The sequence below is a fragment of the Flavobacterium sp. SLB02 genome (genome assembly GCF_009664855.1).
GTDB lineage: Bacteria > Bacteroidota > Bacteroidia > Flavobacteriales > Flavobacteriaceae > Flavobacterium.
Genome location: NZ_CP045928.1, coordinates 1,139,049 through 1,196,719, shown reverse-complemented (window position 1 = coordinate 1,196,719; position 57,671 = coordinate 1,139,049). Strand labels below are relative to the sequence as shown.

Below are 57,671 nucleotides of genomic sequence, written 5' to 3'. Positions count from 1 at the left end.
ATCTAATTCATAATCAAATGCGATGATGTCAAATACTAAATTTTTATATCTTATTTTAACCTCTTTTTCGACTTTGTCAAGGTCGATTTTGCCTAACGAAAGAACTTGTGTATAAGCTGTATTTCCAACTTCAAATTGTTGGCAATCTAGTTCAATACCGTTATGTCTAGCATCCCTGACCAATTGCTCAATTTCTTCTGTTTGGTCTTCATTATCAATTATTAAACAAGTTCTTTTTATCATTTAATCTCTATTTCAAAACAAGCCCCTGTAAGCTTTAAATTATTACCTAAAAGTTTTATTGTTCCATTCATAGATTTTAAACCTTCCCTAACTGAATTCATTCCTATTCCAGAACCACCTTTTGTAGTTGTGATCCCTAGGTCAAATATTTTCTCCTTTGATTTTTCATCTTTAAGAAATTGTTCGGTAATACCAATACCATTATCGGAAAACAAAATCTTTAAAATTCCTTCCGAATTATTTGACATTTCTATTTCAATTAAATTAGCGCCTGCCTTTTCAGAATTAGATATCAAATCGTCCAAAACTACAGACATATCTAAAATACTAAATTTCTTAATAAGAACAGCTGCTAAGTTATTTATTTTAAATTCAAGCTCACTGCGAGGATATATGTCAGAATAAATTTCAATGTACTGTTCAATATATTTAACAACATCAGCAATCTGGGCATTACTGTCCGTTTTAAAGTTAGATCTAGTTATGATCTTACTTATTTTATTTGCTTTTTCAGATTGAAATTTAATTGCACCTAAAGATTTTAATAATGAATTCTTTGTATAATCATTATTTAAAATTTTATCATATAAATTATCTACACTACTACTTATTTTTTTTGAAGTAATTTTTATATTGTGTACTAAACCTTTAGCATCCTCTGTTAGAGTTCTAGAAGAAGTTCTTAGGTATGTGTTTTTTTCTTTTTCTAGTTCTAATTCTTCTTCAAGTTTTTTTGCTTTTTCTTCAAGTAGTTTAGCTTCTTCTTCAAGTTTTTTAGTTTGTTGTAACTTAGTTTGAAGTTCTAATTTTAGCTCTTCTTGTTCTTTCTTTAAATTTTGGATTTTATTCTCTTGAATTGGGAAGCTTTCAATTTCATTTTCTGAAATTTTAAGTTCATTCAAAAGTTGAGCTATTTGCTGTGAAGAGAGTGTCTTGTTATTTAATTGTCCAACAATGGAATCTATTTCAGCTTTAGCTTTTTGAGCCTGTTCTTCAGCTAATTCAGATACTAATTGTTTATTTATTGAAAGTGAAATAACTTCTTCACTTTTACTATTAATAATCTTGTCAATTACAGAAATTACTCGTTTATTTCGCGTTAAACTGTCTTCCCTGTACTCTTCTTTTGATTCATTCCAGTTTTTATCATCTAGAACTTTTTTTTCAATCGCAATATCTTTTAAGTTAGAGCTATCCCATTTTAATCCTTCTACAACAAATCTTTCTAATCTTCTAAAAGTTTTGAAGTAATATCCATATGGCGAATCATTTTTTGTTAATTGCTCATAATGTTTATTATTGTCAACTCCTGAACGATTAGATATAATAAAAAAGTCATCTTCATTTTCATTAAATTCGACTCCATTAACCTCAATCCTTCCAATTACTTCTCTTGTGCCTAGAAACCTATTATATCCTTGACCTTTTCTTAATTCCATACTTAACCAATCATTACCTTGGTCACCATATGGTGGAATTCGAAATCCATTAATAAATAAAAAAATTGAACCAAAATCTACAGACCTAATTCCTGTTTGTCTTTTAAAATATGCTTTAGAATAAGAGTTTAAATAATATATATTTATTTCTACATTCTTTAATAAGCTAAATGAATTATTTTCAACAAGAGTAAATATTTCTTTTCCCCTATCTCGTAATATTGTAGTTATTGATTTTCCATCATTAGAAATTTTTGAATTAATATATGTAGCTTTAAAATCAAGATTATTAAAAATTCTATTCTTTACGATGCCATTAATTTTTTCGCTTTCAGGTAATCCCAGCTCAATTTTTTTAAATTCATTTGCTTCAATTGAAATGTCAAAATTTTCAGCTTCAAAATTTTGATTAGGATTAATAAAACGTTCCAATTGACGTTTTAAAGATTGTATTTTATTTAAATCCCAAACTTCTCTTAAATTATTAATGAATAAAGTTGTTCCTTCAGTGAATTTTTCTAGTTGAGTTTCTTGCACATATTGTTCTATTGAAATCTCATTTAATTCAAAGTCTATATCTTGAATATTTTTTTCAATGTCGTCAATTTTTTCAAACTCTGTCCAATCTATTGAAAGTTTTAATAAGGGCTGATTAGTTTTTCGAGTATAGATAATCAATGTTTTACCAAGTCTATCACATGAAAATCTACCTACTCCCTTGTTACCAGCTAATTGTCTATTATACTCTTCTTTTTTTGTTTTTTTTTCAGAATATGCAATATTTAACCATTTGTTTATAAGATCATATTCAGACATACCAGATCCAGTATCTCTAATTATTATTTTAGAGCTATTAGATATTTTATACTCTCTTAAAGCTTGGTTAGAAATTATATCCCTGAATATTATTTTAGCATCATTTGATCCTGAATCAAAACAATTTTTCACAAGTTCCAATACTGCAACATTATCATCAGTAATTAAATCTTTTCCAATAATACTCTTTAATAGGACGTTTGTTCTAAATCTTACTTTTGCCATTAAATTATAGTATTTAAAACAATTCCTGCTTGTTCCCCAAACAAAGGTGGAATAGCATTTCCGATTTGTGAATATCGAGGAACTTCTTGAGTCCTTCTTTTGCCTCCTGTTGTATATTTGCCTTTAAATTCATACCAATCGTTGAACGACTGAATACGAGCATACTCACGTACTGTAAATATTCTTGGTTCACAATAATGTATATAATCGTCTGGCAAAGTAGTGATCGTAGGAGTTGGTGTACTTCCAGATAATGGTATTATAGTCCTTTTTTTAAGATTGAATCTTTCTTTTATCTCGTCTGATAAAGTTTTGTTTTTTACAGCATTTTCAAGAATATATTCAAATTTTTCAACTGTTGAAGGACTGTGTTTAGCAAATCTATGACTATCTGGTATCGATTCTGAATAATCTCCTTTTAATAATTTCTGATAATTTGATTGTGGTTTATTATATAAACCTGCCATAAATGAATTTGTATCTGGTGATATTGTTTCATTAGTTCTTAATAAATCAGAAATTGCATCTTCTAAGCTATTTGTTAAACCAATACCTTTATTTATTAGGAATTTTTCTCTTTCATTTCTAATTGAATCAAAAAAAGCCTCAGGTTTAGTTTTATTTGCAACATCTTTACGAATTCCTACTAATATAAAACGTGTCCTTTTTTGAGGAACTCCAAACTCTGAAAAGTCTATTAATCTACCTTCCACTTTGTACCCGAGATACTTTCCGTCATTAGGAGTATACTCTAAAGCACTTTTTACATACTCAGAATACACTTTTCCTTGAATTTTATTTTTGTCAAACTTTTGGGTGAATCCTTTTACATTTTCAAAAAAAATCACCTTTGGTTGAACTAAGCGTATAAAATTTATGTATGACTTTATTAATTTATTTCTAGAGTCGTTTTCAACTCTTTTACCAGCAGTTGAAAAGCCTTGACAAGGTGGTCCTCCAGCGACCAGATCTATTTGACCTCTTAAAGCCTTTAATTCATCAGGGTAATTTTTAATTATTTCATTAATGTCATGATTACTTTTAGGTAACCATTCTGGCCAACTAAAATGTTCCCTATTTTCAATTAAGTTGTAATTAAATGTTTCAAAAGCCTCTAGACTTTTTTCAACTGCGAATAAACCTTTCCATAATCCAGTATTGTAAAGTCCTAGTGAAAGTCCTCCACAACCTGCAAAAAGATCTATATATATTTTCTTTTGACTCATCTTAATTTTCAGCTTTATTAGTTGGGTATAACAAATCTCTAATATCTATCTTAAGTACATTTGCAATTTTCAGTAGATTTTCTAAAGATGGTTGACGAGCATTTGTACACCATTGAGAAATAGTGGACTCATCTTTACCTATTTTTTCTGCCAGCCATTTGTTTTTTCTTCTGTTTTCTGCAAGAGCAACTTTAATTCTATTGATTTCCACTATAGCCAATATATTTGCGTTTTACGCAAATATATTAACAAAAAATAAATGTTTAACCTTTTTGTAATATTTTTATTTCTGTAAAGGAATATCAATGCTGTAAATTTTCCTTTTAGTTAGAAAAATTATTTTTCATCAATAAAACATTTTTTCATAAAATATTCGTCCTTAAATAACATAAATTGATTTAAATGACAATCAAAATAACTCTATTAAAATCATTTATATTGCCATTTCCCTTTTTTCTATCTTCATTAATTATCTCTTGAATAAGTCGATAATAGTTAAATTACGTCTTATTTTCGGATTTACCTAAACTTCCCAAATACAAAACTATTTTTAAATAAGCCAATTGCACAAATTCTTTTAGCAAGTGTCCTGTGACGTTTATTTTTCGTTCATATTAATTAAAATCCAAGGAAATTTATCTGGATTTGGACAAGTTCCAATTAAATTTTCACATTGTTCAATATTTAAAAAATCTGTAAAATTTAAAATTGTCGCTTCTCTTTTACAAAAGCATTCTTGACAATCGTCATCTAATTCCATTCCGTGGTATTCTTTTTCGTGTTCTTCTATAAATCTATTTATCCACTCTATATTTGGAAAAACTAATTTAGCAAGTTCTGGAGTAACAGGTACTTTTTCCTTTTTTATTCTCCATTCACGTTCCCAAGTAAAGTCTAATTTTCCTTCCATATCAGGGTTATAACTTACATATCTCCAATTTATATGAATATTGAATTTTTGAATTTTCGCTTCTTCTTTTGTAGAATAAATTACTGGTCTTCCGCCATTTCTAAAAACGTCCTTTTTACAATACTGTAAACCAAATGGTGTATATCGTGAAAAGTATTTAGAATCTAATTGTCCGTTATTCGTTAAGCATCTTACAGGCGATTCAGTAAAACATACACAACGATGTCCGCCAATAATCATTCCGGCACTGCTTGTTAATTCTCTAGATTTAATTATTTTTTTTAAATTCTGATAAGCACTTTCGTAGTCCAATGACTTATCTTCTCCTTTGGTAAAGTGAATTAAGTTCTCGCAATGGTCAATTCTAATCATATTTTTTTTGTAATATCAAACAACTTGCTTATTCCTGCCCAAAATGGCTTACTAACATGCATTTTCTGCTTGCTTTATGACAATTATAAATTTTATACACTACTTTCAAATAAATGTAAGGTTTTCCATAATCGAGGTAAAAATGGAAAATTAGTTTTTTTATAAATATAAAGCCCCCGTATAAATACGTGTTTTTGTAATTTTATATTTGATACTATTTCTACCGGTAAAAGTTAAGGCTAATTTTAGTTCATTAAATTTGCTTTTGTGGCACAATCGTTGCACATCGCATTGTAGAATTCATACTTTTTTCACACAATAGTTAAGGCGAATTTTACAGATGTTTCAACATTTCCATTTTTGTGGCAGAATCATGGCACAAAATACTTTTCTAATCTAAATACCTACCGAAATAAGACTATAAGAAGTTTAGGTTCAAAACTTTTAGAACCCTCTAACCATTCTAGTTTGATCCAAAAGAAATAAGCTTTAAGAAATAAAATATAAATAACTTACTAAATGCTAATTTCACTTCCAGAAATTAATTTTGCATTATCATTTGATAAAAAATGCATATGAAGTACAAATGAGATACAAATTAATAGATTAATGTTGCTTGCAAAAAAAAAATCATATTTCTAATATAAAAAATTAAAAATCAACACTTATGAAATATTTACAAAATTATATGTGCAAGTATTAAATGAAATAATCAATAGTACACCTAGTAGATAACCCTTTATTTTACAAGTTTGCAAACTCTTATATACAAAGTGCCCAAAACATTGGTTTTAGATCATATTACTTCATTGGTAAAAATTCAAAAGTCTTTTAAAGAAAATCTAGAAAATATGAAATTATGAAAAATCACAAGCATCAAAGGCTTTATTCTATTTTCCATGACAACATTTACAAATTAATCTATGTGTAAATTTGAATATTTTTTATTATCATAAATTAAAGAATGACAAAAATTAATCATCGGCGTACATCAAATAAATGCTTAAAATTATCTTTATTTATGAATATCTATATTTTTTAAATCAAAATCAAAATTAAGAAGTTCTTTAGGATGGACATCAAGACCAGTTGCAATACTCACTATCGTTTCAAGGGTTGGATTTCCAGTACCAATTTCATATTTATGATAATTACTGGAATCAAACTTTGTTCTGCTGTCAACTCCACTGAGAGTTTTTATTTTTTCTTCTCTAATTTTTTTTAAGTTTTCGCCAAAGGCTTTCTTATATGCATTCAACAGTTCCTTCTTAGCCATATTACTTTAATTTGAAAGAACAATATTTGATTTTTATTAAAAATATTTATGGTGATATATCACCATAAATATTTTTTTTCATATATTTGTAACAATTCAATTGAAATTGAATTAATATATTTGCGATTCTTCACATAAAATATTTGAAGCATTCGCTTTGAACCTTGCATTAAAAAACTGGAAATTTTTGAGCGCGCAAGATGATAAGTGTACATGCTCACGTCATATAGTTTATATTGGCGTGGGCTCACTTACATGCGCGCGGGTCGTTCCAGTACCTTTAATGCTACGTAAGTCGAGAACAACCCACGCCTTTATATTAAAGGCAAAAACTCTTCTTAAATTCTTAGCGCTTTATTTCCTTATTTACATGGTTTCGCAATACAATAAAAGTTTAACCTTTTAATGCGTTTACTCATGTAGAAACAAACAACTTCTTTATGACTATTAAGACGTTTACTTAATGCATAAAAAATGGTCCTCTATCTCGTCGCCAAACTACATAGAGGACCGTAGCTAATAAAACTATCGTTAAACTAACCAATTCCAATATTATGAATAATTTTTCATTTTACAAGGATGGGAAAGCTTTTTATTGCCTGTTTTTTCTGGTTTTCTTCTTGTCTTTTCCCCCTGTATCCGCAAGTTCCATAGAACGGCGCAGCCATTCTTTTTTCCAACAGCATCAAGTTCAGGGCACTATCACAGATGGCACCAGTCCTTTGTCTGGAGTCACCATTGCTATTAAGAGCAAACTCAAATCCTCTACCATTTCGGATTTTACAGGCCAATATTCCCTTTTGGTCTCTGCTTCAGATACGCTCGTTGTTTCTTTTATGGGTTTTAAAACAGCCCTGGTTCCCGTGAATGGTCGAACAACAGTGAATGTAAAGCTTGGTTTTGATACCACTACCCTTCAGGAAGTCCGGGTGAATGCCGGATATTATTCCACCAAACAAAGCGAGCGTACAGGAAGCATCTCTTCCATCACTTCCAAGGATATTGAAATCCAGCCCGTAACCAATGTACTGGCTGCCATGCAAGGCAGAATGGCCGGGGTAAGTATCACCCAGACCACAGGGATTCCCGGAGGCAATTTTGAGATCAAAATCCGCGGACAGAACTCCCTGCGCGCCGAAGGCAATGCCCCACTGTATATTATAGACGGGGTGCCTTATGCTTCGGATCCTATTGGTAGCGCCCAGATTTCTACCCTATTTCCCTATGCCACCGGAGCCCTAAACCTTATCAATCCCGAGCAGATACAGAGTATTGAGGTTCTTAAAGATGCCGATGCTACTTCTATCTACGGCTCACGCGGGGCTAACGGGGTGGTACTGATCACCACCAAGAAAGGTAAAAGCGGTAAAACCAAATTCACCCTGAGCGCTTCGAGCGGCACCGGAAAGGTGACACAGTTTGTTAAAATGATGGATACAAATCAATACCTCTCTATGCGCCGGCGTGCCTTTGCCAATGACGGTATCTCTGATTATCCCGAGTCGGCCTATGACATTAACGGCACCTGGGACCAGAACCGCAATACCAACTGGCAGAAAGAACTCCTGGGCGGTACTTCTCTTTTTACCGATATGCAGGGCAGTGTCTCTGGGGGATCTGCCAATACCAATTTCTATTTAAGTGGTAACTACCACAGCGAGTCCACTGTTTTCCCGGGAGATTTTCTATACAAAAAAGGCGGAGGCCAGTTTAATATGAATCACCAGTCAGAGGATCAGAAATTCAAAATACAGTTTTCTGCCGGCTATACCCTGCAGGACAATGACCAACCCTCTTTTGATCTCACCATTGAAGCGCGCACTATTGCCCCTAACGCGCCAGAGCTTTACAATCCTGACGGCACTCTGAACTGGGCCAACAGCACCTGGCAGAATCCCCTTCGCAATCTCCCTGCCAAGTTCGAATCCAAAACCCATGATTTTCTGGCCAATACCGTGCTTTCCTATGAAGTACTTCCAGGCCTTTTACTTAAATCCAGCATGGGCTACACCAATCTGCGCCATAGCGAAACACGCCTGAACCCTTCCACTATTTATGATCCGGCATTCCATGTCGGAAGTTCGTCCTCCAGCCTTATTTTGGGCAATACCACTCGTAATTCCTGGATTATCGAGCCTCAGCTCAACTGGGAGAGCGCAATAGGGGATCACAAATTAGGACTATTGCTGGGTGGTACTTTCCAGCAGCAGTCCACCTCGCAGCTTGTGGAGTCCGGCACCGGGTTTAGTTCCAACAGCCTTATCTACAATTTAGCGGCAGCCTCCAGAATAAAGATACTCACCGATAATACCATACTGTACAAATACCAAGCTTTTTTTGGACGCCTGAATTACAATTGGAAAGAGCGCTACATCATAAATCTTACAGCAAGGCGTGATGGCTCAAGCCGTTTTGGCCCCGGGAACCAATTTGCCACTTTTGGCGCTATTGGCGCTGCATGGCTTTTTTCAAAAGAGTCCTTTCTTACTGAGTTCTCCTGGCTTTCCTTTGGTAAACTGCGAGGCAGCTATGGTACCACGGGAAGTGATCAGATTGGGGACTACCAGTTCCTGGATACCTATGCCACTTCGGGAGTATTATATGGCGGGAAAAGCGGACTAGCGCCCTCACGGCTTTATAATCCCAACTTTGCCTGGGAGACCAATAGAAAACTCGAGCTGGCCCTGGAGACAGGATTTTTGCAGGACAGGATCTTTTTTACAGCAGCCTGGTACCGTAACCGGTCCTCTAATCAACTCGTAGGTATCCCTATGCCCGGCACCACAGGTTTTTCTTCCCTGCAATCCAACCTTGAAGCAACGGTTCAAAACGCTGGGTGGGAATTTACCCTTCGCACTGTGAATCTCAGCAAAGGGGCCTTTGGGTGGACCTCGAGTGTTAACCTTAGTTTTTCGCGCAACAAACTCCTTCGTTTCCCGGGACTTGAAGGATCAACTTATAGTGAAAAATACCGCCTTAATGCCCCTTTGAATATCACCCTTTTATATGAATATACCGGTATCGATCCCAAAACGGGTCTGTATCAGTTCCGGGATATCAATAACGATGGGAAAATTTCTTTTCCCGATGACAAGCAAATCGTGGCTGACCTGAATCCACAATACTATGGAGGACTGCAAAATCAGCTTTCCTACAAGGGATGGAGCCTTGATTTTCTTTTTCAGTTTGTCAAACAAAAAAATGTTAATTATCCAGTGGGAGCTACAGGGGAGATGTATAACCAGCCAGAAGTAACTCAGCACGCCTGGCAGCAGCCCGGTGATCTTGGGCCATATCAGATCCAGACCGCCGGATACAACTTTGATGCGCTAAGCGCAGGGAGTCTCTACAGCGAGAGTACTGCCTCTATAAGTGATGCTTCCTTTATCCGGCTTAAGAACATTTCTCTCTGGTATGATCTTCCCTTAAAACAGACCAAGTGCAGGCTGATGATTCAGGGGCAGAACCTCTTGACCTTCACTGGCTATAAAAACGGAGATCCTGAATTTACAAGCTTTGGTTCGCTTCCTCCCCTTAGGGTAATGACCGCAGGGGTTCAATTCACTTTTTAATGCTACTATCATGAAAACAATACCATTTATATTTTTTCGCTTCCGGCCTACTAGTCTTGCCATTTTATGTGCAACTGCTACCTTTCTACTTGTATCTTGTGATTCCTTTGTGGAGGTTGATCTTCCAAAATCCCAGCTGACCAATAAAACGGTCTTTGAGGATTACCAGACTGCTGATGCTGCCCTTGCCGATCTTTATGCTAAAATCAGGGATGCAGGACTCCTGACAGGCAACAGTTCGGGGCTTTGCAACCAGCTGGGTAATTACACCGATGAACTTACCTATTTTGGAAGTGCTACCGATCCGACCCTTAATTTTTACAACAACTCATTATTAGCGACCAATACAGCCATAGCACAGCTTTGGAATTTTACCTACAATCAGATTTATGCAGCAAATGCTATACTGGAAGGCAGCAGGAATTCTTCATGGCTCTCTACAGCCGAAAAAAAGCAACTCGCGGGGGAAGCGCTTTTTATTCGGGCATTGCTGCATTTTTATCTGGTAAATCTCTTTGGTGAAGTGCCTTATGTGACCACCACCGATTACAAAACTAACAGCTCCATCGGCAAGCTTTCTGTGGAGGATATTTACAGACTGGTAGAGACTGACTTGAGCGATGCGGCGCTATTATTGCCCCCTACGTCTTTAAACGATACCCGGGTACGGGTGCAGAGAACTGCTGTTTTTGCCTTGCAGGCAAGGGTATACCTTTATGGGGGACGCTGGGCCGAGGCGGCCAATAGCGCCTCTGCGGTACTGAATCAAACAGGCCTGTATAGGGTAGAAGGAATCGATACAGCTTTTTTAAAGGACTCCAAAGAAACCATCTGGCAACTCCAGCCTTCCCCGGCGGGTAAAAATACAGATCAGGCCATTACTTTTATTTTCTTTACCGGGCCTCCTCCTTCGGTATCTTTAAGCCCTGCGCTTATGGATTCCTTCGGGGCGGATGATCTTCGCAAAACCCACTGGACAGGCAAGGTTTCAAAAGGTACTTCGGTGTGGTACCATGCCTTTAAATACAAGCAAAACGATGCCACTGCGTCCTCGGTGGAATATTCTATTGTACTGCGCCTGGCCGAGCAATACCTGATCCGCGCAGAGGCCCGGGCCCATCAAGGAGATATTATAGGCAGCAGGGAAGATCTCAATGAAATCCGTCATCGCGCTGGCCTTGCAGCTACCTCTGCTCTTACCTCCGAAGAACTCCTTGATTCCATTCAGGAAGAAAGAAGATGGGAATTCTTTACCGAATACGGCCACCGTTTCTTTGACCTTAAGCGCTCAGGAAACCTGGATAAAGTATTATCATCTGTAAAATCCGGATGGAACAGCACCGATGTCCTTTTTCCCCTTCCACAGGCCGAACTGAGCCTGAATCCAAAACTGCTACCCCAAAACAAGGGCTATTAATCTTATACCTAAATTTAACAGCGTCTATGAATTACATCGCTAAAAAACAGGCCAATTTCTCCATATCACTCTCTTTAATTTTAGCTTTAATTTGTTTTTTTATTTTTATTTTGCCATTAGTAACCTGTCCCTTATGGGGGCAGGTGGTGCAAAAAAAACAGCTCACAGAGACAGACTATAAGCTCTTTGGAGAATTACAGTTAAACCAGGCAGCGCCCAATGGCCGCTGGGTTAGTTTTAATATGATCTACCCTTCTTCAGAAGATACCTTATTTGTTAAGAATACCTCCAATAAAAAAATCTATAGTTTTCCCGGCGCTTCAAATGGCCTATTCCTTGCAGGGGATCGTTTTGTCTGTGAGAGCCCTAAGGGCCTTCTTGTTTTGAATTTGAATACTCAAAAACAGCAATATATCCCATTGGTTGCCCAATATGCCTATGCGCCTGATTCAGATCAGTTAATCCTACTGACAAAGTCTACGGGGTCTGAGGCCGATCTGCTCCTAATGGATTCTAAGGGTCAAACCACTGAGAAAATAAAAGGGGTGATGAGTTTTAGCATGAGCCCCGATGGCAATAAAGTTATTTACTGTACCACAGAGGACGGGTATAATTCCATGGCTGTCCTCGAGCTTGCCAAGCAAAATACCCGCCGCTGGATTATCCGCAAAAGCCGCCTTGCCTTTACCACGCCAACCTGGCAGAAAAAAGCAAAGGCGCTGGCTTTTTTTGCCACTGATCCGGACTTGTCCTCCAAGAGCCTGCTTTTTTACTACAGGCTCGACAGGCACTTGCTCTATGAGATGAACAGCGAGAAAATGAGCGGCTTTCCTTTAGATAAAACACTCACAAGCGATAAATACCCCATTAGCATTAGTGAGGATCTCAGCAAGGTATTTTTTGGCATAGGGCCAAAGACAGGAGTCCGCCAAGATCCAGTTTTACCCGATACTGATTCCTCAGTGGAGCTATGGAATGCCAATGCCAAATGGATTTATCCCATGGAGCGCAAAAGACCCCGATTGGAGCAGCAGAGCACGCTCGCGGTATGGTTTCCCCTAACAGATCAATTGCGAGAGCTGTCCTCTTCTGAATTGCCCCAGGTAATGCTTGGGGGAAACCAGTATGCAATTCTCTCCAATGCGCAGTGCTATGAGCCTCAATTTGATTTAGAAGGACCTCGGGATTTTTATATCATGGATCTAAACACCGCAAAAAAAGAACTCCTTTTGGAAAAGCAGCCTACTGTTCCCTCCCAGGTATTACCAACACCTTCCCCGAGTGGTCATTACATTACCTACTTTAAGGACAACAATTGGTGGATTTATGATCTGCGCTCCAAAGCGCACATCAATATTAGCGCTAAACTGCCATCAATGACCAGTATAGCGGAGCCCTATGGAGTGGCCGGCTGGAGCTTACAAGACAAGGAAATTATACTCTATGACCAGTATGATTTGTGGCGCATCGCTGCTGATGGGTCAAAAGCTACCCGGATGACCCATGGCCGTGAGCAAAAAATACAATTCAGGATCAATCGATCCGGATTTGAGCAGGATCTTCTAGCGAATTATAACGGATGGACACACACTGTCATCGAGATGGAAAAAGGCCTTTTACTCCAAGCCAAAGGCGATGATGGAAAGACAGGCTATTTCAGATGGAAGGATATTGACCGGGTAATTCCTATAGTTTACAGCGACAGTTATCTTACTAAATTACAAGCCATAGATCATGGAAAAAGCTTTATATACCAGGATCAGAAATTCAGCGAATCTCCAAGGGTAGTGTATCTTGAGGACAAAAAGACCAGAACTGTTTTTCAAAGTAATCCACAACAATCCAACTACGGCTGGGGAACCAGCGAATTGCTATTTTATTACAATGAAAAGGGAGAAAAATTAAAGTCCCTGCTCTACTATCCGGCCCATTATAATCCTGAGAAAAAATACCCGATGATTGTACATATTTATGAGGAGCAGGCAAGTCAGCTTCATAAATTCATCAATCCCTCTATGCTGGCCGAAGACGGTTACAACCCAACTGTACTTACCAGTCAGGGCTATTTTGTGCTATGTCCCGATATTATCCGAAAAGACCAGCACGAGGGGCAATCAGCCCTAGACTTTACCATGGCCGCCACAAGGGAAGTGATTTCCAGAAATCTGGTCTATCCCGATAAAATTGGACTCATGGGACATTCCTTCGGCGGCTACCAGACTACTTACATCATTACCCAAACCGGACTGTTTGCCGCGGCAGTAGCGGGATCTGCAGTAACCGATCTTACCAGCTATTATTTCACTGTAAATTGGAAATCAGGTCGTCCCACTATGAATTATTTTCAAAAAGGACAACTCAGGATGATGCAGTCCCCTTATGAAATACCTGAACTCTACAAGGGTAATTCTCCTTTGGTGTACGCCGATCGAATTACCACGCCCCTTCTCTCTTTTACTGGTAAAGAGGATAATCATGTGGATTGGCATCAGTCAGTGGAGCTTTACCTGGCCATGCGAAGACTCGGAAAAAAACACGTCATGCTGCTCTATCCCAACGAGGCCCACTCCTTGTTTAATCCCTCCAATCAAAAAGACTTATCCCTTCGGATACAGCAATGGTTTGGCTATTATCTTAAAGGCCAAACACCTGCCCCCTGGATTACAGAGGCAATTAAATAAAAGACAAAAAAAAAACAATGCAGTTCTCTTTAAGAACTGCATTGCCTTTACTTGCCCGATCCAAAAAATTAATTACTTGGACGGTACAGCACCTCGGTACAATCACCATCAAACTTATCCTTGGCGATTTGTCCCGGAGGAGCGTAACTGGCGCGGCACACTACATTGAGGTCTGTGCTACATCTCACTGGAACCGTACAAGGTCCATTGGGCCCGTCAACATATCCAATCTTAGGAATTGGAGCGGACTTGGCATTTTGCATGGAAGTGGTCAGGAAAGCTCCCGAAATACCCAAACCCAGCACTACTACAAAAGGCACTGCCTTTTTTGAAAATATAGTTTTCATAATAATACAATTAAGTTAAACGTGATCTACTTTTTTCTACAGGTTTTCGATCTTTTTCCTGATACTGGCCAGTATATTTTTATGCGTCAGGGAACTCTACTTTCCCTTTTTTCATTTCTTTTTCAAGCAATCCACTTATTTTATAAATGATCAATTCAGCATCAATGATAACATATAGATGACTGGAGCTCACCCACAAAGCCTGGATTTTTTTATTTTCATTTCCATATACAGGAAAACTCAGCACATAACTTTTCTTTTTCAGGTCATAAACATCAATTATAGAGGACTGTTGCCAGACTTTTTCACTATCATATCTTCCTGGTACTTTGGAATAGACAAACAGCAAATGTTTTTTTGTAGCGGTCATTGCATTTACCATAAAGGGAGGAGCGGCCATTTGCCTTTCGGTATTACCTTTAAGGTAAGCTACTTTTATTTTGGCCTTGGTGATTGTATCGATAGTATGCCCGGTAAATTTGAGATTGCCTTTTGTATCGGCCACAATAAATTGATTTCTATAAAAATAATTGTAGAGCAATATTTTCATCTCTGCGTTATACTGCAGCATACCATCAGTATCAAATATACCGTCAATTTGTGGGGTTAAAAGCCAGGGTGCATAAACTACTTTTGGGCTCGTGCCTGGGTAAAAAATACCCAGTATATGTGCCCTGTTCGCGCCGGTATTATTACGAAAGACAATGGTGGTGCTATCCACAGGTTGCGCCAGAGTGAATCGGGGCATTCCCTTTAGCTGGGTGGTGATTCTCCAGTCCTTGATATTTCCTCTAAAAATACAGGGTACTGTTCCATCCATCAAATAGATATACTCTTCACGTATTGCAATTCTGATCGACTGAAAACCAAGGTTCTTGTGGTCAAAATGTAACCTGATTCTTTTTTGACGTCCTTGCAGGTCAATTGCAAGCAAATGAAGCGGATCTGTGGAATTACCCAAGTATATCACATCCCCTACTGCGCCTGCAAAATAATAGGAATTAAATTTTAGATCTACCTGCTGCACTTCTTTAATCGAACTTTGCGGATAACGCCGTATAAAAGGATTTTTGCGATGGATAATCTCCTCGGAAGATAAAAATAGCACGACAACCAGACTTACACTTCCAACTATTAAAAAGGCTATACCACCAGCATATATTGGCAGGCTTCTTTTCATCAGGCCATCCTGTTTTGCAATAAGAAACAGGGCTACAATGGCAAGCAAGACAAAAACAAGATTAAAGATTAAATGTACATCCCAGCTCATTTTCTCGAGTATGCCTCCGCAGGAACAGGGTATAAAAGAGCTGTAGTGAAGGATGATAAAAATATAGGCCGTAAACATGCTCATCAGACCCAGCGCCCCAAATAAAGCCACAGTCCTGGTTCTGAAAAACAAAAGCAGCAAAGCAATAAAAAGCTCAATACTGATCACCATCCAGGAAATCCACCAAGCATATGCGCTCAATAATGGAGATTGCGCAAGCTGTACCTGAAATCTCTCAAAATCCAAAAGCTTGCTTACCGATGCATAAATAAATAGCAAGGCATAGAGTAGACAAATACATTCTATTATAATTCTTTTTACATGAGCAGATGTTTTCATAATCTAAATTTTTAAATTGCTGTTTTTCAAAGCAATAATTTTATAATCAGAAAAATTATAAACAAATTTAGAAGTGTTTTTTTATATAATTGTTACCCAAAAGATGCCAAAAGATGCCAAAAGTTTTAAAAAACGTGCCAATTTAAATTCGCATCAGCCATTAAATAAAAAATGCCTAATAGAATTTAATCTACTAAGCAATTTGTTGTTCTTTAATCTTTTATTAGGATTTACCAGTCCGGTTTCTCTTTTCAAGTTAGTTCTCTTTCATGGGAATCCTTTTCGCTAGATAATAAATAAGCCCATTAAGCTGATTGCTCAATGGGCTTTTCTATTTTAACCTTAATCTTGAGCATACTTTACTTGTAAACCCAATATGCTTATGATTTAAAATCAGCGCAATAGACTGTTGTTTTTTTACTAGAACAATTCTGCTTGGCTGTATAGGGCATAATATCCACGCGTATTCCTGGATTTAATGGGCTTTACTCAAGCTAAAAACATTTTTTAGACGAATACTTCCCCTAATAAAAGTACCTGATAGGACTAAAGATCTTTTACATCAGTAATTTTTAACTCAGCATCAAAGGTGTACACCCTTGGTATACCCGTTGCAATATTTACATTTACAATATCCAAAGGACTAATATTCTCCAGATACATCTTAAGGGATCTAAGGCTATTGCCATGGGCTACTATCAATACATTTTGCCCTTTTTTTAACTCTGGTTCTATTTGCGCCTTGTAGTAAGGAACCACACGGTTATAGGTATCCAAAAGGCTTTCGCCTCCAGGAGGGCAGACATCATAACTTCTTCTCCAAATCTCCACCTGAGCCAGACCGTATTTTTGCGCCGTTTCTGCTTTATTGAGACCTTGCAGGGTACCGTACATTCGCTCATTGAAAGCCTTATCCTTTACAATGGGAATATGCATCTTCATCTCACTAAGGATAATCTGCAGACTCTCCTGCGCCCTTTTAAGCATCGAGGTATAGGCAATATCGAAAGTGTACCCAGTGAGTTTATCCCCGGCAAGCTTCGCCTGTGCCTTTCCACTATCGGTGAGGGCCACATCAAGAATTCCTGTAAAGCGGTTCTCTAAATTATAAAGGGATTGCCCGTGTCGGACGAAAATTAACTGCGCCATTTTTCTTTATTTAAAAACATATCAAACCCTTCAAGCTGTAATGATATAATACTAATGATATAAGCCCGATTGTAATCGGGCTTATAGTTTTTTTTCTATTTCAATTATAATTATATTTTCTTGCTAAAGTCTTTTAGAGGGACTTTTCAATTAAGGAAAAACTCTGAGTCAATAGAATTAAACCAGGTCAAATCTATCCAGATTCATTACCTTGTTCCATACCGAGATAAAATCACTTACAAATTTATCCTTAGCATCACTACTTGCATATACCTCAGCAATGGCTCTTAATTCTGAATTAGAACCAAAGACAAGATCCGCGCGTGTTGCCATCCATTTGGGCTGGCCGCTGTTGCGATCGTTTCCTGTGTAGAGCTCCTGATCTTCAGATACTGCCTGCCACTGTGTATTCATATCAAGAAGGTTTACAAAAAAGTCATTGGTCAGCTGACCTGGACGGTGCGTGAATACTCCATTTTTACTTCCATCAGTATTAATATCCAAAACGCGAAGTCCTCCTAAAAGAGCAGTAAGCTCAGGGGCGGTAAGGGTTAATAAATTGGCCTTATCAATTAAGAGTTCCTCTGTGGAGACTTGTGATTTTGTTTTTCTGTAATTTCTAAAACCATCAGCTTTGGGCTCCAGATATTCAAATGATTCTATATCGGTTTGTTCTAAAGAAGCGTCCATTCGTCCTGCAAAAAAAGGCACCTCAACTGAATGTCCTGCATCTTTTGCCGCTTTCTCCACCCCTGCGCAGCCGGCAAGGACGATCAAATCAGCCAATGATACTTTCTTGCCCCCGTTTTGCAAGGCATTAAATTCTGTCTGAATATGCTCTAGCCTCTCCAGAACCTTTGCCAGTTTTGCAGGATTATTAACCTGCCAGTTGCTCTGAGGAGCGAATCGTATACGAGCGCCATTAGCACCACCACGTTTATCGGATCCCCTAAAAGTAGAGGCCGATGCCCATGCCGTTCCCACAAGCTCAGAGACGCTAAGGCCTGATAAGAGTATTTTTTCTTTTAACTGGGTAATATCCCCCTTGTCTATTAGCTCATGGTTGAGACTCGGGATAGGATCCTGCCATAGGAGTTCTTCTTCTGGAACATCCCCTCCCAGATAACGCGAGCGTGGTCCCATATCACGATGGGTAAGTTTAAACCAAGCGCGGGAAAAAGCATCTGCAAAGGCATCGGGATTTTCTAAGAATCGGTGTGATATTTTCTCATATGCCGGATCAAATCGTAACGATAAATCAGTGGTAAGCATCGTTGGAAGGTGCTTTTTTGAACCATCAAAAGCATCGGGAATAATAGCCGGGGCATCTTTGGCTACCCACTGATGAGCGCCTGCCGGACTTTTGGAGAGTTCCCATTCAAAGCCAAATAAGTTCTCAAAGAAATTATTACTCCACTGGGTGGGTGTTGTAGTCCAGGTAACTTCCAGTCCACTTGTAATGGCATCAGGGCCTTTGCCTGAACCAAAACTGTTCTGCCATCCCAATCCCTGCTGCTCGATACCGGCCGCTTCAGGTTCCTTTCCTACATTATCCGAAGGAGCTGCCCCATGGGTTTTTCCAAAGGTGTGTCCACCTGCGATCAAAGCTACGGTTTCCTCATCATTCATGGCCATACGACCAAAGGTATCTCTAATATCTTTTGCCGCGGCAATAGGATCAGGATTGCCATCAGGGCCCTCAGGGTTTACATATATAAGTCCCATCTGCACAGCGGCTAGTGGTTTTTCCAGGTTTCTGCTATGAATATGACCATCGGCATTATCATCTGAGGATACTACCCCATGATCTTTGGGTACGCCTTCAGAGCCGTCGCTATAGCGCTCATCTCCGCCAAGCCATGTGGTTTCCGATCCCCAGTAAACAGATTCATCTGGTTCCCAGACATCGGCGCGCCCTCCTGCAAAACCAAAGGTTTTGAATCCCATGGACTCCAGGGCAATATTTCCTGTGAGGATCATAAGATCGGCCCAGGAGATTTTCTGTCCGTATTTTTGTTTTATGGGCCAGAGCAATCTTCTGGCCTTATCCAGACTTACATTATCAGGCCAGCTATTCAAGGGAGCAAAACGCTGCTGACCCGCACCCGCTCCACCACGCCCGTCATGTACGCGGTAGGTTCCCGCGCTATGCCAGGCCATACGGATAAAAAGACCTCCATAATGGCCAAAATCTGCCGGCCACCATTCCTGGGAATCAGTCATAAGGGCATGAAGATCTTTTTTTACCGCTTCAAGATCAAGACTTTTAAAAGCCTGCGCATAATCAAAATCCTTATGTAAAGGATTGGATAATGCTGAGTTTTGTCTGAGCATATTTACCTTTAGCTGTTTGGGCCACCAATCGCGATTTTTTGTACCGCTTGCCGCCTCATTATCCATGCTCCCATTATGAAATGGGCACTTACTGATGTCGTTAGAATTATTGTCCATAGTTTTCAATTTTATTTTGATACTAATTTACAAAGGAAATTAGCAGAATGGTATCGAGATGAATCATAAATAATTCTTATTTTATAGATAAAATCTATCACTAGGGAGTTATCGCTCTTTAGATCCTTATTTTTCTTTTCACAAAACAATTAAAATCACAGCATATTCAAAGATAATATCAATCTATATAATTTAAAATTTACGAGTATGGACTCTGCGGTGAGTAAGAAACTCCTCCTAATTTTGTAACGCGGGACTTTAATTCTATAAGAAAATCAAAATCGATTCTTTGTATATTTATATAATTATCAGATCATTAAATTTCATAGAGTATTTTATATCATCTTTTAAATGTCTTAGAGCCGATAAAAAAAAACTTTAAGTAAATACGCTATCATATAATCTTGTACTTCCTTTGCCCTAAATGTTTGATTCGTTGCTGATATTAAAACAAAGGACTTGGAGGTACATTTTTTTTATGCGCGTTCCTGTGCCTTTTGTATTTGATTTTTTTTAAATACCGAAAAATCACTCACCTTCAAACAAAGTAATCAGCATTGGGTTAGAACAACATTTCTTATAAAACTGTCTATATTTCTCCTTTTTTAAAAACATCAGTCTTAGCAATTTTTGCTTATTTAAATTCCCTTTACCCATCAGCAACTCATAGGCAAGAAATACACGAGAGCTCAAAATAATTCTGTAAAATTTCCCATAGCTCCCCCATGGATTAAAATGTCTCGCGCCTTAATAAAAAAATATCCGGGCAACAACTCTTTGAGAGTCCAGATTTAAAAACAGGTATTTTTACGGTAAGAAATATCGTCTAGAATTTTTAAATTAGACCTCAGGTAAAAAGCTTTCCTTTTTCATAAGTACTTACCTATAAGCTATTTGACACTTATTAAGTTATTAATAGCTCTAATTATAGCATTGTTATGATGGTTAAGAATTAAAAAAAATTAACGTTATGAAAATAGGCATAATAGGAATTGGAAACATTACTTTGGAACTAGCCACCCGCTCTGCCCTCTTTGGATATGAGGTGCTCATTAGCAATCCCCGGGGCACTAATGTTTTAAAAGAACTAACTTGCCATATAGGCAAAGATGTTAAACTTGTCCCTATGGAGAAGGCCGCCCAGGCAGAGCTTATCATATTATTTTTAAATCGGGAGGATCTTGAAAATGCGCTCAGAGCCCTTCCCGATATGAAAGGAAAAATTATACTGCACACCAACAATCCTATTTTTAATCTCAATGAGATTCTCGATATTGCCTCAGGTCCCTCATCAAGTGACCTTGTTGCCTCACTGCTGCCGGATTGCTTTATTGTAAAGCTCTTCAATCCCTTGCACTGCCTTACAGGATCCAAATATCAAAGTAAGGATCGTACCAAAATCTTTTTTACCACAGAGAATCACAAAGTAAAAAAGAATGTCAAATCTTATCTAGACACCCTGAATTTTACCCCAATTGAGCTCACCGATTTAAAAAAACTCAACACTTAAAAAAAGATGTAAAAGGCCCCGATAATTATCGCGCACTGACAAATTTATTTTATAGATCAAAACTCACGCGATAAGTCCTTACTGCAAAACCAGACTTATGAAAAAGAAAACAGCAAAGGCTTAGAGAGTCCAAGACGGCCTCTTGATTTTACCTGGCTGGAATGGATAATTATTCACATCTTCTCCTTTTGACTTAATTTACAAAGGATCTTGCCTATCTGCGTCATTTTTTATCACGTTGAAATACTTCATTTTTTTCGTACATTTATCTTCCCTCTTTTTATAACTACAACCTACCCAATACTGATAACCTCAAATCATATTGACATGGAAAAATTTGTAATTACCAAAAAGCAGTGTGGAAAGTTTCAGGTTCAATTGAGATCAAAGGCAGGGCAGATTTTGCTCAGCAGTGAAGAGCATCTCACCAAGATCAGCTGCAAGAGGCTCATCGAAAAATTAAGGACCTTTGCAAAGGACTCCGGGAAATTCCAGAAAAAAACAACCGTGGACTGGGAACTCTACTTTTATCTCAAATCAGCCAGTGGAAAAGCCATAGCCATTAGTAAAAAGTATTCCACGAACCTCTCTCGCGAACAGGCGATCACAAGGGTGAAGAAAATTGCACCATTTGCCCCTGTAGAGGATCAGAGCTAAGATTTATCTATTAAATAATACTGATGAAAAACAATAAAAAAATCTTGTCTTTGAACTGGCTTTTATAATTTAAGATTGCTGATCTGAGAATTATCCTTTTCAAAAAGAACTCCCCTACTAAAAAAAGATCAACGGGCAAAAAAAAAGACAAGCGCTATTTAAATCTTTAAAAGTCTGCTTGCTATCACAACCTACTCTATGATTCATTAAGAGGTATTGCTTTCATATGCCTATCAATAATTCCCTTATATCCAGACCAGTGAAAAAAAGATAAAAAACCAGTACAATTCCACGCTCTTAAAGCGGTCCAATCCTTGACTAATATTGGGATTTTGCCTATTTTTGCCCCATGAGTCACGAAGAAATAAAACGCTATTTTGAAAGCACGCCACCACCTGAGCAGGTACAATGGAAACCATGGGCCAAAATTAGCAATTCAAAGCTTTTTTTGGAAAGCTGCTACATAGGGATACGCAATTTTAATGGTCCCCCTGAGCTGTGTCCGGCCCTGTGGCACCTTAAGGATTTTTATCAGCACGTAAAGCGCAATCTTTCAGATACTACCAAAGCCCAACAAGAGTAAACGCAATAGAGAGGAAAGGTCTTTTTCCTGAGCTAAAAAATACTAGTCGTACAGTAAAGTATTTAAAAAGCTTTTTTTTGAAGGGGTTATTGAGAAGAATAATGCTGCATTAGAATAGATAATAAAATATGCCCATAAAGCAATCTGCTATGGGCATATCTATATAGGTTATAGGCTTATAATTCCAATACCGGGTCCAGAGCCCGATATTGTATTTTATATCGGAGTATATAGCAAAATAACGCATCAAACAGTCCAATTATTATCCCCGGAGTAATATTAGCTTGATGGATTTTCCATCTGGCTGATAATCTTGTTGACCTCGCTCTCGGTTGATTTGAGTTTACTCTGGCAAAAATCAATAAGCTCAGAAGCCCTCTTGACCTTTGTGGCCAGGGCGTCAACCGAAATGGTCTCATTCTCTATTTCCTTTGCAATTGCTGCAAGCTCGGCATATGCCGCCTCATAAGTGAGTTTCTCTTCCATTGTATTTTGTTTTTTCCCTCACGGTGGTTTTTAAAATTGTATCGGAGAGTACCACATCAATGGTATCTCCTATGTCTATTGTATCGGCATTACTGATGATCTTCTCATTGACCCTCACTATGGCATATCCTTTTTTAAGGATATTCTCAGGGGAGATCATCTGCATACTCGCCCTGTAATGTCCCAGGTATGTACTTTGATTGCGAAGATACTGATTGGTGAATGTTTTTAAATTACTGATGGTATTTTCAATATCATTGATCCTGTTGTAGAGAATAATCCTGGGCTTCCCTGCAATCTGATGCGAGAGACTCACCAAATGGCGATGCTTCTGGTACAGGATTGATTTGGAGCTGTTAATGGTGTTTTGGTTAATAGCTCCCAAGGCATCTTTATGGACAGAGATCATCTCTCTGGCACTATTGGAAATAGTACTTTTCAGTCTTGAAAGATTTTGATAGTTCAAAAGAAATAGCTGCTGGGATTTAATGACAATATTTTTTTGAAGCAAGAGAATACTTTGCTCAAAACTGCGGTTATGGGCAATGATAAACTCAGCGGCTTTAGTGGGGGTCTTGGTATGGGTATGGGCCATCAGATCGGTTATACTTACATTTTTCTGGTGCCCGATTCCAGTGATTATCGGAATTGGAAACTTAGCCACGGCTCTTCCAATATTATAATTGTCAAAGATCAAAAAATCCGATTGCGCCCCTCCGCCCCTTGTAATTACCACAGCATCATAGGGAATCCCGCTATTGTATATTTCAATTAGTTTACCAAGGAAAACCTTGGCATTATTATCTCCCTGGACAATGGTAGGATAATCATCAATTTGAAATACATAACCAAAGTCATTATGCTCAAGGGTATGTTTGAAATCCTCATGCCCGGCCGAGTTGATCCCTGAGAGCACTGCTACTCTTTGAATCACCGCCCTTAGTTGTAGCTGGTTGTTTGTGGTGATATACTGCTCTTCTTTTTTTGCAATAAAATCATTTTCATCCACAAGTCTTTTAAGGGTCGCATTGCGCTGTTGCTCCAGGATGCCAAGGGTAAAATTGGTATCAATATCCAAAACATTTAGCGAGAGGCCAAACAAGGGATGATAGTCCACACTGACCAGCACAAGTACATTGATGTTATTGGTAAAGCGCTGTCCTGTATTTTTTTCAAAATCAGAAAGATGCATCGATCCTGCCCCCCAGGCCTTGCCGATAATTTTAGCCACAATGCTGTTGGAGGTAGTGCCTTTCTCTACCAGCTCAAAGTAATGGATCTTTTTCTGGGCCTTATAAGAGTGATTGGTAATATCGGCCACCACCCAAAAAGTCTGCCCTTTAAACCGGTCGGTTAGGGCATCGCTGATCTTGCTGTTGAGCTCCGAGAGTTTGATATGTTTTTGGGGTCCCATAAAAAGCAGCGAACTAAAATGTTCCTTAATTGAGCGTATCCTAAAGATAAATAGGATTCGATAATTGGTTATAATTGGTTGACTTTAAAAAATAATTCTCATCAGTATTCTCTCCCCTGCAAATTACTTCACGGGGCTAAGAAGCGAAATGGTATCGCCAAGATCATGGCTAGAGATATAGTCCAGTACAAAATCTTCGGCCTGTTTTTTACAATCGGGCGAGGTTGAAAATGAATTAAGATAAAAATCCTCATCCTGATCGGCAATGTGGATAATCTGGGTAAAGCCTTTGGAGATTAAGGTTCCTTTTAGTTTTAATACCTTAAGCTCACGGCTATTGTCGATTTGTTTTCTCACGCGAAGCTGTATAGTTTTATCCATGGTATTGGGTATTTGTTGTATTGTGTAAACTACTATTATTAAAATTTAAAACAGAAAGATAATCTTTTTCTTTCACTGATCATGCGCCCTGTCTTCACTTTGTCTGAAGTTTACCCCCGATAAACTCAATCAAAAGAGAATCTCGCTGCTTGTCATTATTTAGACACCTAAATTAATAAAAATCAAAACAGCAATAACGGGGCGCTGTGATAAAAACACGAAAGATTAAAAATTTTATTCAATTGGGCTAAAAAGAGAAAAACTTTCTTGACTTTACTTTGGTTCATGCAAAATAGTGTCTTTCACAAGAACTTTGTTCCTACTTAACAGACCCTAGCCTTTATTATCTCATTATAAAGCTTATAACTAAATTTCAAGAAATACATATTGAGTAGCACATAGGAAAAATTGTCGTAATCGGGATAAAAGAGTTATTAGTCGAGACTATTGATCAATTGGTATAATAGAATACATCACTTGAATATTTGTCTATAATTTAGCCTTATAAACCACTTAAAACAATACAATTATGAGAAAATTAATTTTATGCTTTTTCTTAACAAGCATTATCTCTTACGGACAAAAACCTGCTGTTACAAAATCAGCTGTCCGTCCTGACTGGGGACCAATTAGCAGCAGTTATTTCAGATATTACTATCTGCCCGATATCGATACCTACTATGATATTGAAAAGAGTAATTTTATCTCCGCCAAAAATGGCAAATGGCTCGCTGAGAAAACATTACCTGCCCGATATAAAAACTACAATCTTTATAACGGTTACAAAGTAATTATAAATGACTATAATGGAAATGAACCTTACAAGGATCACAAATCACACCTAGCCAGGTATCCAAAAGAGAATAAAGGTAAAATACAGAAAACTTCTCAGACCGTTAATGCCTCTGCTACTGCATCCACTGCTAAAGTCTTGACCAGAGAAGAAGGCGCGCAAAAATCCACACCCTCCATACCAGCTACCAAAAGACAATAAGATAGGTAATGGCTTTGGTTAGAAAAAACACCAGATAGCTTGATTATGGCCGCCTAAAAAAGATCAATGTGATATTAAAAATCATAAGGAGCACTATGGGTGGCCAAAGTCATCGGTGAGAAATAGCACAACCAAAATTATAAATCGACAGGGCTTTTAAGTAAGGTAAAACACATAAAAGGACACTCCAAAGAGCACCAACTACTTGCCAATCCACTACAATTGCAAAAACAGGTAAAACTACGCGCACGGATCTGGGCACAAAAGTATATTTTATAACAATAAGTAAATTAGACCATTACCCCCTTAATCATCTCCAAGTATTTAATCTTTTTATTTTTATATACCTTATTTCACGCTTTTAAAAATTTCAATTTTACCAATCAGATCAAAATCTAATGGATAGTCAATAGTGTATTTATAATTTTCATCCATCAGGGTAATATTTTCTGCTTGATAAATCGAATTTCCCTGGTTTAATTTTGGATTTTTGGATAAAATAAGATAATATGGAAATGCACTTTGAGACAAATCATTAGTCACAAGTAAATCAACACCACTTGCGTTTGTTTGCTCAACAAAATAAGAACCCGGAAAATTAAGTGTATTTTGATCTATGAATCCCTTAAATTCTTCAAGTTCTTCACCCGTAAAACAAAGTCCCTGCAGGCTCAAATTACTAAACATCTCAAGTTTATACCATTTAAGATTTACAATTAATCTTTCAGAATTAACACCGTAATTAAAATAAGTCAGTTGTGTATTTAGAGTGTACATTAATGAGTCTGATTGATAATCATTATTTCTTAAAAACTTAGTTAAAATCTTATATTTCCACTACTAATTTACTGTAATTTAATACTGAAAAATAATCCGTTATTACATTTAGAATCATTCTACTGGCATTGCTTTTATAACTCAAGGTATTTTAGAGTAATTTTATTTAGAACTATAAACTATAAAAATGAATCTTAGTAATAAAGAGGCCTTAGAGGATACTCTTAAAAATATAGATAAAAAAATTGATCAATTAAACGATCAAAAAATAAAAGCCTTTTTCGAATCGCTGGGATTAGATGAAAGAAATGATATCGCTAGTGATTACCTGAATTGGGAAAACATACTAATTGTGGTACCGAGCCGAAATATTTTAGATCAGGTCAAAAAATACAACGAATCAATAGCACGAATCTACTTTACTGTAAATCCAAATGCAGAGCAGATTCATATTTATGATTTTAAGGATTGGAAAAACACAACCCGCAATAAAACACAATTTCAAATTAGGGAATTGCTCAGAACAAATTTTGGAGGCGTTCCAAAAAACGCTGAAGATCCGAATTGGATTAAACTAATATAAAATAGCAGTATGCACATTGAAAACCATTACATCAACAGAAGCGGATGGCTAAGAGCTGCTGTTCTGGGGGCTAACGACGGGATTTTATCCACCACCAGCTTAGTTATTGGCGTGGCAGCAGCAAGTGTTACAAGAGAGCCTGTTGTATTGGCCGCAGTGGCCGGTTTGGTGGCCGGTGCGCTTTCTATGGCCGCGGGTGAATATGTATCGGTAAGTTCGCAGTCTGATGTTGAAACTGCTGATTTAAAAAGAGAAAAATTCGCTCTTGAAACCCTTCCGGGAGAAGAACTCGAAGAACTAACCGATATTTATATTCAAAGAGGATTAAATAAAGAACTAGCCCGACAAGTTGCTATCGAATTAACCGCTCATGATGCTCTTGAAGCCCATGCGCGCGATGAACTGGGTATTAATGAAATTACCCAGGCAAATCCTCTAACTGCCGCTTTTGCATCGGCAGTTTCCTTTATTATTGGAGGTTTATTGCCTCTTTTGGTGGCGATCTTTGCTCCTCTAAAACAAATGGTGTTCTATCAATATGGCTTTTCAATACTTTTTCTGGCATTCTCAGGAATATTAGCCGCAAAGGCAGGCGGATCAAAAATACTAAAAGCAGTATTGCGCATTTGCATCTGGGCACTCTTGCCATGGCAACCTCGGCAGTGGTTGGTTATCTTTTTGGTGTTCAGACTACTTAAAATATGTCCTGAATTTTATTGCATCCTAATATTAATCGAATCTTAAGCAATTAAAAAAAATAAGATCCCTAACAATTCGTTATTTCGTAAGTATCTAAAAAGAACACTTCGAAATGAAACTAATTACAATGTTCCTTTTAATGACAGTGCTTCCCATCAATTGGGAACCTGACTTTAATACTGCCAAAAAATTGGCAAAGGAAAAGCACGAATTAATCCTGCTAAACTTCTCGGGTTCAGACTGGTGTGGGCCTTGTATTGTAACGCGTAGAGATTATCTTGAAAGTCCGGCATTCACAGAGATGGCCAATGAGAATCTGGTACTGGTTAATGCTGATTTTCCAAGAAAAAAGAAAAACATAGGAACGCCCCAGCAGGTAAAGCGAAACGAGGATTTAGCCGAAATTTATAACAAAGAGGGTAGTTTTCCCCTAACCTTGCTTCTTGATGCCGATGGAAAAGTTCTTAAAACCTGGCACGGAAAACCTCAAACTACACCCGATGAGTGGACTGCCGAGATAAAAGCGATCTGTGAGAGCCGAAAATAACATATTAAAAAATAAAAAGTACTCTGAGTCCCTAAAACTCATGGGCAACAACTTTACCATTACTGTTGTGGCTGAAAACCAGAAAACAGCAAATAAGAATATCCATCTTGCCATTGAGGAGATCAGACGCATTGAAAAACTGCTGACCACTTATAAAGCCGACAGCCAGACCAATCTCATTAACCAGAATGCAGGAATTGGGCCTGTTAAAGTAGACCCCGAGGTTTTTAATCTTATTGAAAGATGTATTGGAATTTCCAGAATTACGCAAGGAGCTTTTGATATTTCATACGGCAGCATCGATAAAAGCCTTTGGAATTTTGACAAATCAATGACCCAATTACCTGATCCCGAAATGGCGCTGAGAATGGTACACCTTATCAATTACCGCAATATCATTTTGGACAAAGAAAACACAAGGGTATTTTTAAAAGAAAAAGGAATGCGGATTGGTTTTGGCGGAATCGGAAAAGGGTATGCTGCGGAGATGGCCAAACAAGTATTGCTAGAAAACAATGTGCAGAGCGGTATTATCAATGCCAGCGGAGATCTCTCTGCATGGGGATTACAGCCTGATGGCAAAAAGTGGACCATTGGCGTGGCCAATCCCGATACTCCAAATGCGGCATTCTCCTATATGGAAATATCCAATAAAGCAGTGGCAACCTCAGGCAATTATGAAAAGTTTATAACCATCAAGGGAAAAAAATATTCCCATACCATTGACCCAAAAACAGGACTGCCGATAACTGGAATAAAAAGCGTGACCATTATGGCTTCAAATGCAGAATTTGCAGATGCAATGGCTACTCCAATTGCCGTTATGGGTATTAAGGCTGGCTTGTTTTTAATAGATCAGATACCAGATCTATATTGCATAATAATAGATGATAACAACAAAATTTACACTTCAAAAAACATCAACCTGAAATGAAAAAGCCAAAACAAAAAGCGCTCCTATTATTTTGTAGCATTGCTTTTACAGGCATTCTACTCACCTCGTGTACTTCGGTAAAAGAATACCAGAAAGGAAAAATCAACGATTCTGAAATGGTACTCTCCAACAGGAAAATCGAAAAGACATAACTCAGTTTTCAATCCTACCGAGAGGGAGCTTCCGGAGCCAATTCAGGAAAAAGCGGCGGTGGCTGCGGCTGTAACTAATTTTCATCCTATTCTAAAATGAAAAGAATATTCATAACAGGACTTGCTTTGCTGGGATTGTTTCAACTAAAAGCTCAAAATGTTCCTACTGATTCTACTGGTTATAAAAGCAAAAAATTAAAACTCGAAGAGGTAAATTTGGTCTCGAGTTATTACAAACAAAACGGGGATAACTCAGCCGTTACAGGCGGAATTGGTTCTGAGCATTTAACTGATATTGCCAATACCATCGATGTTAAACTGGTCAAGTACGCAGAGACAGGAATCAAGCATACCTTTGACATTGAAGCCGGTATTGATCATTATACCTCTGCATCCTCAGATATGATTGATCTGAGCGCCAACTCATCTGCTTCGTCTTCCGATAATCGTTTCTATCCTTCTTTGACCTATATCAGAGAAAACGAAGCCAAAGGACGAACTATTGGAATTGGAGTTTCATCATCAACAGAGTTTGACTATCAGTCTTTTGGAGGAAATATTAGTTTCTCGCAAAAAACCAAAGACAGAAACGGAGAATTTACCGCTAAATTCCAAACCTTTATCGATCAGTTAAAATTAATTGAACCCGTTGAGCTTCGTGCCCTGGGAAGTGGAGGTTATGATAGTGCCAATAGAAATACTTTTGCCGGAACTCTGAGCTATTCTCAGGTAGTAAACAAAAATCTGCAAGTACTACTTGTCGGGGATCTCATTAGTCAAAATGGCTATCTGAGCCTTCCCTTTCACAGGGTGTATTTTACAGACGGATCTGTACATCAGGAGAAAATGCCCGATACAAGACTTAAAATTCCACTGGGAATCAGAGCCAGCTACTTTTTAGGGGATAATGTGATTATTAGAGCTTACTACAGGTATTACACTGACAACTGGAGTCTCAAAGCGCATACCGCCGATCTTGAAATCCCTGTAAAATTAACTCAGACATTTTCTATAAGTCCCTTCTACAGGTATTATACCCAGAGCGGAACCAAGTATTTTAAACCTTACGGTGAACACACAGCATCCGATGAGTACTACACCAGTAATTATGATTTATCAAAATTTGATAGCAGTTTCTTTGGAATGGGAATGAAATTCACGCCCCTTAACGGAATATTTGGCCTGAAACACTGGAATACTCTAGAGATTCGCTACGGTCATTATACCAGAACAACCAATATGACCTCGGATATTATCAGCATTAATATCAAATACAAATAACACAAAATCAACAAGTTATTGGTGTTTGAAAATTTAGGCACGTTTCTTGTTTTATTATAAAAACAGTTATGAATTAAAAAAATGAAATTATGAAAACCTTAAAATATTTTTTGATCGGAGTTCTGTTCCTTTCTTTTAGTTACTCTCAAGCTCAGGTATCTGTCAATGTTAACATAGGTACGCCACCGTCATGGGGACCGGTTGGTTATACAGATGTTCGATATTATTACCTGCCTGACCTGGAAACTTATTATGATGTAAATACATCAAACTATGTTTATTTGAATAACGGAAGATGGGTCAGAACCAGATCACTGCCTTCTGCTTACAGAAACTATGATCTTTACAGCGAATACAAAGTGGTCTTAACCGATTACAGAGGAGAGAGACCTTATGACAATTTTAAAACCCATAGAGTAAAATACGCAAAAGGTTATAAAGGTAAGCCTCAAAAAACAATTGGTCAAAAGCCTGGTAGAGGAAATAACAAACAAGGCAAAGAGAATCCCCACCACGATAATGGAAACCATAATGGACATGGTAAAGGAAAAGGAAATGGGAAACATTAATCCAAAAGAGGCTCAAAAAGAGCCTCTTTTTTTTATGTTACACTTAAATATCCATTGGATATCCAAAGCTTTAATTACAATTTGCAATTCTGGGATTATTTAATGCACCACACTGAAAAGAATATTTACTCTGTGGATATAAGGCAGAAGGATTATCGGTTATTTCCAAGGGCGATAACACCTGCCCGTTATAACTTGGCATGGTTACCTGCTCTTTAGATCCATTTCCAAGTGCTACATTTTTGGCCGCTGCATTTCCATTAAAACTATAATCAATCATTGCATCAAGTAATCTGTAAATCCCATAATAATCATATGCATCATAGGAGCTTTGCGTATTGGGAAGATTATGCTCTGCCGTATAGGTAAATGTGGGTAAAACTGATTTTTTTATTAAAATAAAATCTTTTTCAGTATTGGGAATATTTATATTTTTAAAAATATCAATTGCCAGTCTGTGATCATTGGTTGTATCATCGTTATAGACTTGGGTGATTAGTTTTGTATTCTCTGGAAAACTCTGTAATTCTGCGGGCGTAATTTCATATGAAAACCATTGTGCCATTGCAAAGATAAAACGTCCGTTCTCTCCCCAGCCTTCATCTAGAAAGCCCCTGTGCGCTAATGCAAAACAAGCTCCGGCGCCAAATGAATGCCCCATGAAGCCTACTTTTTTTGTATCAATTATTTCAGGATAATCCCTCACTGCTTTTTTAAAACTTTGCCATAGGGTATCGTATCTTTCTTCTACTGTAACCCCTGTGGTTGGGTAAGGTGCAAATACCACAACATATCCTTTCTTTGAAATAAACTCATACAATCCTATATTATACTCGCTTTGTTCTCCTGCATAAGGATGCGAATAAAAAATAACAGGTTTTGGTGAAATTATTCCTTTTGGGTAAAAAATTTCAACATTTTTGCCACTATATAAAGGGCTTGGAAAACTAATTTTTGCTACTTGATAATTACCATCCGAACCATATCCGGTTTTTGGCCTTGAAATAGGTCCTGCCAAATCATCATCTATAAAAGCAGCATCTTGATTTGAATCATCTGGGTCATGCTTTGAGCAGGATAATAATAGAAAAAAAGAGATTAAAAGTAAAATTGGGGATTTCATTCTCACGCATTTTAAGATTATTTTAATAAGACTGCTTTTCTTTAAAATGGTTTAATCACAGAATTTCTCATTTTTTTCTTTGTAGCATCATTTATCAATTCCTCTTTATGGTATACCTTGAAATGGTTTCAATAAGATCAAACTCTTCAAAAGGCTTTGTAATATAATCATCCATACCTGCATTTTTACATTTATCAAATTCGCTTTTAAAAGCACTGGCAGTAAGGGCAATTATAGGGGTTTGTAATTTCAATTCTTCCCTGATTTTAATGGTAGCTTCTATACCATCCATTTCAGGCATTTGTACATCCATTAATATGATATCAAAGCTTTTAAGTTTTAGAATTTCAATGGCTTGAATACCGTTGACTGCCTCGGTTACAACACAATTAAAATAATGAAGTGAATTAATGGCTACCATCCTGTTAATACTACTATCCTCGACCAGTAAAACATTAATACCTGAAATATCTACATTAATTTCCTCTTGAACTTTTTTAATATTATGGATGTTTCCTTTTTGCAAATCAATAATAAAACTAATGGTGGTACCAATGCCTTTCTCGCTTTGAACTTTTATCTTCCCGTTCATTAACTGGATTAGTTCCTTAGTAATGGTCATACCCAGGCCAGTACCGCCAAATTTTCGTGTAATTTCTTTATCCTCCTGAGAAAATTTATTAAAAATGTTCTCAGCATAGCTTTGTTGCATTCCTATTCCAGTATCCACAACAGAAATTTGCAATCTCTGACTGGCTTTAGTATCTTTTAATACTTCACATTTTAAAAATATTTTACCTTTATGGGTAAACTTCAAAGAGTTGCCAACCAGATTAAATAATATTTGCTCTAATCTTAAGATGTCTCCTTTTAAGACATCGTGAACATCTGTGGAAATTTGTTTTATTAGTTTTAATCCTTTTTTCTTTGCTAATGGCTCAAGGACATTTATCACATTGCCTATCACATTATCAAAAACAAAATCCTCTACTTCAAGTGACATTTCTCCTGCCTCAATTTTAGAGATATCCAATATATTATTGATAATAGACAATAAATGCCTTGAAGCTAGAGAACTGTTCTCCACATATTTTTTTTGCAGCTCTGTTAAGTTTTGTCGCTCCAGTTCCCTTAAAAAACCAATTATACCATTAAGGGGAGTACGTATTTCATGACTCATATTGGCCAAAAATGCTTCTTTTGCCCTGGAAGCTTGTTCTGCCTTGAGTTTTTCATTCTCAAGTTCAATTTCCATTTGTTTTTGCTCGGTAATGTCTAGGTGAATCCCGATAGATCCCACTAGTTTACCTTTATCGTCATAATTGGGCGCACCACCAATGGCCCACCATCTTAACTCTCCTGTTTTATTTTTTACCGGAATTTGATAGACATCCGATACTCCTTTTTTCCGTAATTTATTCTTAGATTTTAATTTTTCAATATTCTCTCCAAATACAAATGTTTTAGAAGGATTCAAACCAATTAATTCCTCAATTTCAAATCCTGATATGTCGGCAAAACTTTGATTGGCGAATTGAATTATTTCATTGTTGTCAACCTCAATAAGCCCTAAATTCATGTTAGCAATAATATTGCGATATTTTTCTTCTTGAAACTTTAGTTTTGTTTCTGTTTTTTTTCGCTCTGAGATATCCTGTATAAAAGAGCAAAAAAATACCTCCCCATTTTGCTCCAGGGGTATAATGGAAATCTCTATAGGAAATTCATGTCCAATATTATTAACTGCTGGCAGCTCTATTTGTTTGTTTAAAACCGGTCCTTTGCCTGTTTTACTATAATATTTAAGACCATCCTGATGCCCTTTTTTATGTCGCTTAGGAATTATAGTTTCATTTAATGTTTTACCCAGAACCTCTTCTTTTCTCCATCCAAAAATAGTTTGCGCCTGATTGTTCCAAAAAGTTATCTTTCCGGTATTATCAATAGTAACAATGGCATTTAGTGAGGAGTTCATAATAATACGATTACGCTCTTCACTTTGTTTGAGTAAATTTTTGCTTTTAATTCTTTGGGTTACATCAGTAGACTTCCAAAGATGCCCAATACACTCCTTTTCGATGAAAATAGGAATGTAATCCCTTTCAAAAAAACGATTGTCTATTGTTTCAAGTATTTCACCTGTAATGATTTCTTTGCCAATTAAAATTTCCTCAATTCTTTTTCTATACACTTTAGAATCTTTAAACAATACCTGGGTATCACTTATGTATTCATTGGCTTTTTTGCCAATCATTTCATCGGGAGAAGCAGAAATATTGCGCATATCGCATAAATGCTGATTTACAAATAAGATACTATCATTATTATCTACCACTAAGATTCCTGACTGTAAATTGCCTAATAATGTCTTTAAAAACTGGACGGTTTCAAATAACTTTTTCTCGATTTGCTTTCTTTTAGTAATTTGTTCACTGATATATTTTGAAATAAAGAGAAGATCATTTTTTTCTTCTTCATTTATGGATCCGTATCCCTGATCTAACTGGGTAAGGCTTTCATAAAGATTTAAAATAGAGTGTTGTTTTAATTCATATTCTTTCTTTAAATTCTCATGTACATCGTTGTATTCCTTTTCGCTTTCCTTAAAAGAATGGTCCATTAAATCCTTATCTCTTTCAAAAGATAAATAAGAATCATTAACCGTTTTTATAAAGGATTGAAAAGATGGATTATCCTGAAGCTCGGCAGGTACATTTTTATTTATTTGTCTCTGTAAAAGTTTATGAAGATCCATAACTAGTCTATTTCATTAATACAGGTAATAGTCATGGTCTGGTTGTGAAGTATACACTCACCATATGGTTTCAAAGGCGAAATTTCTCCGTAAGAGTAAAAACCTGAAATAGTTGTTTTGTCTCCGAAAATCTCTGAAACAGCCTCAACCTCTTCATCAATTCTGGATCCCAGAATTAGCTTTCGTCCAACACAGCTAATTAAAAGAGCTAATTTTGGATTAAAACTATTTAACTCCAAACAGCAAGCAGCAGCCTGACTTGCCGCATCTATTAATCTGTCAAAATTGGCTTTCATAAAGCGTACTTTACTCCCTTTGGGTACATCACCTGCAAAGGTCATGGTCTGATTGGATTCATCTATGGATAAAATAGTTCTGACAACCGGCTCGTCAACTCCATCAATTTTGATTGACAATGGAAAGAGTAATGCCGAGCCTGGTAATTCTTCTGCATACTTTCCTAAATAAATTTTATAGAGATCCAGTACATTTTTCCCATCGATTTCATATAAAACATTACTTTCTGACTTAGTCACAATCCGCTCCAATCCAAAGCTTTCCCATCCCCCTAAAGATCCGTGAGACACCAATAGTTTTGCACCGTAAAAACCTATAGCGACAATTTTGCCCTGTTGTGGGGTTTCATTTAATCCAACGAGTGTTTTTTCAAATTTTGCGGCATCACCTGCCAGCCCTCCAACGATTAATACTTCTTCTTTTTTTACTGCGTTCATTCCATTAACTAACTCACTTCCATTTACTTTCCCCCCGTCTGAGAGTACCAGTACCAATTTTAAATGTTGTTGATCAAATTTCTTAATTAAAGAAGAACCTGCCAGGAAACTGTTTTGGAAATCTGCTATATCAACTTCACAAGTTTTAATTTTTGTTGAAGAAAATTTAATTGCCGTGAGAGATATAGTATTATCTAAAACTTCATCTTGATAAATTTCTCCCGCTGAAGAACACAGAACCAATTCTGAAGATGGAAATTTATTTTTTAGCTCATTGAAAATCTTCTGGTCTGATAACAAATCTCTTGCACCAAAACCTAATACTAAGTCCAAATCAACGAAATCTAAATTATCATCATTCAATTCTCTTACAAAAGAATTATTTTCAAATAAAACTGTAGCTGTTTTCATCTAATTTTTTTTTTTAGTTTGACTGGATTGCATTGGATTACAAATTATAGATTTTCCGATATCTAGTTGTTTTGCTGTTTTTAGTACATCTTCATTATTGATATTTTTTTAAATATTTCATCTGTAACCTTTTAGGTTTTTAGCCACACCAAACTACAAAAAAAATCCTACATATTTTATTTTAAAAAGAATTATTGTATAGAAAAGAAATTTTTACTTTTTTTCAAAGTATTACAAAACAGATGCATTACATGACATATAGCACTTTTTGAAAAAATTAGGAAGTTTCAATACATCAAAACAAATCATTTGTGCTACTACTGAATTCTTAACTATATCGGTATTTAAAATTGTAAGATTAAGTGCATCCAAAATATGATAAAATTAAAACCGTCTAAAAGCAACTGTGCTCTATTATTCTCCTTTATAATGTTCCTCTTCCATACATTGCTTGATTTAGGAATGAACCCAAAGAGTTTGAGCAGAATTAGAAAGCAAATAATTAAGTAACATTTGCGAAGTATTTTAAAAAAATCATCTCCCAATTTTGTGCCGTAATAAAAACAAATAAAATGGCACAGAAAAATTTAGCATTAGTTACAGGAGCAAATGGGCATCTTGGCAACAACCTAGTAAGATTACTTATCAACAAAGGCATCCCGGTAAGAGCTTCGGTTCGCAACATCAAAAATAAAGAACCCTTTACTGGTTTAAATTGTGAAGTCGTAGAATCTGATATTTCCGACAAACAGTCCTTAGTAAACGCCCTGCAAGGTGTCGAAACATTTTACGCAGTTGGAGCGGTCTTTAAACTTTGGGCCAAAGACCCCAAAAAAGAAATTTATGATGTCAATATTCTAGGCACAAAAAATATTGTTGAAGCCGCAGCAGAAGCAGGCGTAAAGAGAATTGTGTACGTAAGTTCTATTGCAGCTTTAAATTATTCCAAGCTCCCCACTAAAGAAAGTTATGGACAGAATCCTGACCGTAGGGATATGTACTACAATTCAAAAAATGACGGGGAAAAACTAGCTTTTGAATTGGCTAGAAAGCATAATATAGAATTGGTTGCCGTTTTACCATCTGCAATGATTGGCAGTACGGCTTTCAAACCTTTAAGTGTTTCTTATAATATTATTTCTTTAATTCTTGAAAAGCAAATACCTGTTGAGACTAACATCACTTTAAATTGGATCGATGTAAAAGACGTTGCTCAAGGTTGTTATCTAGCGGCAAGAAAAGGAAAAAATGGCGAACGTTATATCTTGGCAAATGAAAAATGTATTTCCATAAAAGAAACAACACAACTGGCCCGCGAGTTATTTCCGGATTTGAAAATAAAACTTCCTATGGCAGTTCCAAAGCCAATATTATTTATAATTGCCTGGTTTATGGAAATTGGCAGTAAGATCAATGGAAAAGCTCCTTTATTGAGTGTAAAAGATATCGCCATGTTTTCAGGACTTCAACAAAACTTCGACATCTCAAAAGCAAGGACTGAGTTGGGTTTTAATCCAAAAAACTCCATACAAGCAGTCAAAGAAGCCATGTTGTATTTACAAGAAAACAAAAACCATTAAAACCGGTAAGACCACTATGTGATTAATATGGATTTTGTGCAAGTTGCAACTAAACAATACTTAAAGAATCTGTCTTTCCAATTTTGCCACTGTTGGAATGGTACAAAAAAAGATGCATCACTCCGGTGCATCTTTTTAGCAATTAGTATTTTAAGAAGCTACTATTTAGTTTCTATAAATTTCACCATAAAAAATCCAGAAACTATATCTTCTTAAAAATATCACATACTAAAATACAAAAAAAAATAATTTACTACTAAAAATATTTAACAAATTACCAATAGATCTTTATGTTTTATTTGTAATATAGGTCTCATACATTCTGCAACTATTTCCAAATAATCTGCTTTTTTTTCATGTATCTTGCATTAATCCTCTAGACTTATACACCCAATGTTGCTCTCTTTAGTGGATCAACCTGACCTGCACATATTTTCAATTATCTCTTCAAGATTTGAATTTACTACCTCCGGGAATAGAGACTTCCCATTTTAATGAGTTTTGATATTGATTAATTAAAAAATATAAAACTTAACTTTAGAGGCGAGAGAATGCCAAAAAACTAAAAAATAAATTTATCTTTCTTAAATTTGATCCAACAACTCTAATGTTTCATTTCTCACTTCTGATAAAAAATGGATTTTCACAATAATGAGTTTTCAAAGATAGAATCATTAAAATCAAAAAAAACAACTTTTATAGCAAAGGCAGTAGGAGTATTTATTTTTGTAACTACAATTTTTGCAATAATTAATTTGGAGATAATTATTATTGAATCTAGAAAATTATCTGCCGAATTTAAAATTTCTTCTCTGGTGCTAGCAGTTGTTCTCTTATCTTTTTTGGTGTATTTCGTTTTAAAGGATATAATTATTAACCGAAAAAACAAAATCATCAAAGTAATAGTTGATCAAAATGGTTTGCATCATTGTAATGATGAGACAATCATTGAATCCCTAACTTTTAAGTCATTATACCCAAATCCCGATCTAAAGAATTATGATGTTGTTTTATCTCAGGGTGAAGATGTAGCAGATGATATTTGTGTCTATTATTTCGATCCCTCTACCCAAACAATACTTTATAAAGCCCTTATATTTAATACTTCATTTTCAATAGGCAATGCAAAAGAATTAAAAACACATTTCATAAAGGGTATTTTAAAGTTTAGATCTGATTTGAGAGTTTCCCCAAAAGTTTTAGATTTCTTAAATTTAAATAATTCCTGAAATTTAAATTGTCTCATTCTGAATTTGTCTTATAAAATTTAAAATTAATCTTACTTTCAGTCACACGAGTGCGTAAACCCTTACCATGAAAAATGAAGTTATTACCATTTCCAGTATCTAAATAATCCCGTTTTATTGTGGAAATTATATTGGTATACGGGAGATTCCAGTAAATAAAAGAAGTACTGCAAAAATTTGGGAAGCATCTGGATCAATGAGTAATTTTGTTTATTTTAATTTGTATTTAATCTAAATAAATATAAATTTGCAGCCTAAAATATAAATAACCGCCATGAAATTCACTTACTTATTTTTGCTGTTGGCTTTTCTTAACCTTAGCCAGGCGCAAAATGCTACAATTACAGGAAAGATCGTCTCGCAGAATAATGAAGCTATATCTTATGCTTCTGTATCTATTAAAAGCCTTAAAAAAAATACTACCTCTGATGAGAAAGGAAACTTTGAATTCACCAACCTCGCACCAGGAAATTATACGCTATATTTCTCTGCAATGGGTTTTTCTGTTCAGCAAAAAACTCTTGAACTCCATGAGGGTGAAAATCTGGACCTTTCCATTGTTTTAGAGGAAAACATCAATACTTTACAGACTGTAGAGATTACCGGACGAAAAGAGAAATCATACAAGAACACCAAATCTTTTATTGGGGCCAAAACCGAAATCGCTTTAAAAGATCTTCCGCAAGCTGTTTCATACGCAACAAAAGAGTTAATCGCAGACCAGGGTTCGATCCGGGTAGGCGAAATAGTAAAAAACTTCAGCGGGGTTAGCCAGTTTACTTTTTATGATGATATTTCGATTCGAGGATTTAGAATTAACGGAGGAAGCAATACCCAGCTGCTCAACGGAATGAGAACCTCTACCGGATTCTGGAAACAACCCCTTGCCAATTACCTGGAGCGTGTTGAAGTTTTAAAAGGCCCTTCATCGGCTTTGTTTGGTAATGCATCTCCGGGAGGAGTTTTAAACAGAGTCACTAAAAAGCCTTTGGATCAGCCCGCAAACAGCGTAAGTTTTTCTACAGGAAGTTTCAACACCCTAAGAGCTTTAGCCGATTTCACCGGGCCATTAACCGAAGACAAGTCCCTTTTATACCGTTTGAATTTAGGCTATGAAAATGCAAATTCATTTAGAGATTTACAATTCGATAAAAATATTGTCATTGCTCCTTCCCTCTCGTTTCTTCCAAATGATAAAACAAGTGTAAACTTTGACTTGATTTACACGGGTTCCAAAAGTATCTTGGACCGCGGACAATCCACCTATGAGAATAATTTATTCTCCACTAAAACTTCCAACTCACTGAATTCTACCAATGATTATTTAAATGAAGAAACCTATATTGTTACCACTTCATTAAATCACCAGTTTACAGATCGTTTATCGTTTTCGGCTTCTTACATTCGTACCGGTTATACCGAAGATCTTCTCGAACACCGTGGCGCTAATAAATATGCATCTGCCGGGGATGGATCTACTATCCCAACTGCAATTGAAATGCAGGTTTTCCAGCGTAAACGTAAACGTTATATCGATAATCTTTCTGCTTTCTTTAAATATCAGGCCAAAACGGGAGCTTTGGATCATAATTTAATTGCAGGTTATGATTATGCCCAGGAGCAGGTTCCCTCAGGAGGTTCTCAATTACAGGCAACTGGTTATAGAAATGCGGCAAATAACGGATCGATTGCTAGTTATGATCCGGCAAAAAAGAATCTTTACCTACTGGATTCAAAAGGAAATCCAGTTCCCAATGTGGCGCACTTTGACCTGACAAATCCATCAGCATCACAGCAGTTAAAAGACATGAGCAAATATTTTTATTCAGCTCGTCCCTTTGACCCAACTTATTATTCATTGTACGGAATTTATCTTCAGGATAATATTAAATTTGGCGCTTTTCAGGCTTTAATTGGAATTCGTTACGATGAGTATACCGATAAGGAAAATTATAAAAAAGCAACAGAAAAGAAAGTAAAACAACATTCTTTCCTTCCTCGTTTTGGACTTACCTACACCCTTAACCCAAACATTAATTTATACGCAACTTACGTAAAGGGATACAATCCACAGACAGCCTCTTCTTTATCAAACCCAAATGCGGGAGGCCCTTTTAATCCCTTAGAGAGCAATATGGTGGAGTTTGGAGGAAAATCGTCATGGTTTAAGGAAAAACTCTTTGTCACTATGGCTTTATTTAAAATTCAGCAGAAAAACACGCTATACCCGGCAAACGATGCTATAAACCCAGACTTGATGAGAGCTATTGGAGAGGAAGAATCAAAAGGTATTGAAATTGATGTAAACGGAAGTATTACACGTAACTGGAGTATTTCTGCGGCTTACTCATACAATCAAGCAGCTATTACAGAGAGTCCTGAAGCATCTGAGATAGACAGGCAAAAACCAAATACACCAAAACAACAAGGAAATGTCTGGACACGTTATAACTTTACAGATGGCGCTTTAAAAGATTTTGGTCTTGGTTTTGGAACCAATTTTGTTACCACACGTAATTTAAGCCAGACAATAACGCAGACCATTCCGGGTTACACCTTGTATAACGCAGCCTTGTACTACAATATCAATAAATTTAAAATTCAGCTCAACGCAAACAACCTAACCAATAAAACCTACTGGGTTGGAGGTTACGATTATATCCGTTTGTTTCCTGGTGCGCCTTCCAACTGGCTCTTGACCTTAGGATACTCATTTTAGCACATGCTTTATTGCAGTATTAGCCCGGTTCTCTCCGGGCTAATGTTTTTTTTATGGCAACCCTTAAGGGGTTACCCAGGTAATGAATTAGGCAAACTCTCAGGATTATTTCCCACAGCGGAATTTAATTGTAATGGGGTATCAGAAAGAATTATGCCTTACCCCTGGTATATCCAAAAACAAAACGGATCAGAAAAAAGAACGGCATAGCCCAAAAAAACCGCCTTGCATGAAATACAAGACGGCTGTCCATAAAAACATAATCTTCCATTTTATGCTTCTATCTGTTCTATTAAAGGGTAAGGATGTAATCCAGCTACCTTTTGTTCTTTTTTATCATCGTGACATAGTATCCGTAGGCAAGAGCAATGCCAATTAAAATCAAATCCGAACCAGGGTTAACCATACAATTGATTTTATTATATTATTAACTTCTCCTATCAAACTTAAAATAGGGCAAATCCCAAAACCTTTTCCGATGTATAGAAAAAGTGAAGCCCACTTTGCAATACTACGGCACTTTGTCCTTATAAGGCTCTTGCTGAGGATATAAAATATAACTCAGGGTAATAATTAACAATAATGTCCATCATAAGCAAAGCAAAACCATTTAGTTATCAAGTCTTTGCTTGCCTAGAAACATTTCAACACCCCTTACACTGAGCTATTGCTGGCTTTTTTATCCTCAGCGGGATGACTTAGAGAAAACCTGCAAAAGACAATATTTAAAGACCTCCATATCTATCCTTATAAGTTTTAAGTTCCCTATCGGTTTGATCTAGGAGTCTCTCCAGAAGGGCAATTTTATCCCTGTAGAGCACCTCAATATTAGAAAGATTATCCTGCCCTACAGGTGACTTGGACTTTAGGCAATCGCTCTTAAAATAAAGTCCCCTTTCAAAGCCTATAATGCTAATGAGATCCATTTCAAATATAGAGACGATCTCTTCTAATTTATCGCAACTCAGCGCTATGGTGCCTTTTTCAATTTTACTATAGCCCGCCTGGGTAATATTAAGTCTTAAGGCCATATATTCCTGGGTGTAGTCTTTGAGTTCCCTGATGCTTTTTATATTTTCGTTTATTTTTCCCGGCATTTGAATTGGTTTTATAAGTTTACATTTCAAACTACATCATCTAGCGCAAATTCATAAAATAACCCTGCATAGCAGTGCAAAGAGCCGCGAGTGGCCAAAAGCTTGCTCCCCTAGCCCCTCATCAGGCAATAAATGTCCTGTTTCCCGGGTCTATATAACCGGGTAAAGTATTAGAAAAAAACTCTAATGAATTATCATTAAAATCGCTCCTGCACTTTCTTACCATTGTAATTAATAATCCTGGTGGTTCCATCTGGCATGACAAGGGTAAATTTTCTGCTGTTTAGCATTCCTTTATATTGTCCCTTTCTGTTGGAAATGGTTAACATTTTTGAGGCCTCATTCCAGGAAAATTCAATTTCGCAATACAATCCTTTCTCATAATTGTAATTGTCAAACTCATCCTCATAAAGCACAAAGGAGCCATCTTTACCCGGGTATACTTTTATCTCCAAGTTGTCCCATTTTTGCTGGGTTGCAAATTGCACTTTGGGACCTAAGGGAATAATTGATCCTTCCCTTACATAAAGAGGCAGCATGTCAATGGTGGTTTTTCGCTCAATTTGCTGACCGCCTTTAATTTTCTCATTGGTCCAGAAGTCATACCAATTTGTACCAGCAGGCAGATATACATTTCTGGACTTCTCAGCCCTGAAGTCTACTGTTGTTTTATCTGTATTTTTTTTATCTCCTTGCTGCTCCCAGCCCGTTGATTCGTTAACTTTTACTATTTTCTCGGGAGTATACTGTGCGTGGACCACCGGAGCTACCAAAATTGATTTGCCAAACATAAACTCATCTTTACTATCCCATCCTTTTTTATCGGTTGGAAAATCCATAAACAATGCCCGCATAAAACTCGAATCCTTATTGGTAACTTCCCATGATGTGGAATAAATATAAGGAAGAAGCGCATAACGAAGATTAATAAATTTCTCTATGGCATCATAGATCGGCTCACCTTTTATACCAAAATTATAAATCTCCCTTGGAACGTCTGTGCCATGAGAACGCATCATGGAATTAAAAGTACCAAACTGAATCCAACGCACATTGAGTTCCTGGTAAAGAGGATTTTGGGCTCCTGATTTCGCTTTCCATTCTTGCTTGTAGGCTCCTGCAAAAAAACCTCCTATATCTGAATTCCAATGCGGTATGCCTGTAAGGGTAAAATTCAGACCGGCCGGAATCTGATTGCGAAGGGTTTCCCAGCTCGAGCCCGTATCACCAGACCATGTATTGGCCCCGTAGCGCTGTTGGCCTGCAAAGGCAGATCGGGTTAAAATAAATACACGCTTCTCTGATGTGGTTTTGCGCTGATTCTCGTACACTCCACCTACAGTCATTAAAGGATATGCATTTCGCACTTTTCTAAAAGATCCCAGATAGGTCTTTGTATCATAATCTGCTGGTTTTGCCTCAAAGTGATCGGGTTCTGTGGAATCCATCCACCAGCCGTCAATTCCCTGAGAAAATAGTCCCTTATTGGCATATTTCCAGTAAATATCTCTCGCCTCAGGATTGTAAGGGTCATATACCCTAACCCCTGAGGGATAATCCGCATTTGGAGGCCATATCTCTGAACCAGATTCCGGCCAGGTTTTAATATTAAATAACATTCCCTTTTGATCCATTTCTTTATAAGGCTTTGTCTGCGGACCAAAGGAAGACCAAATCGAGATAATCATATGGGCATTAAGATCATGAACCTGATCCACCATTTTTTTGGGATCTGAATATTCCGGATTCAAAAACTCCATTGCATTCCATAGATAATTGTTGCCCCAATACTGCCAGTCTTGTATGATTCCATCAAGGGGTACTGATAACTCTCTATACTTTTTAACTACTTCTACCAATTCATTCTGACTTTTGTATCGCTCTTTACTCTGCCAAAAGCCATAGGTCCATAAAGGAAACATTGGTACTTGTCCAGTTAATTCGCGCATTTTTCCAATTACCCCATCTGCATTGCCTCCGTACATGAAATAATAGTCCACAGCATCTCCCACGATAGATTTAAACGAAGTTTGATTGGAGTCATCTGTAAATTCTGTTGGAGAATAGTTATCCCAATAAAGTCCGTAGCCTTTTATGGATTGAAAAAAAGTCACCGCATCATCCACATTACCCTGCTCGAGGTGATATTTTTGGTTCCTTTGGTTTAAATCTCCTCTTTGATGCTGTCCCAAACCATAAATAGGTTCCTCTTTATCTAAAATAAAAGATTGTGTCACTGTAAAGGTCTTTACTCCTGTATCATCAAAAGGTTCAAAATTGGTTCCTTGGGGTTTTTCTTTTAATAATTCATTTTCAAAGGCTGCAAATGCTACATCTCCTGAAACAGTATTTACACTAACGCTTAATTGATCTGACTTTAAAAAGATACTATTGCCACTAGTCTTGACACTAAAAGCAGTTTTAGAAGGCTTTAAAACTACCGAGAGACTTTCTTTTGAAAAATTCTTTACCGGAGATTTAATAACCCTGACAATAGAGGGGCTGTAAAACTGTATTTCTATGTTATGGCCATTGGCCATAGTGGTGATTCCCTGAATGGTTTTCTGGAATTTCTGCCCATTACTATGAAGGCAAAAAAGCAACACAGTGCATAAAGAGTAGATAATTTTCATTTCGATTGAGTTAAATAGTTATAGTCCAATAAAAATAACTTTTGTAATTTTTACCTCCTTTAAACTATGTTGAAATAATTATAACTCATGTTGAAATCAGAGAGAAATCTACTACAAAGTATTAATAATCAATACCTTAAAAAAATCAATTTATTACATGGAAAAATTTCACTCCCTGCTCTGGCTGGGTGTTTTACCAAAGGTATCATGAAAGCATTTGGTAAAATAAGAAATACTATTAAAACCTACCTGATCCGATACATCGGCAATGGTGAGTTTTTTATCCAATAATAATTCAGCTGCTTTTTTTAACCGCAGACTACGAATAAAATTGGTGGGAGAATGATCCGTAAGGGCCATAAGTTTTCGATATAAACCAGTACGGTCCATATTCATATCCTCACTGAACTTCTCTACGGTATAATCAGAATTTGACAAATTATCCAAAACACACTCAAAAGCGCGTTTTAAAAACTCCTGGTCAATGGGATTATCGGTCAAGGCATTTACTTGCACTTCCTTTTTATTGCTGAACATTTTTCTTCTGGTCTCGTTTATCTCCAGTAGTTTATCAATTCGCAGTACCAGCAAATTAATATCAAAGGGCTTTACCATATAGGCGTCGATTCCAGCGCTGTAACCTTCAAAGCGGGCCTCATCAGAGCTTCTTCCGGTAAGCATAATAATGGGAATGTGACTCACGGCGATCGTATTTCGAATCGATTGACTCAATTGCGGGCCATCCATTTGGGGCATCATCATATCTGTTACGATAAGATCCGGAAGATGCATAATGGCTTTCTTTAAACCTTCTTGCCCATCATGGGCTGTGATCACATTATAATACTTTTTCAATTCATCGAGCAGATACCCTCTAAAAATAATGTGATCCTCAACAATAAGTATATTTTTTCTTGCTGATTCTTTCCCTTCTTTAAAAGAGCTCAATTGTGTTTCTTTACCAACGGGTAATAGCACCTTAAAACAAGTTCCCTGCCCTGAGTTACTCTTTACCCTGACCCATCCGCCATGCATTGCTGCGTAATATTTCACCATGTAGAGTCCTATACCACTGCCGGCGGATCCCTTGTTTTGATTGTCCGCCTGATAGAAACGATTAAAAATATTATCTATCTCTATTGGAGAGATTCCAATGCCTGAATCTTCTACCAAAATGACCATAATTTTATCCTTACTCTCAATTACTGCCGAGAATTTAACCCAGCCGCCCGAGCCTGTAAATTTAAAAGCATTAGAAAGCAGGTTAATTACTATTCTGGTAATTTTTTGCCTGTCCAGATACAAATCATCGTTTTGCGGGTCGATATCCCAGGTAAAGTCAATTTCTTTTTCCTCTGCCAGTGGCTGGTAGGCTTTACACAATTCAGTGATAAATGAAAGACTATCATAAAAATTGCGATGTAATATTTCTTCTCCTGTATCTATTTTTTTAAAATCAAGCAACTGATTGACAGTATCCAGTAAAAGGTCGCTACTGGAGCTGATTTGCAGGAGTTCTTTTTTTATTTTCTGATCTTCCACCCTTGCAAGCAGCGATTTTAAGGGTGTTATGATAAGGGTAAGGGGGGTACGCAACTCATGACTCATATTGGTTATAAAATCAGACTTAGCCCTCTCTACGGCATAATCCTGCTGTTTTTTGCGCACCCGGGCATTACGCTTTAGAAGAGCCTTAGAAATTAAAGCAATCCCCAAACCTAATAATACCAAATAAAGTACTCTGGCAAGAGTGGTATTCCATATAGGAGGCTCGATGATAATTAAAAGATTTTTCACTCTTCCAGGCCAGTGTAGACCATCAGAGCTGGCCTTAACCATAAAAAGATAGCGACCCGGAGCTAAATTGGTATAACTGGCTTCCCCTACCCCTGAGACAGAATTCTCACTGCGCCAATTGGGGTCAATATGCTCGAGTTTATATCTGAAATACGTGCGGGATTCATTGATATAATTGAGTCCGGAAAACCCGATGCTAAAAAAGTTTTGATTGTGCTTCAGCCGTAAGGTATCGGTTGATGCGATGGCATTATTTAAAACAATCTCCTGGTTTATCATCTGGCCACTTGTCAAGTTTTTACCAAACAATTTGAAATTACATAATATGGGATTAAGCACATATTGAGTGTCTATGGCATGATTTCTCTCTAGATTATTCATACCGTCTATTCCCCCGATAAACAATCCGTTTTTTGAAGAAATAAGCGCTGAGCAGTCCGTAAATGGATATTCGAGCACTCCGGTAAATTTATCATAATTTACAATTCTAAAACTAAGTCCCTTTGCTGCTCTTTTTTTAATGATATGACTCACCCCGCGTGAGGTGGTAACCCAAAATGAACGATCAATGTCTTGCACTATCGCCTTAATGCTATTGTTTACTAAACCCTTATCGGTATTTAATTCATATAACTTTTGATTTTTATGGTCCCAAATGGTAAGGCCGTTATACGTCCCTAGCCACAAATCCTTCTCAGAGTCAGATAAAAGACAACTGTATTTATGATTCTTCTGGCTAAACATGGGCATTCTCTTATGCCCTTTTACCAAGGGCATGATAATTTTATCCCCTGCCATATCCATCATAAAAGGCCCATTGGAGCAAATACCAATCAATTGATTATTCCACTGGGTAATTTGAAATACATCGGGGGGAGAATGCATCAAAAAGGAAAGACCAAAAGACTCCAAAGATTTATTCCACTTGAAAATTCCAGTCTCAGTGCAGATATAAATTTCTCCCTGAGTACTTTGATAGGCGCAATTGGTCAATTGTTTTGTATATTGTTTTATAAGGCCATCTCTGCCCTGTACATATAGTCCCCTACTGGTGGAAATCCATATTTGACCCGCAGAATCCTTTAAGAGAGAATAACAATGCAATTGGGAGAGTACAACCTGGAATGATTTGGTATCATTGAGAGGAAGTTCGGCTATATAGAGCCCCTCACTGGTACCGATCAGCAATTTACCACCGGGAGTTTGTTCAAAACAATTGACCTGGAATTCCTTATTGTCCTTTAAGTTAAAATTACTTTTTTGATAATATTTAAAACGGGAACGATCCGGATGATGGTAATAAATCCCCTTGTTTAATGTTCCTATCCAAAGCCCTCCCTGATAATCAAATAAAACAGTACTTACCTCAGTCTTTATCTTGTTTTTCTCTTTTAAATTCAGCTCTGGATAAAACCTACCCAGAGTACTGCCCGATCTAAAGTTCCAAAGTCCTTTGCTGCAGCTAATGATAAAATCCCCATTCTTATTCGCGGCAAAAGTGTTAAGCCAATAAGTATGGCTTTGTAATAAGACCACTGACTCTTTGGTCTGGGTATTAAATCGGATCAATTGTCCTTTTGCGATTCCCGACCTGACAACATATAGATATTTACCGACCCTTGTGGTATGATTCCAATCATTAAAATCACCCAAAGCATCCTTTACAATAGATACTTTGTAAATCTCTTTTGAGGTCAAGCGGTCAAAACAACGCACTAATCCTGATTTATAAATTAAATATACCTTATTTTGATCGGCAACAAGATCATAAAGCAGTTCATCAGGGCTTCCCTTTATAAAAATGCTCTTTAAAAAGCAGACCACTTCTTTAGAATCCTGCTTGTAACAAAGCAGTTCGCCCAAGTCATTTACCACCCATATATCTTTTTTCTCATCAACAAATAAATCCACCGGAGTGCCTTTAAATCCTAAAAAACGCAGCGTTTTAATTGGATCGGCTTGGCTCCTTTCTTTAGAGAGATTAATCAGGCTGATCTCCCCTTTATGCTTGAGCCAAATTCGATTCTTCTCTGCATAACTGTGATGAAATCCCCTATAGGAGATAAGAGCAGCGGAATTATCATCGTCAATTTCTATTGTCTTAAAATCTGCTCCATCATATAAGTTAAGCATTCCCTCGGTAAAAACACCTATTCTCCCATCCTGGAGTTCAATAAAATTCCTGATTTTCTCTTCATTGAGCTGATGTCTGTTTTCCATTGCAGAGAATAAAAGATCTTGTGGGAAAACTTTACTACTGCAAGAAAAAAAGATGGCGCAAAGAAAAAAATATCCATGGGCAGAGACTCGCAAAATGCCGTTTTCTTTTCTCAGACTCTGCCACAAAAATTTAAATAATAATTTTGTCATTTATTTAAAGGTTGCATCTATAAAAAATACTAACATCGAGTTGTAAATATACTCTCTAATTTTAATAATGATATTATGGATCAAATGAACATCAGTTTTTTAATAGGTAGATAATTAAAATAGATGATTTTTCTTTCTAAATGGAAAATAGAAACTTTTATAAGAATAATAACCTTAGCTAATTTACCTTGGGGATAAATCAATATAAACTCAAGATGGGGACAAAATATTGTTTCTCACAAAAGAACTTATCAAGACAATTCAAGAATTAGAAAACTAGCCATTAAGATTAGAAACAGTATTTATGGTCTTTAGATTTTTCATACCTAAAACGATACATTTCGTACCTAATGCTTCATTAGATGCCAAATACGGATATTTTTGCTTTTAGTTTGCCTGCTGAATCTAAATTAAATAATTTATGAAAAAGCTATGGTTTCGAAAATTGCTATATGTTACATTAATATTGTTTGTCATTTTTATCGCTGCCTTTATATGGGCAGATAATGAATTAAATAAAGTCCTTGGCAGGTCAACAAAAGTTATAAATATTTCTTCAATACTAAGACCTGCTGAAACAACTCAAATAAAAAACGTCAATATACTTTCTGAGGATTGCAGCTATTTTATAAAAAATCAAGATGTAATAATAAAAAACGGCATAATAACTCAATTAGGTAAAAATCAACTACTCGATAGTACAGCTAGAATTATTGATGGTGAAAATAAGTTTCTTATTCCAGGTCTGGTCGATAGTCATGTTCATTTAAAAGAAAGCAAAAATGATTTGTTTTTATATCTGGTTAATGGCGTTACCTATGTTAGAGAAATGGCCGGAAGTCCTCTGATTTTAGAATGGAGAAAATCAATACAAAAAAATGGTATTGGACCCGGAATGTTTATTGCATCTCCTCCTATATTTAGTGAGAGTGGATTAGCGGGTTATTATTACAGTTGGACTAGGCAGGCCATTAATTATTCAAATACAAATGATGCTGAGAAAGCAATATCACAAATAAGTGAACAGGGCTACGATGCGGTTAAAATGTATGGTTTTGTAAATACCGAAATGTTCAAAACAACAATAGACATTGCTAAGAAGCATAATCTTAAAGTTATTGGTCACATACCATTAGTTAACTTAGAAACTTTTTATCAATCAGGTCAGGGTGAGATTGCTCATATCGAAGAAATAACTATAAAAACTATTGACGAATTTGGAAAATCAATATCTAAAAACCCGCAAGAGTACCTCAAATATTTAAAAAGGCACTCAAATCAAATTGCAAAAAGACTCAAAGAGAATAAAATTAGTGTTACGTCAACGGTTTGGTTATGCGAAAGTTTTCCAGAGCAAAGGTTTTACTTAAAATCAAAGCTTAAAGATATAAAACTACAGTATGTTAACCCGAAAATTATGGAAGGAACCATACTATATAAACTGGGATGGTTGCCAGGTACAAATGGATATGAATATGACGGGAAAAATAATTATGCTGCCAAAGAATTATCACGGACCTTTTGGAATACGTATGTCCAGGCAATTCATATCATGACAAAGGCATTAGCTGATAATAAAGTTACCATTATGGCAGGAACAGACAGCAATGTAGCAACTGTTGTGCCCGGGTTTTCACTTCACAGTGAGTTAGAATCTTTGTCTAAAGCTGGAATGACTAATTCTCAGGTATTATATTCAGCAACTGTTGCACCAGGTAACTGGATGAAAAGTAATACAGGAAAAATAAAAATAGGATATCATTCTGATTTAGTGCTATTGGCAGGAAATCCATTAGAAGATATCAAAAATACAAAGACTATTGAATGTGTGTTTTTTGATCAATATACGATCAATAAAATCCAAATTAAAACTATTTTAAAAGCTATAGAAGATGCAAACAATGAAAACAGAAATATAAAAATTGACCAATACTTATAATTTCAAAGGGAGCTTTTAAGGTCTTTAAAACTGATCTAAAGTCGTGTTTAATTTATTATATCCTGTTGTTTAAAATCTATTAAATAATGTCGTCCCTGTTTGATTAATCAAATAAGGGTAAATTCCATTAAGGTCTTAAATGCAAACAAACAACAACAGTTCAAGAACATCTTTTGAAAAATAAAACTTTTGATGTACTATAATTAGCATAGGAGCAAAAATGGATATCCCACTTATTAATCTGTGGACAGGGATTAAGTGTCGAGAAAAAACAATGCTGTAAAAGTTAAACAAAACCTTATTATTTTTGCTATGTATTATCTTCAACTATATATAGCTAAACAAATTATGATAAACTCAAAATATAAATTTATTTCTTTTTTAACGGTCCTCTTTATCTGCTTTACCATAGTTCATGCCAAGGCACAGACAGCGTCTTTTTACATCACTGTTCCTTTTGAGGAAGAAAATTACTTTACAAAAACAGTCTTTCCTTTCAATCCTGTATTTATCAAGAATAATAAAGTAAAAAGCATTGTCCTTAAAGATAAGGGCGAGTATGGCATAAATTATACTTATGATTTTAACCCAAAGGGCCAGATGGTGAGCATAACCAACATACGATACGAGAAAGAAAGTACAGATACCACCTTTTATACAAGATATTATTACAATCCAAAAGGGCTGATAGATAAAAAAGCAAGAATTGATTATCGAGATGGTGTGGTAAGGATTAGCTCTTATCAATATGATGAGAAAAACAGAATTGATAAAATCCTGATTTTTTCATTGAACTCCAAAATGCCCAATAGATCCCAAAATAGCGATTGGCTCGCGGAGTCTGTTCCTGGCTTAGACAAAATGGTCATAGGTGGTACCTTGCCAAATGAAAGCCTCTTCAATGAGATGATCACCCAAAACGAGTTTTCTTCATGGCAATATTGCCATTACATTGAAAATAAATTTGAAGTGGAAGAGCGTACAGAATACTTTGATTTTTTAAAGAAGAATGACAATGCGGATACCTGTTATCAAAAAAAGACTTATTACTATTTAAGCGGGCTCCCTGTTGCCTTGTTTCTTCATAATGGCTGTGCTGATAAGACTACTCCATCAGAATTATATCACTTCAATGAAGGCTTTCTTTCCACTCTTTCTGATTCACCAAACAACATGGAGCCTAAAAACGAACAATACAGTTATAATAAAGATAAGAATCTTGTGCTAATGGAGGATATATGGAGTGGGCAAAAAGTAAGCGAACTGATAATGTCTTATAACAAAAAAGGTTTTCTAAAAACAATACAAAGAAAATCCGACACAGCCAAGATGTCCCAATACTTTGAGGATCGCATCCTGGAGGTGACCTACCGCTTTTATTAAAGATTTCCTATCTTTAATAAAAACTAAAAAAAATACCTTTTTGAGTGAAATATCAATAAGAAAAATAATGATCCTTAACTTTGGGGAAATCTTAAAACAATAAATACAAATATCTTTATACCTTCCCTTTAAATAATCGATTATGTCTCTAAAGCGTGTTATTTATATTCTTTTGACTTGCTTATTATTTATATCCTGTAATAGTGATAATGATACTCCCATTGACAAGACTTCCCTTAACGACTCTGTTTTGATTGAAATAAATAAACTTAGAACAGCGGGATGTAAATGCGGAAACGATAATATGCCTGCTGTATCTGCATTGGTAAGCAATTCATTATTGACAAAAACAGCCTTCAATTATGCTAAAGATATGAGTGATCGTAATTATTTCTCCCATATATCACCTGAAGGGACAAGTCCTATACAAAGAGCAGCAGCTGTCGGATATACTGGAAAATATGTAGGCGAAGTAATTGCTCGCAATTACAGTACTTCTCTCCAGGTTGTAATGGGCTGGAAAAATAGCCAAGACCATTGCAAGGCTATGATGAGTAGTAATTATGTAGAAATGGGTGTGGGAAAATCAGGAAATATATGGGTTGTAAATTTAGGTAAGTAAACTAATTTTCTTCTGCAGCTTTGTTATTGCTATCTCACAACAAACATTTTTTTTTCTTCAACAAATAAATACAAAAAAAACAGATTTATTCTCACTATAATGAGAATAAGTCTGTTTTTATATTTTACAAATTATATTATTCTCATTTTTTTATTTTACATATAGTCTTTTTAACCATAACTTAAGAATATATTTGAATTTTAAAACGTTATAATCTGTTTTTTCTAATTATAATTTAAAAATACACTTACAGATCAACAAAAAACAAGATAAACACTTAATTATTAACAAATTAGCACAACTAATCATTTAACCTTAAATTAAAATCTCATGAAAAAAACAATTTTATTTGTAGTATTAAGCCTAATGTTTATGGGTTGCGAAACAAGTGAATTAAGCAATGAATCAGAAGTTAAAGCTGCATGGTCATCATCTGATCAATATGCTAGTTGGTCAAATGGCGGTTATACCGTTTATAATAACATATGGGGCTCTGGCGCAGCAAGCCAGTCCATATGGGCAAATAACTACAGTAATTGGGGTATTTGGGCAAACCACCCCAATTCAGCTGGTATTAAATCATACCCCAATTCAACCAAATATGTAGGTAAGGTGTTAAGTACAATCAATACTCTTACAACCAGCTTTAATGCAACTACCCCTAGTGGAGGAGCTTGGGTTTCAGCTTATGATCTTTGGGATAGCAATAAAGCCAATGAAATAATGCTGTGGTTAAATTACACCGGAAATTCCGATGGTTCGGGAAATGTAAAACCAATTTCTTATAATTATTCATCAACTGGCGCTTCTGTTCCGGTATACACAAACCAAAGCATAGGAGGACATACCTGGAATGTATTCCGTGGAAATAATGGATCTAATAATGTTTATTCATTTTTGCGTACAACAAAAACGAACAGTGGCACAATAGATGCAAAAGCAATATATAATTGGATAAAAAATAAAGGATGGTTTGGTAACGTTACTGTTGGAGACATACAATATGGATTTGAAATCTCATCCTGTTACGGTACAAACGGAAATGGATCAAACTTTACTTGTAATAGTTATTCTGTAACTAGTAATTAATCTATATAGATAAAAGCAATTTTAAACTCATTTGTTATTTAACGATATTTACACTAATTAATATCACATGGGGATGATCAATTTAAATTGAAAATCTCTGCTATATTGGTTCAACTATAGGGAGAAAGATGACGCATTTAAAGAGGGTATCAAAAAAGCTACCCTCTTTCTACTACTGCAATTTTATCATCAATATTATGATTATCTAATACCCTTTATTTTTTTATCGGCAGCTTTAATGTTTCAGTGGATCTGCGTTTGCTTTGCCTTAATTGTCTTTGCCCAGCTCTGATAGATTGGGAACCAGACACGATCTCCGTTGGAGCCATTGCAAAGCATCACAATACCGCTCTTGGTGGGTAAATGTAAAAACATTGCTGCACTCCAGCCTACGTTTTCTCCAGTATGTCCAATTGTTTGGAGACCTTCATAATTCATGAATCGGTATCCAAGACCGCTTTCTCCTTCATTGGAATATGGAAAAACAGGTTGCTCCATCAATTGTATTGTCTCTGGCCTTAAAACTTTATTTAACTCCCGAGAATCAGTTGTAATAGATAGCTCGGCAAAATGTGCTAAGTCCAGCACCGATGTTTGTAATCCTGCTGCTGCTTGTTCTGTAAATATTCTGTTTTTTATAGCATTTCCAAGCGTGTCGTACGCAGTTGCAGAATTCGCTTTCATGCCTTCGGTCCATTCATAAGAGGTATTAACTAATCCCAAAGGTTGGAATACATTTTTTTTCATATAGTCAGCAAATTTTTCCTTTGTTTTTTCTTCAAGAAATAATTGCGCCAGCGTGTAACCGCCACCAGAATAGTCCCACTTTGTTCCTGGCTCATTTTTAAGATGTACACTTTCTCCATTTCTTTTTGTTTTTCCGTTTAGGGATTCTTCTAAACTTAATAATTTGGTTCCTTGCTCAAAGCCGCCATATCCATGCACGGAGAGACCCGATGTATGGCTAAGAAGGCGTCGAAGTGTAACTTTTGATACATCGTATTGGGATTTAGGCAGTTGCCAACGGGTTAAAGATTGATTAATTGGCTCATCAAGTTGTACAAGACCTTTTTCAGTAAGTTGCATAAATCCCCAAGCGGATACAACCTTCGAAATTGAGCCAATATTAAAAATTGTTTGTGGTGTTATGGGTTTTTTAGTTGCCGCATCAGCATAACCGATGCATTGAATCGATATGATTTTTCCATTTTGAATAACAGCAACAGCTATACCGGGAACATTGTTCTTTCTGGTAAATTCTAATCCTAATTTTTGAATCTCTATAGATAATAAATCTGCTTTTATGTTTTTATTTTCTTTTGCTGCAGTCTTGTCACGTTTTGTTGAGCAAGCAAAAAGAATTGCAATACAACACGTGATAAGTAAATGATTAAGTTTACTGATGTTCATTTGAGTTATGTTTTTTAGATGTGTTGCAATATTTTGGCACGTTAATATTGCTACTTTTATATTTACAATTACATTTCGGGGCAGTCTTACAATACTACTAATTAAGCTGCCTTAATTTTTCCTAAGCAAATAACGTATAATTCATACCTTATTTAAAATTACTAGAATTATATATCCAAAATATAATATATTCAGATTCTGGGAGTAAGATAAATTTCCAAGATGTCAATGTTCGCATCCACCAGCAGCCTGCAGATGGAGGGCACCTGTTCGCAATTTTCGTATTTAATCTTTATGCATTCTTCCAACTCGAAGATTTCCATCTCAAAGTCAAAAAATAGCCTGGATACCTCTTTGTTACTTTCGGTTTTGACAACTATCCATCTTGGCTCATTTTTGTTTTTTCTCAAAATTACCGGATTTAGGATTAACTGCTGCATTTGTGGCTTCTTTATAGAGGAAGTGTTAACTTGAGCCCACTCTGACTTTCCAATTTTTGTCGAAAGCAAAATTACTCGATCGAAATGCCATTAAATTGTAAAAATGCGAATAGTAAGCAATTTTTTTTAAACGAGAGCAAGTAATTCGGTATGTTTATCCTTTCCGGGAAACATGGGATTGATAGCTAAAAAGTGCTTTCCTAATGCTACTCGCGTTACAGACCGATTCCATGTTCAAAAGCTAGCTACAGAGGCCCTGCAGGAAATCAGCATTAAATATCCTTGGGAAGTTATCGATCAGGAAAATGATGTTATCGAAAAAGCCAAAAAATCAAAAGTAAATTTTGAATCTAAAACACTTCAAATGGGATACCTTTAAACAATTACTAGCCAGAAGCCGCTATTTCTTGTACAAAACCAAATCTAAATGGACTTCAAAGCAAACAGAACGTGCTGCGTTACTATTTGAATTATATCCTGATTCAAAAAGATATAGTCTAACTCAAGAGCTCCGTAGTATCTTTGAGAATAAAAAAGACAAAATCATTGGTTTTGCAAAATTAGCCAAATGGCATGAAAAAGTAAATCAATCTGGATTTAAATCTTTCGATACAATTTCTCCTACCATTATGAATCATTATCAAACCATATTGAATTATTTTGACAACAGAAGCACAAATGCTTCTGCAGAATCATTCAATGCTAAAATAAAAGCATTCAGATGAAAATTCAGAGATATTAGAAATATAGAATACTTCCTTTTTAGACTAACTAATATTTATGTTTAATTTTTACTACTCCTGAGATTTTCGTGTTCATCCGTTATCACGGCTCGCTACATAACTGCAGTATTTTGTAAAACAAAAAATCCTCATCAAATAAATGATGAGGATTCTTAAAAGAAAGGCGACGACATACTCTCCCACATAACTGCAGTACCATCTGCGCAGGCGGGCTTAACTACTCTGTTCGGGATGGGAAGAGGTGAGCCCCGCCGCAATAACCACCTTAAGGTCGTTTTT

40 protein-coding genes, 1 rRNA gene and 2 pseudogenes (1 of these 43 only partly in view) are annotated in these 57,671 nt (G+C 36.4%); 22 read left to right on the top strand and 21 right to left on the bottom strand.

Annotated features, from left to right (window positions below; genetic code table 11):
* The 6 genes from GIY83_RS04835 to GIY83_RS04810 all read right to left on the bottom strand — a co-directional run.
* Positions 1–243, bottom strand: partial view of a hypothetical protein gene (locus GIY83_RS04835; protein WP_208685215.1) — the 5' portion only. The gene continues 483 nt to the left of window position 1, outside the view; 243 of the gene's 726 nt are visible here — the first part of the coding sequence; it begins with the start codon at positions 241–243; its stop codon lies off the left edge, out of view.
* Positions 240–2,723, bottom strand: coding sequence for an ATP-binding protein (locus GIY83_RS04830; protein ID WP_208685213.1), 2,484 nt, complete (start codon positions 2,721–2,723; stop codon positions 240–242). Before GIY83_RS04830 ends, GIY83_RS04835 begins: the two co-directional genes overlap by 4 nt.
* The gene (locus tag GIY83_RS04825; protein WP_208685211.1) at positions 2,723–3,949 is read right to left on the bottom strand and encodes a DNA cytosine methyltransferase; all 1,227 of its coding nucleotides are present in this window, start codon (positions 3,947–3,949) and stop codon (positions 2,723–2,725) included. The genes GIY83_RS04830 and GIY83_RS04825 overlap by 1 nt, the downstream gene beginning before the upstream one ends.
* A gap of 1 nt (position 3,950) precedes the next feature.
* Positions 3,951–4,160, bottom strand: coding sequence for a helix-turn-helix transcriptional regulator (locus GIY83_RS04820; protein WP_370514261.1), 210 nt, complete (start codon positions 4,158–4,160; stop codon positions 3,951–3,953).
* A gap of 387 nt (positions 4,161–4,547) precedes the next feature.
* Positions 4,548–5,231: a hypothetical protein gene (locus tag GIY83_RS04815; RefSeq protein WP_208685207.1), complete on the bottom strand. Its 684-nt coding sequence runs from the start codon at positions 5,229–5,231 to the stop codon at positions 4,548–4,550.
* 1,015 nt (positions 5,232–6,246) lie between these two features.
* Positions 6,247–6,507, bottom strand: coding sequence for a helix-turn-helix domain-containing protein (locus tag GIY83_RS04810; protein WP_208685205.1), 261 nt, complete (start codon positions 6,505–6,507; stop codon positions 6,247–6,249).
* A gap of 554 nt (positions 6,508–7,061) precedes the next feature.
* On the opposite strand from GIY83_RS04810, the gene GIY83_RS04805 reads away from it, so the two are divergent.
* The 3 genes from GIY83_RS04805 to GIY83_RS04795 are packed head-to-tail and all read left to right on the top strand — an operon-like array spanning position 7,062 to position 14,177.
* Entirely contained in the window at positions 7,062–10,079 is a 3,018-nt protein-coding gene (locus GIY83_RS04805; RefSeq protein WP_208685203.1) for a SusC/RagA family TonB-linked outer membrane protein, read from the top strand.
* A 10-nt stretch (positions 10,080–10,089) separates the two neighbouring features.
* Complete coding sequence (locus tag GIY83_RS04800; protein WP_208685201.1) at positions 10,090–11,496, top strand: RagB/SusD family nutrient uptake outer membrane protein; 1,407 nt, start codon at positions 10,090–10,092, stop codon at positions 11,494–11,496.
* A 26-nt stretch (positions 11,497–11,522) separates the two neighbouring features.
* Complete coding sequence (locus GIY83_RS04795) at positions 11,523–14,177, top strand: prolyl oligopeptidase family serine peptidase (RefSeq protein ID WP_208685199.1); 2,655 nt, start codon at positions 11,523–11,525, stop codon at positions 14,175–14,177.
* 426 nt (positions 14,178–14,603) lie between these two features.
* Here GIY83_RS04795 and GIY83_RS04790 read toward each other — a convergent pair whose 3' ends face one another.
* The 3 genes from GIY83_RS04790 to katG all read right to left on the bottom strand — a co-directional run bounded on the left by GIY83_RS04790 (position 14,604) and on the right by katG (position 19,733).
* The gene (locus GIY83_RS04790) at positions 14,604–16,133 is read right to left on the bottom strand and encodes a MauE/DoxX family redox-associated membrane protein (RefSeq protein ID WP_208685197.1); all 1,530 of its coding nucleotides are present in this window, start codon (positions 16,131–16,133) and stop codon (positions 14,604–14,606) included.
* A gap of 546 nt (positions 16,134–16,679) precedes the next feature.
* Positions 16,680–17,282, bottom strand: coding sequence for a 2,3-diphosphoglycerate-dependent phosphoglycerate mutase (locus GIY83_RS04785; protein ID WP_208685195.1), 603 nt, complete (start codon positions 17,280–17,282; stop codon positions 16,680–16,682).
* Between the two features lie 177 nt (positions 17,283–17,459).
* A complete protein-coding gene (katG, locus tag GIY83_RS04780) occupies positions 17,460–19,733 on the bottom strand; it encodes a catalase/peroxidase HPI (RefSeq protein ID WP_208685193.1) in 2,274 nt (757 codons plus the stop codon).
* Between the two features lie 970 nt (positions 19,734–20,703).
* On the opposite strand from katG, the gene GIY83_RS04775 reads away from it, so the two are divergent.
* Both GIY83_RS04775 and GIY83_RS04770 read left to right on the top strand, forming a co-directional pair.
* Positions 20,704–21,243 (top strand): NAD(P)-binding domain-containing protein, encoded by a 540-nt coding sequence (locus GIY83_RS04775; RefSeq protein ID WP_208685191.1) that lies wholly within the window; start codon positions 20,704–20,706, stop codon positions 21,241–21,243.
* 327 nt (positions 21,244–21,570) lie between these two features.
* Positions 21,571–21,900: a DUF1508 domain-containing protein gene (locus tag GIY83_RS04770; RefSeq protein WP_208685189.1), complete on the top strand. Its 330-nt coding sequence runs from the start codon at positions 21,571–21,573 to the stop codon at positions 21,898–21,900.
* An 862-nt stretch (positions 21,901–22,762) separates the two neighbouring features.
* Here GIY83_RS04770 and xseB read toward each other — a convergent pair.
* The 3 genes from xseB to GIY83_RS04755 all read right to left on the bottom strand — a co-directional run bounded on the left by xseB (position 22,763) and on the right by GIY83_RS04755 (position 24,764).
* Positions 22,763–22,969: an exodeoxyribonuclease VII small subunit gene (gene xseB / locus GIY83_RS04765; RefSeq protein ID WP_208685187.1), complete on the bottom strand. Its 207-nt coding sequence runs from the start codon at positions 22,967–22,969 to the stop codon at positions 22,763–22,765.
* Complete coding sequence (xseA, locus tag GIY83_RS04760; RefSeq protein ID WP_208685185.1) at positions 22,947–24,383, bottom strand: exodeoxyribonuclease VII large subunit; 1,437 nt, start codon at positions 24,381–24,383, stop codon at positions 22,947–22,949. Before xseA ends, xseB begins: the two co-directional genes overlap by 23 nt.
* Positions 24,384–24,506: 123 nt before the next feature.
* Positions 24,507–24,764 carry a hypothetical protein gene (locus GIY83_RS04755; protein WP_194620062.1) on the bottom strand — a complete coding sequence of 86 codons (258 nt, stop codon included), beginning with the start codon at positions 24,762–24,764 and terminating at the stop codon, positions 24,507–24,509.
* 529 nt (positions 24,765–25,293) lie between these two features.
* On the opposite strand from GIY83_RS04755, the gene GIY83_RS04750 reads away from it, so the two are divergent.
* A complete protein-coding gene (locus GIY83_RS04750) occupies positions 25,294–25,758 on the top strand; it encodes a hypothetical protein (protein ID WP_208685179.1) in 465 nt (154 codons plus the stop codon).
* A 348-nt stretch (positions 25,759–26,106) separates the two neighbouring features.
* Here the strand turns inward: GIY83_RS04750 and GIY83_RS04745 are convergent, their stop codons facing one another.
* Entirely contained in the window at positions 26,107–26,535 is a 429-nt protein-coding gene (locus GIY83_RS04745; RefSeq protein WP_208685177.1) for a hypothetical protein, read from the bottom strand.
* A 187-nt stretch (positions 26,536–26,722) separates the two neighbouring features.
* Here GIY83_RS04745 and GIY83_RS04740 point away from each other — a divergent pair, with 187 nt between their 5' ends.
* The 7 genes and pseudogenes from GIY83_RS04740 (at position 26,723) to GIY83_RS04710 (ending at position 31,300) form a co-directional block, all read left to right on the top strand.
* Positions 26,723–27,118 carry a hypothetical protein gene (locus tag GIY83_RS04740; RefSeq protein WP_208685175.1) on the top strand — a complete coding sequence of 132 codons (396 nt, stop codon included), beginning with the start codon at positions 26,723–26,725 and terminating at the stop codon, positions 27,116–27,118.
* A gap of 9 nt (positions 27,119–27,127) precedes the next feature.
* Positions 27,128–27,816 (top strand): annotated as a pseudogene (locus GIY83_RS04735) (VIT family protein).
* A gap of 113 nt (positions 27,817–27,929) precedes the next feature.
* Positions 27,930–28,364 carry a thioredoxin family protein gene (locus tag GIY83_RS04730; protein ID WP_208685173.1) on the top strand — a complete coding sequence of 145 codons (435 nt, stop codon included), beginning with the start codon at positions 27,930–27,932 and terminating at the stop codon, positions 28,362–28,364.
* Between the two features lie 40 nt (positions 28,365–28,404).
* A complete protein-coding gene (locus tag GIY83_RS04725; protein ID WP_208685171.1) occupies positions 28,405–29,298 on the top strand; it encodes an FAD:protein FMN transferase in 894 nt (297 codons plus the stop codon).
* Positions 29,295–29,528 (top strand): annotated as a pseudogene (locus GIY83_RS04720) (DUF4266 domain-containing protein). Before GIY83_RS04725 ends, GIY83_RS04720 begins: the two are co-directional and overlap by 4 nt.
* An 18-nt stretch (positions 29,529–29,546) precedes the next feature.
* Positions 29,547–30,731 (top strand): DUF3570 domain-containing protein, encoded by a 1,185-nt coding sequence (locus tag GIY83_RS04715; protein WP_208685169.1) that lies wholly within the window; start codon positions 29,547–29,549, stop codon positions 30,729–30,731.
* Positions 30,732–30,820: 89 nt separating this feature from the next.
* A complete protein-coding gene (locus tag GIY83_RS04710) occupies positions 30,821–31,300 on the top strand; it encodes a hypothetical protein (protein ID WP_208685167.1) in 480 nt (159 codons plus the stop codon).
* Between the two features lie 70 nt (positions 31,301–31,370).
* Here GIY83_RS04710 and GIY83_RS04705 read toward each other — a convergent pair whose 3' ends face one another.
* From GIY83_RS04705 to GIY83_RS04695, 3 genes are all read right to left on the bottom strand, one after another.
* Positions 31,371–32,423 (bottom strand): alpha/beta hydrolase, encoded by a 1,053-nt coding sequence (locus GIY83_RS04705; RefSeq protein WP_208685165.1) that lies wholly within the window; start codon positions 32,421–32,423, stop codon positions 31,371–31,373.
* A 94-nt stretch (positions 32,424–32,517) separates the two neighbouring features.
* Positions 32,518–35,178: a PAS domain S-box protein gene (locus GIY83_RS04700; protein ID WP_208685163.1), complete on the bottom strand. Its 2,661-nt coding sequence runs from the start codon at positions 35,176–35,178 to the stop codon at positions 32,518–32,520.
* 2 nt (positions 35,179–35,180) lie between these two features.
* Positions 35,181–36,323, bottom strand: coding sequence for an FIST signal transduction protein (locus tag GIY83_RS04695; protein WP_208685161.1), 1,143 nt, complete (start codon positions 36,321–36,323; stop codon positions 35,181–35,183).
* Positions 36,324–36,895: 572 nt separating this feature from the next.
* Between GIY83_RS04695 and GIY83_RS04690 the strand changes: the two genes are divergently transcribed.
* The 3 genes from GIY83_RS04690 to GIY83_RS04680 all read left to right on the top strand — a co-directional run bounded on the left by GIY83_RS04690 (position 36,896) and on the right by GIY83_RS04680 (position 41,869).
* Complete coding sequence (locus tag GIY83_RS04690) at positions 36,896–37,903, top strand: NAD-dependent epimerase/dehydratase family protein (RefSeq protein WP_208685159.1); 1,008 nt, start codon at positions 36,896–36,898, stop codon at positions 37,901–37,903.
* Positions 37,904–38,538: 635 nt separating this feature from the next.
* Positions 38,539–39,132 (top strand): hypothetical protein, encoded by a 594-nt coding sequence (locus tag GIY83_RS04685; protein WP_208685157.1) that lies wholly within the window; start codon positions 38,539–38,541, stop codon positions 39,130–39,132.
* A 292-nt stretch (positions 39,133–39,424) separates the two neighbouring features.
* Positions 39,425–41,869, top strand: a complete 2,445-nt coding sequence (locus GIY83_RS04680) for a TonB-dependent receptor (protein ID WP_208685155.1) — start codon at positions 39,425–39,427, stop codon at positions 41,867–41,869.
* Between the two features lie 725 nt (positions 41,870–42,594).
* On the opposite strand, the gene GIY83_RS04675 is transcribed toward GIY83_RS04680, so the two are convergent.
* The 3 genes from GIY83_RS04675 to GIY83_RS04665 all read right to left on the bottom strand — a co-directional run bounded on the left by GIY83_RS04675 (position 42,595) and on the right by GIY83_RS04665 (position 49,766).
* Positions 42,595–42,966: a helix-turn-helix transcriptional regulator gene (locus GIY83_RS04675; RefSeq protein ID WP_208685153.1), complete on the bottom strand. Its 372-nt coding sequence runs from the start codon at positions 42,964–42,966 to the stop codon at positions 42,595–42,597.
* A 197-nt stretch (positions 42,967–43,163) separates the two neighbouring features.
* Positions 43,164–45,599, bottom strand: coding sequence for a TIM-barrel domain-containing protein (locus tag GIY83_RS04670; RefSeq protein ID WP_208685151.1), 2,436 nt, complete (start codon positions 45,597–45,599; stop codon positions 43,164–43,166).
* 168 nt (positions 45,600–45,767) lie between these two features.
* Positions 45,768–49,766 (bottom strand): hybrid sensor histidine kinase/response regulator transcription factor, encoded by a 3,999-nt coding sequence (locus tag GIY83_RS04665; protein ID WP_208685149.1) that lies wholly within the window; start codon positions 49,764–49,766, stop codon positions 45,768–45,770.
* 421 nt (positions 49,767–50,187) lie between these two features.
* Here GIY83_RS04665 and GIY83_RS04660 point away from each other — a divergent pair, with 421 nt between their 5' ends.
* The 4 genes from GIY83_RS04660 to GIY83_RS04645 all read left to right on the top strand — a co-directional run bounded on the left by GIY83_RS04660 (position 50,188) and on the right by GIY83_RS04645 (position 54,799).
* Positions 50,188–51,705: an amidohydrolase family protein gene (locus GIY83_RS04660; protein WP_208685147.1), complete on the top strand. Its 1,518-nt coding sequence runs from the start codon at positions 50,188–50,190 to the stop codon at positions 51,703–51,705.
* A 348-nt stretch (positions 51,706–52,053) separates the two neighbouring features.
* Positions 52,054–53,088: a hypothetical protein gene (locus GIY83_RS04655; RefSeq protein ID WP_208685145.1), complete on the top strand. Its 1,035-nt coding sequence runs from the start codon at positions 52,054–52,056 to the stop codon at positions 53,086–53,088.
* Between the two features lie 142 nt (positions 53,089–53,230).
* On the top strand, positions 53,231–53,710 hold the full coding sequence (locus GIY83_RS04650; protein ID WP_208685143.1) for a CAP domain-containing protein: 480 nt from the start codon (positions 53,231–53,233) through the stop codon (positions 53,708–53,710).
* Between the two features lie 330 nt (positions 53,711–54,040).
* The gene (locus tag GIY83_RS04645) at positions 54,041–54,799 is read left to right on the top strand and encodes a glycosyl hydrolase (protein WP_194620110.1); all 759 of its coding nucleotides are present in this window, start codon (positions 54,041–54,043) and stop codon (positions 54,797–54,799) included.
* 243 nt (positions 54,800–55,042) lie between these two features.
* Here the strand turns inward: GIY83_RS04645 and GIY83_RS04640 are convergent, their stop codons facing one another.
* Positions 55,043–56,209, bottom strand: a complete 1,167-nt coding sequence (locus tag GIY83_RS04640; protein WP_208685141.1) for a serine hydrolase — start codon at positions 56,207–56,209, stop codon at positions 55,043–55,045.
* Between the two features lie 612 nt (positions 56,210–56,821).
* Between GIY83_RS04640 and GIY83_RS04635 the strand changes: the two genes are divergently transcribed.
* Both GIY83_RS04635 and GIY83_RS04630 read left to right on the top strand, forming a co-directional pair.
* On the top strand, positions 56,822–57,028 hold the full coding sequence (locus GIY83_RS04635; protein ID WP_208685139.1) for a transposase: 207 nt from the start codon (positions 56,822–56,824) through the stop codon (positions 57,026–57,028).
* Positions 56,994–57,374 (top strand): transposase, encoded by a 381-nt coding sequence (locus GIY83_RS04630; RefSeq protein WP_208685137.1) that lies wholly within the window; start codon positions 56,994–56,996, stop codon positions 57,372–57,374. Before GIY83_RS04635 ends, GIY83_RS04630 begins: the two co-directional genes overlap by 35 nt.
* 176 nt (positions 57,375–57,550) lie before the next feature.
* On the opposite strand, the gene rrf is transcribed toward GIY83_RS04630, so the two are convergent.
* Positions 57,551–57,660: ribosomal RNA gene (gene rrf / locus GIY83_RS04625) — 5S ribosomal RNA — on the bottom strand.
* Positions 57,661–57,671: the final 11 nt, after the last annotated feature.

Excerpts from the sequence above, each read along its gene's own strand:
- GIY83_RS04830 (WP_208685213.1), bottom strand. The coding sequence starts at position 2,723 with ATGGCAAAAGTAAGATTTAGAACAAACGTCCTATTAAAGAGTATTATT.
- GIY83_RS04825 (WP_208685211.1), bottom strand. The coding sequence starts at position 3,949 with ATGAGTCAAAAGAAAATATATATAGATCTTTTTGCAGGTTGTGGAGGA.
- GIY83_RS04815 (WP_208685207.1), bottom strand. The coding sequence starts at position 5,231 with ATGATTAGAATTGACCATTGCGAGAACTTAATTCACTTTACCAAAGGA.
- GIY83_RS04810 (WP_208685205.1), bottom strand. The coding sequence starts at position 6,507 with ATGGCTAAGAAGGAACTGTTGAATGCATATAAGAAAGCCTTTGGCGAA.
- GIY83_RS04805 (WP_208685203.1), top strand. The coding sequence starts at position 7,062 with ATGAATAATTTTTCATTTTACAAGGATGGGAAAGCTTTTTATTGCCTG.
- GIY83_RS04800 (WP_208685201.1), top strand. The coding sequence starts at position 10,090 with ATGAAAACAATACCATTTATATTTTTTCGCTTCCGGCCTACTAGTCTT.
- GIY83_RS04795 (WP_208685199.1), top strand. The coding sequence starts at position 11,523 with ATGAATTACATCGCTAAAAAACAGGCCAATTTCTCCATATCACTCTCT.
- GIY83_RS04790 (WP_208685197.1), bottom strand. The coding sequence starts at position 16,133 with ATGAAAACATCTGCTCATGTAAAAAGAATTATAATAGAATGTATTTGT.
- GIY83_RS04785 (WP_208685195.1), bottom strand. The coding sequence starts at position 17,282 with ATGGCGCAGTTAATTTTCGTCCGACACGGGCAATCCCTTTATAATTTA.
- katG (WP_208685193.1), bottom strand. The coding sequence starts at position 19,733 with ATGGACAATAATTCTAACGACATCAGTAAGTGCCCATTTCATAATGGG.
- GIY83_RS04775 (WP_208685191.1), top strand. The coding sequence starts at position 20,704 with ATGAAAATAGGCATAATAGGAATTGGAAACATTACTTTGGAACTAGCC.
- GIY83_RS04770 (WP_208685189.1), top strand. The coding sequence starts at position 21,571 with ATGGAAAAATTTGTAATTACCAAAAAGCAGTGTGGAAAGTTTCAGGTT.
- xseB (WP_208685187.1), bottom strand. The coding sequence starts at position 22,969 with ATGGAAGAGAAACTCACTTATGAGGCGGCATATGCCGAGCTTGCAGCA.
- xseA (WP_208685185.1), bottom strand. The coding sequence starts at position 24,383 with ATGGGACCCCAAAAACATATCAAACTCTCGGAGCTCAACAGCAAGATC.
- GIY83_RS04755 (WP_194620062.1), bottom strand. The coding sequence starts at position 24,764 with ATGGATAAAACTATACAGCTTCGCGTGAGAAAACAAATCGACAATAGC.
- GIY83_RS04750 (WP_208685179.1), top strand. The coding sequence starts at position 25,294 with ATGAGAAAATTAATTTTATGCTTTTTCTTAACAAGCATTATCTCTTAC.
- GIY83_RS04745 (WP_208685177.1), bottom strand. The coding sequence starts at position 26,535 with ATGTACACTCTAAATACACAACTGACTTATTTTAATTACGGTGTTAAT.
- GIY83_RS04740 (WP_208685175.1), top strand. The coding sequence starts at position 26,723 with ATGAATCTTAGTAATAAAGAGGCCTTAGAGGATACTCTTAAAAATATA.
- GIY83_RS04730 (WP_208685173.1), top strand. The coding sequence starts at position 27,930 with ATGAAACTAATTACAATGTTCCTTTTAATGACAGTGCTTCCCATCAAT.
- GIY83_RS04725 (WP_208685171.1), top strand. The coding sequence starts at position 28,405 with ATGGGCAACAACTTTACCATTACTGTTGTGGCTGAAAACCAGAAAACA.
- GIY83_RS04715 (WP_208685169.1), top strand. The coding sequence starts at position 29,547 with ATGAAAAGAATATTCATAACAGGACTTGCTTTGCTGGGATTGTTTCAA.
- GIY83_RS04710 (WP_208685167.1), top strand. The coding sequence starts at position 30,821 with ATGAAAACCTTAAAATATTTTTTGATCGGAGTTCTGTTCCTTTCTTTT.
- GIY83_RS04705 (WP_208685165.1), bottom strand. The coding sequence starts at position 32,423 with ATGAAATCCCCAATTTTACTTTTAATCTCTTTTTTTCTATTATTATCC.
- GIY83_RS04700 (WP_208685163.1), bottom strand. The coding sequence starts at position 35,178 with ATGGATCTTCATAAACTTTTACAGAGACAAATAAATAAAAATGTACCT.
- GIY83_RS04695 (WP_208685161.1), bottom strand. The coding sequence starts at position 36,323 with ATGAAAACAGCTACAGTTTTATTTGAAAATAATTCTTTTGTAAGAGAA.
- GIY83_RS04690 (WP_208685159.1), top strand. The coding sequence starts at position 36,896 with ATGGCACAGAAAAATTTAGCATTAGTTACAGGAGCAAATGGGCATCTT.
- GIY83_RS04685 (WP_208685157.1), top strand. The coding sequence starts at position 38,539 with ATGGATTTTCACAATAATGAGTTTTCAAAGATAGAATCATTAAAATCA.
- GIY83_RS04680 (WP_208685155.1), top strand. The coding sequence starts at position 39,425 with ATGAAATTCACTTACTTATTTTTGCTGTTGGCTTTTCTTAACCTTAGC.
- GIY83_RS04675 (WP_208685153.1), bottom strand. The coding sequence starts at position 42,966 with ATGCCGGGAAAAATAAACGAAAATATAAAAAGCATCAGGGAACTCAAA.
- GIY83_RS04670 (WP_208685151.1), bottom strand. The coding sequence starts at position 45,599 with ATGAAAATTATCTACTCTTTATGCACTGTGTTGCTTTTTTGCCTTCAT.
- GIY83_RS04665 (WP_208685149.1), bottom strand. The coding sequence starts at position 49,766 with ATGACAAAATTATTATTTAAATTTTTGTGGCAGAGTCTGAGAAAAGAA.
- GIY83_RS04660 (WP_208685147.1), top strand. The coding sequence starts at position 50,188 with ATGAAAAAGCTATGGTTTCGAAAATTGCTATATGTTACATTAATATTG.
- GIY83_RS04655 (WP_208685145.1), top strand. The coding sequence starts at position 52,054 with ATGATAAACTCAAAATATAAATTTATTTCTTTTTTAACGGTCCTCTTT.
- GIY83_RS04650 (WP_208685143.1), top strand. The coding sequence starts at position 53,231 with ATGTCTCTAAAGCGTGTTATTTATATTCTTTTGACTTGCTTATTATTT.
- GIY83_RS04645 (WP_194620110.1), top strand. The coding sequence starts at position 54,041 with ATGAAAAAAACAATTTTATTTGTAGTATTAAGCCTAATGTTTATGGGT.
- GIY83_RS04640 (WP_208685141.1), bottom strand. The coding sequence starts at position 56,209 with ATGAACATCAGTAAACTTAATCATTTACTTATCACGTGTTGTATTGCA.
- GIY83_RS04635 (WP_208685139.1), top strand. The coding sequence starts at position 56,822 with ATGGGATTGATAGCTAAAAAGTGCTTTCCTAATGCTACTCGCGTTACA.